Annotated in this window: 39 protein-coding genes and 7 pseudogenes (1 of these 46 running past the window's edge); 37 read left to right on the top strand and 9 right to left on the bottom strand. The window is 58.3% G+C overall.

From position 1 onward, the window contains the following. The 3 genes from GA0061099_RS34095 to GA0061099_RS34085 form a co-directional block, all read left to right on the top strand. Nucleotides 1-3031, top strand: the 3' portion of a protein-coding gene (locus GA0061099_RS34095) for an efflux RND transporter permease subunit (RefSeq protein WP_036031113.1). 74 nt of this gene lie to the left of the window's left edge; only the last 3031 of its 3105 coding nucleotides appear in the window; the start codon falls outside the window, past its left edge; its stop codon occupies nt 3029-3031. 546 nt (nt 3032-3577) lie between these two features. Beyond that, a complete protein-coding gene (locus GA0061099_RS34090) occupies nt 3578-4273 on the top strand; it encodes a sulfite exporter TauE/SafE family protein (RefSeq protein WP_225114359.1) in 696 nt (231 codons plus the stop codon). A 1055-nt stretch (nt 4274-5328) separates the two neighbouring features. Then, on the top strand, nt 5329-5847 hold the full coding sequence (locus tag GA0061099_RS34085) for an MFS transporter (RefSeq protein WP_193375219.1): 519 nt from the start codon (nt 5329-5331) through the stop codon (nt 5845-5847). 46 nt (nt 5848-5893) lie between these two features. On the opposite strand, the pseudogene GA0061099_RS34080 reads toward GA0061099_RS34085, so the two are convergent. The 3 genes and pseudogenes from GA0061099_RS34080 to gmd form a co-directional block, all read right to left on the bottom strand. After that, nucleotides 5894-7226: pseudogene (locus GA0061099_RS34080) on the bottom strand (IS701 family transposase); the annotation flags it as partial. Between the two features lie 843 nt (nt 7227-8069). Next, the gene (locus tag GA0061099_RS34070; RefSeq protein WP_036031105.1) at nt 8070-9089 is read right to left on the bottom strand and encodes a GDP-L-fucose synthase family protein; all 1020 of its coding nucleotides are present in this window, start codon (nt 9087-9089) and stop codon (nt 8070-8072) included. Further along, nucleotides 9070-10155, bottom strand: a complete 1086-nt coding sequence (gene gmd, locus GA0061099_RS34065) for a GDP-mannose 4,6-dehydratase (protein WP_036031108.1) — start codon at nt 10153-10155, stop codon at nt 9070-9072. Before gmd ends, GA0061099_RS34070 begins: the two co-directional genes overlap by 20 nt. Nucleotides 10156-11628: 1473 nt before the next feature. Between gmd and glmS the strand changes: the two genes are divergently transcribed. Both glmS and GA0061099_RS34050 read left to right on the top strand, forming a co-directional pair. Continuing rightward, nucleotides 11629-13455, top strand: coding sequence for a glutamine--fructose-6-phosphate transaminase (isomerizing) (gene glmS / locus GA0061099_RS34060; protein WP_036031111.1), 1827 nt, complete (start codon nt 11629-11631; stop codon nt 13453-13455). 1396 nt (nt 13456-14851) lie between these two features. Then, a pseudogene (locus tag GA0061099_RS34050) lies at nt 14852-15128 on the top strand (DUF736 domain-containing protein); the annotation flags it as partial. A 146-nt stretch (nt 15129-15274) separates the two neighbouring features. Here the strand turns inward: GA0061099_RS34050 and GA0061099_RS34045 are convergent. After that, nucleotides 15275-16789, bottom strand: coding sequence for an integrase (locus GA0061099_RS34045; RefSeq protein WP_074448269.1), 1515 nt, complete (start codon nt 16787-16789; stop codon nt 15275-15277). A 731-nt stretch (nt 16790-17520) separates the two neighbouring features. Here GA0061099_RS34045 and GA0061099_RS34040 point away from each other — a divergent pair. Then, nucleotides 17521-18345 carry a hypothetical protein gene (locus GA0061099_RS34040; RefSeq protein WP_036031251.1) on the top strand — a complete coding sequence of 275 codons (825 nt, stop codon included), beginning with the start codon at nt 17521-17523 and terminating at the stop codon, nt 18343-18345. Nucleotides 18346-19214: 869 nt separating this feature from the next. Here the strand turns inward: GA0061099_RS34040 and GA0061099_RS34035 are convergent. The 4 genes from GA0061099_RS34035 to dctA form a co-directional block, all read right to left on the bottom strand. Next, nucleotides 19215-19601, bottom strand: coding sequence for a response regulator transcription factor (locus tag GA0061099_RS34035; RefSeq protein WP_036031300.1), 387 nt, complete (start codon nt 19599-19601; stop codon nt 19215-19217). Nucleotides 19602-19688: 87 nt separating this feature from the next. Continuing rightward, nucleotides 19689-20372: a response regulator transcription factor gene (locus GA0061099_RS34030; protein ID WP_036031254.1), complete on the bottom strand. Its 684-nt coding sequence runs from the start codon at nt 20370-20372 to the stop codon at nt 19689-19691. Beyond that, nucleotides 20369-23041, bottom strand: coding sequence for a PAS domain S-box protein (locus GA0061099_RS34025; RefSeq protein WP_036031257.1), 2673 nt, complete (start codon nt 23039-23041; stop codon nt 20369-20371). Before GA0061099_RS34025 ends, GA0061099_RS34030 begins: the two co-directional genes overlap by 4 nt. 819 nt (nt 23042-23860) lie before the next feature. Beyond that, nucleotides 23861-25183 (bottom strand): C4-dicarboxylate transporter DctA, encoded by a 1323-nt coding sequence (dctA, locus tag GA0061099_RS34020; RefSeq protein WP_050996256.1) that lies wholly within the window; start codon nt 25181-25183, stop codon nt 23861-23863. Nucleotides 25184-26308: 1125 nt separating this feature from the next. Between dctA and GA0061099_RS34015 the strand changes: the two are divergent. The 29 genes and pseudogenes from GA0061099_RS34015 to fdxB all read left to right on the top strand — a co-directional run. Then, a pseudogene (locus tag GA0061099_RS34015) lies at nt 26309-26929 on the top strand (molybdate ABC transporter permease subunit); the annotation flags it as partial. Between the two features lie 135 nt (nt 26930-27064). Next, nucleotides 27065-28322 (top strand): annotated as a pseudogene (locus GA0061099_RS43005) (serine hydrolase domain-containing protein). A gap of 798 nt (nt 28323-29120) precedes the next feature. After that, the gene (locus GA0061099_RS34005) at nt 29121-30221 is read left to right on the top strand and encodes a hydrogenase small subunit (protein ID WP_036031260.1); all 1101 of its coding nucleotides are present in this window, start codon (nt 29121-29123) and stop codon (nt 30219-30221) included. Between the two features lie 12 nt (nt 30222-30233). Further along, on the top strand, nt 30234-32024 hold the full coding sequence (locus GA0061099_RS34000; RefSeq protein WP_036031264.1) for a nickel-dependent hydrogenase large subunit: 1791 nt from the start codon (nt 30234-30236) through the stop codon (nt 32022-32024). A gap of 4 nt (nt 32025-32028) precedes the next feature. Next, nucleotides 32029-32724: a Ni/Fe-hydrogenase, b-type cytochrome subunit gene (gene cybH, locus GA0061099_RS33995; protein ID WP_036031267.1), complete on the top strand. Its 696-nt coding sequence runs from the start codon at nt 32029-32031 to the stop codon at nt 32722-32724. Between the two features lie 30 nt (nt 32725-32754). Further along, on the top strand, nt 32755-33339 hold the full coding sequence (locus GA0061099_RS33990) for a HyaD/HybD family hydrogenase maturation endopeptidase (RefSeq protein WP_036031270.1): 585 nt from the start codon (nt 32755-32757) through the stop codon (nt 33337-33339). A 16-nt stretch (nt 33340-33355) separates the two neighbouring features. Then, a complete protein-coding gene (locus tag GA0061099_RS33985) occupies nt 33356-33646 on the top strand; it encodes a HypC/HybG/HupF family hydrogenase formation chaperone (RefSeq protein ID WP_036031272.1) in 291 nt (96 codons plus the stop codon). Between the two features lie 184 nt (nt 33647-33830). Further along, nucleotides 33831-34265 carry a hypothetical protein gene (locus GA0061099_RS33980; RefSeq protein ID WP_036031275.1) on the top strand — a complete coding sequence of 145 codons (435 nt, stop codon included), beginning with the start codon at nt 33831-33833 and terminating at the stop codon, nt 34263-34265. After that, complete coding sequence (locus GA0061099_RS33975) at nt 34262-35119, top strand: hydrogenase expression/formation protein (protein ID WP_081493078.1); 858 nt, start codon at nt 34262-34264, stop codon at nt 35117-35119. The genes GA0061099_RS33980 and GA0061099_RS33975 overlap by 4 nt, the downstream gene beginning before the upstream one ends. An 85-nt stretch (nt 35120-35204) precedes the next feature. Next, a complete protein-coding gene (locus tag GA0061099_RS41545; protein WP_036031277.1) occupies nt 35205-36296 on the top strand; it encodes a hypothetical protein in 1092 nt (363 codons plus the stop codon). Next, nucleotides 36289-36630 (top strand): hydrogenase maturation nickel metallochaperone HypA, encoded by a 342-nt coding sequence (gene hypA, locus GA0061099_RS33965; protein ID WP_036031281.1) that lies wholly within the window; start codon nt 36289-36291, stop codon nt 36628-36630. Before GA0061099_RS41545 ends, hypA begins: the two co-directional genes overlap by 8 nt. After that, nucleotides 36630-37577 (top strand): hydrogenase nickel incorporation protein HypB, encoded by a 948-nt coding sequence (gene hypB / locus GA0061099_RS33955; RefSeq protein WP_050996257.1) that lies wholly within the window; start codon nt 36630-36632, stop codon nt 37575-37577. The genes hypA and hypB overlap by 1 nt, the downstream gene beginning before the upstream one ends. After that, nucleotides 37574-39829 (top strand): carbamoyltransferase HypF, encoded by a 2256-nt coding sequence (gene hypF, locus GA0061099_RS33950; RefSeq protein WP_036031286.1) that lies wholly within the window; start codon nt 37574-37576, stop codon nt 39827-39829. The genes hypB and hypF overlap by 4 nt, the downstream gene beginning before the upstream one ends. Nucleotide 39830: 1 nt before the next feature. Beyond that, nucleotides 39831-40067, top strand: a complete 237-nt coding sequence (locus GA0061099_RS33945) for a HypC/HybG/HupF family hydrogenase formation chaperone (RefSeq protein ID WP_074448267.1) — start codon at nt 39831-39833, stop codon at nt 40065-40067. Beyond that, nucleotides 40064-41206: a hydrogenase formation protein HypD gene (hypD, locus tag GA0061099_RS33940; RefSeq protein WP_036031292.1), complete on the top strand. Its 1143-nt coding sequence runs from the start codon at nt 40064-40066 to the stop codon at nt 41204-41206. The genes GA0061099_RS33945 and hypD overlap by 4 nt, the downstream gene beginning before the upstream one ends. Beyond that, nucleotides 41203-42249 carry a hydrogenase expression/formation protein HypE gene (gene hypE, locus GA0061099_RS33935; protein WP_036031295.1) on the top strand — a complete coding sequence of 349 codons (1047 nt, stop codon included), beginning with the start codon at nt 41203-41205 and terminating at the stop codon, nt 42247-42249. Before hypD ends, hypE begins: the two co-directional genes overlap by 4 nt. Before the next feature lie 381 nt (nt 42250-42630). After that, nucleotides 42631-43740 (top strand): annotated as a pseudogene (gene ald / locus GA0061099_RS33930) (alanine dehydrogenase). Nucleotides 43741-44469: 729 nt separating this feature from the next. Next, nucleotides 44470-44673 (top strand): 4Fe-4S binding protein, encoded by a 204-nt coding sequence (locus GA0061099_RS33925; protein WP_036014930.1) that lies wholly within the window; start codon nt 44470-44472, stop codon nt 44671-44673. 327 nt (nt 44674-45000) lie between these two features. Beyond that, nucleotides 45001-45633 (top strand): cupin domain-containing protein, encoded by a 633-nt coding sequence (locus tag GA0061099_RS33920; RefSeq protein ID WP_074448266.1) that lies wholly within the window; start codon nt 45001-45003, stop codon nt 45631-45633. A gap of 32 nt (nt 45634-45665) precedes the next feature. Continuing rightward, nucleotides 45666-45980: pseudogene (gene sufC, locus GA0061099_RS39460) on the top strand (Fe-S cluster assembly ATPase SufC); the annotation flags it as partial. A gap of 59 nt (nt 45981-46039) precedes the next feature. Further along, nucleotides 46040-46696: pseudogene (locus tag GA0061099_RS43175) on the top strand (aminotransferase class V-fold PLP-dependent enzyme). 316 nt (nt 46697-47012) lie between these two features. Further along, nucleotides 47013-48515: a nitrogenase molybdenum-iron protein alpha chain gene (gene nifD, locus GA0061099_RS33900; RefSeq protein ID WP_036032034.1), complete on the top strand. Its 1503-nt coding sequence runs from the start codon at nt 47013-47015 to the stop codon at nt 48513-48515. 65 nt (nt 48516-48580) lie between these two features. After that, entirely contained in the window at nt 48581-50137 is a 1557-nt protein-coding gene (gene nifK, locus GA0061099_RS33895; RefSeq protein ID WP_036032032.1) for a nitrogenase molybdenum-iron protein subunit beta, read from the top strand. Nucleotides 50138-50231: 94 nt separating this feature from the next. Beyond that, a complete protein-coding gene (gene nifE, locus GA0061099_RS33890) occupies nt 50232-51875 on the top strand; it encodes a nitrogenase iron-molybdenum cofactor biosynthesis protein NifE (protein ID WP_036032030.1) in 1644 nt (547 codons plus the stop codon). Between the two features lie 9 nt (nt 51876-51884). Next, nucleotides 51885-53294 (top strand): nitrogenase iron-molybdenum cofactor biosynthesis protein NifN, encoded by a 1410-nt coding sequence (gene nifN / locus GA0061099_RS33885; protein ID WP_036032028.1) that lies wholly within the window; start codon nt 51885-51887, stop codon nt 53292-53294. After that, complete coding sequence (nifX, locus tag GA0061099_RS33880; protein WP_036032026.1) at nt 53291-53686, top strand: nitrogen fixation protein NifX; 396 nt, start codon at nt 53291-53293, stop codon at nt 53684-53686. The genes nifN and nifX overlap by 4 nt, the downstream gene beginning before the upstream one ends. Nucleotides 53687-53692: 6 nt before the next feature. Then, the gene (locus GA0061099_RS33875; RefSeq protein ID WP_036032024.1) at nt 53693-54157 is read left to right on the top strand and encodes a NifX-associated nitrogen fixation protein; all 465 of its coding nucleotides are present in this window, start codon (nt 53693-53695) and stop codon (nt 54155-54157) included. Between the two features lie 12 nt (nt 54158-54169). Then, the gene (locus GA0061099_RS33870; protein WP_036014914.1) at nt 54170-54370 is read left to right on the top strand and encodes a CCE_0567 family metalloprotein; all 201 of its coding nucleotides are present in this window, start codon (nt 54170-54172) and stop codon (nt 54368-54370) included. 11 nt (nt 54371-54381) lie between these two features. Continuing rightward, nucleotides 54382-54681 carry a ferredoxin III, nif-specific gene (fdxB, locus tag GA0061099_RS33865; protein WP_036032022.1) on the top strand — a complete coding sequence of 100 codons (300 nt, stop codon included), beginning with the start codon at nt 54382-54384 and terminating at the stop codon, nt 54679-54681. Nucleotides 54682-54704: 23 nt separating this feature from the next. On the opposite strand, the gene GA0061099_RS41540 is transcribed toward fdxB, so the two are convergent. Then, nucleotides 54705-54863 (bottom strand): hypothetical protein, encoded by a 159-nt coding sequence (locus GA0061099_RS41540; RefSeq protein WP_157786094.1) that lies wholly within the window; start codon nt 54861-54863, stop codon nt 54705-54707. Between the two features lie 1079 nt (nt 54864-55942). Between GA0061099_RS41540 and GA0061099_RS33860 the strand changes: the two genes are divergently transcribed. Further along, nucleotides 55943-56818, top strand: a complete 876-nt coding sequence (locus GA0061099_RS33860) for a host specificity protein (protein WP_244621044.1) — start codon at nt 55943-55945, stop codon at nt 56816-56818. A gap of 579 nt (nt 56819-57397) precedes the next feature. After that, the coding region (locus tag GA0061099_RS33855) for an IS5/IS1182 family transposase (protein WP_074448262.1) at nt 57398-57671 on the top strand (274 nt) is incomplete at its 3' end.

Here is a 57671-nt window from a genome sequence, read left to right as displayed (position 1 = left end):
CTTTCGCGCGGCCACCGTACTGCCGATCCGGCAATATCCCAAGCTATCTAATACGGTCGTCAATATCACGACTTCCTATCCTGGCGCCTCCGCCGACATGATCCAGGGATTCATCACGACTCCCCTGGAACAGGCAGTCGCTTCCGCCGAGGGCGTCGACTACATCAGTTCCTCATCGGTGCTCGGTACCTCGACGATCCAAGTCTACGTCAAGCTGAATTTTGATCCCAGCGAGGCGCTCACCGAGGTGCTCTCCAAGGTCAACTCAGTCAAATATTTAATCCCCAAGGAATCAAACGATCCTGTCGTCACTAAGTCGACCGGTCAGACCACCGCTGTCATGTATATCGCCTTCTCCAGCGAGGAATTGACGGCAAGCGCGATCTCCGACTACCTCTCGCGCGTCGTGCAACCCGTTATGGCAACCGTCGATGGCGTCGCAGCGGCAGACATCCTGGGCGGCCAGAGTTTTGCGATGCGGCTATGGCTGGATCCTACGAAAATGGCAGGGCACGGCGTGTCGCCAGCTGAAGTTTCGGCGGCAATCGCCGCTAACAACTTCCAGGCCGCGGCCGGCCAGACCAAGGGCAATTTCACTATCTCCGATGTCACTGCAAACACGGATCTGCGGAGTGTTGATGATTTTAAGCGCATGATCGTCAAAGCCAATGACGGCGGCTTTGTGCGCATGGAGGACATTGCCGTAGTCGAGCTTGCCGCGCAGACCACAGACATCAGCGTCGCCATGAACGGCGAGCACGCGGTCTTTATCGGCGTTCAGGCGAGCCCGCAAGGCAATCCGCTAAACATAGTGCGAGGCGTTCGGGATCTGTTTCCAGAGATGGAGCGTAACTTGCCGCCGTCACTGAAGATGAAAGTCGCCTACGACTCCACCAAGTTCATTCAGTCATCGATCGATGAAGTGGAGAAGACGCTCATTGAGGCCGTCGTTGTCGTGGTGGTGGTGATCTTCCTGTTCCTGGCCTCGCTGCGGTCGGTCATCATTCCTGTAGTCACTATTCCTTTGTCGCTCGTGGGTGTCTGCAGCATGATGCTGGCGCTCGGGTTTTCATTCAATCTCCTGACCCTTCTTGCCATGGTTCTCGCGATCGGTCTCGTGGTCGACGACGCGATCGTGGTGGTGGAGAATATTCATCGCCATTTAGAAGAAGGTGCGCCGCCTGTCCAAGCTGCTACGAGGGGCGCGCGAGAGATCGTCGGCCCCGTTGTATCCATGACCATTACCTTGGCTGCGGTATACGCCCCAATCGGATTTCTCGGCGGCCTCACCGGTGCGCTGTTCCGCGAGTTCGCGTTTACGCTAGCCGGAGCGGTGATCGTGTCGGGCGTGATCGCTTTGACGCTGTCGCCGATGATGTGCTCGCTCTTCCTGCAGCGCGCTGAGGAGGGGCGGGTCGCAAGATTTGTGAACCGCGGGTTCGGCGCCATGACACGATGGTACGGCCGCAAACTCGACCGCTCGCTCGACTATCGTCCGATTACCGGGCTGTTTGCGCTGACCATGTTGGGCCTCGTCGGCTTTCTCTATATGAATATTTCCAAGGAACTCGCACCCGAGGAGGACCAAGGTATCGTATTCGCTCTAATCAAGGCGCCGAAATACGCCAATATCGACTACCTCGACTACTACGGTACCAAGCTTGAGAAAGCGTTACAGAAATTTTCCGAGACTGATTTGAGTTTCGTGCTCAACGGCGTTAGCGGCCAGCAGAGTGGCTTGGCCGGCATGTTGCTCAAGCCATGGGACGAGCGCAAGCGATCATCGACCGCCCTAAAGTCCCTTGTCCAAGCCGAGCTGTCGAAAATCGAAGGGATTAACGCGTTTGCCTTTAGCTTGCCGCCACTTCCCGGCGGCTCTGGTGGCCTACCAGTGCAGATGGTGATCAATTCGACGCTTGGCTTCCAATCCGTCTACGAGCAGATGTCGAAGCTGAAGGATGCCGCGCGCAAGAGCGGTCTGTTCATGGTGAGCGACTCCGACCTCGAGTTCAACCAGCCGGTGGTAAGAATCAAGGTTGATCGATCTAAGGCCAACGAGCTTGGCATCACCATGCAGACCATCGGTAGCGCGCTCGCCACCTTACTTGGCGGAAACTACGTCAATCGCTTCAATCTGCAGGGGCGCTCCTACCAGGTGATCCCGCAGGTGCCACGTGAGGAACGCCTGGCGCCGCAAGCAATCGGGAGCTATTATGTGAAGACTGCGACGGGGGCGATGCTCCCGCTGTCTACCGTAGTCTCCATCGAGACTGCGACCGATCCGAACGCGCTCACCCACTACAATCAGCTCAACTGCGCGACCTTTCAGGCCGTGCCGATGCCCGGCGTCACGATCGGTCAGGCTGTGGACTTCCTGGAAACCGAGGCAAAAAAACTGCCCGCAGGCTTCAGCCACGACTTTCTCGCCGATGCCCGCCAATATGTGCACGAGGGTAACCAACTGGCGCTTACCTTTGCTTTTGCAATCATCATCATCTTCTTGGTGCTTGCGGCCCAGTTCGAAAGTCTGCGCGATCCCCTCATCATCATGATCAGCGTGCCGATGGCAATCGTCGGTGCCTTGATCCCGCCATTCTTTGGCTGGGCGACTATGAACATCTACACTCAGGTTGGATTGTTGACGCTGGTCGGGTTGATTTCCAAGCACGGCATCCTGATGGTTGAGTTCGCCAATGAGCTGCAGCTCAAGGAGAGGCTTGACCGTCGCTCGGCTATAGAGATGGCGGCGCGCGTCCGACTGCGTCCAATCTTGATGACTACGGCAGCGATGGTCACGGGCTTCATACCCTTGTTGACTGCAACGGGAGCTGGCGCCGCGAGCCGCTTCTCGATCGGGCTCGTGCTCGTCGCTGGCATGTCCGTCGGCACGCTATTCACGCTCTTCGTGTTGCCGGCGGTCTATGTCGCGGTCGCGTCCGATCACCGTGCCGATGCGAGCTCCGGCCGCGCGAAGATCGCCGCCGAGCTTGACCTCACCAGCGCTGCTGATGCCCAGCTGGCCAAACGATGACTATAACTTCAATCCAGGTTCGCTCAGTGTGGCGAGCGAAGGAGCCTGCGACCGGTTCACGCTGGGGGAGGAGAGAATTTATGCTCGCCCGATAAAAGTGGCCTTGCCAACTATCCCAAGCGCTATTGAAGGAGAATTTCCGTCTGACTGCCCGCGTTGCTTTGCTAGGCAAAAAAAGGATGACACTGAACCGCTTAGGATTTTGACACGAGTTCAATTCCGTGGGAACGGTCGTCAGGAGCCCCCGCATCCGTGACCGACGCACTTACGGCTTTCGACACGAGGACCATTGATCGACAAACCGAAAACAGACTGACACGTATTGCTGAGTGATCGTAGTTACTGGGAAGTGCAGCACAGCTTCTGTTGTACGACGGAAGTCGAGAACAAGAGCAACTGCTGAACGCGGACAACGGCCACTGCCAGTGTGAAGACGGGCGGGGCTGCTAAGCGAGTGGTCAGATCCGCCGCAATCGTGAAGACCAATGGCCGCGCTGGTTCCCCGACGCGTGAACCGACGCCCTCCGGAGTGGGAAAGTTAAGGAAATGCCTGAGTTTGATGCTGCTATGTGGTTTCTGGCCGCAACGACGTGTTTTGCGGCCTTTGTAAATGGAGCCATCGGCTACGGCTTTTCGTCGCTCACTGTACCCCTTGCCCTGGTTTTCTACACCAATCGCATTCTCAACCCCGCCATTGTCACCATCGAGGTCTTCGTCAACGTTTACGTCCTCCTCATCAATCTGAAGGGCGTGCGGGTGGTTTGGAGACGAGTGTTCCCCATCTTGCTTGGACTCTTGCCGGGCATTGCGCTCGGCGGCTACGCGTTGACCTCGCTCCAGCCGGGCTGGATCAAATTCGCCACCTACACGATCATCCTGCCCCTGATCCTGCTGCAAGCTGCAGGTTGGCGCCGCCCTATCGAAGCAAGCTGGCTGATCGGCCTGCCATTCGGGTGGATGCTGGGCATCCTCTATTCGGTGACGACTATCTCCGGCCCTCCGTTGGCGATGCTGTTCAACAACCAGGGCTTGGTCAAACACGAATTTCGCGCCGGTCTAGCGCTGGTTCGCGTGGCGGAATCGAGCGTGACCGCCTTCGTCTATTATCAGCTCGGCTTGTTCATTTCCGAAAGCGGCAGCTTGCTCTATGTTTTTATACCCAGTGTCATGCTTGGCATCCCGCTGGGGTCCTACGTCATTCGTCGGCTTGATCCGGAGACGACGCATCTGTATGAGCGTTGACGCTTGGATCGTGGGCTTCGGTTTGTCACGGGTGCTGATCGAGCTCGATCTAGTGCAGAGCGCCTGGGCTTATAGCGTGATGGCGGCGGCCATACTGATCGATCTCTGCCTGCTATACTTGTTCCTTACCACGCACAGTCCGATTTGGTCAGAGCGACGGTCTCGGCGAACTGCGGATATAAGCGGTTGAACGATGCCTGCGGGCACCTCGGTATCGAATGCGCGCGCGTCCTGGACCTGATCGACGCCCCTCTCTTCGGCGGCGACAATGATGGCATGGAAATCTGGTTGATTGCCCCAAGACAGCCCAGGGCACCGGCGCCGCGAGTTCGGGATCACAGGACAGCCCTGAACTTTTGGACACTGAATCGAAGTGGCTGTGCCGGCGGCGACCCGCTGGTCCAGAACAAACGAATGATTCGAGACACGACACATCGAGCGCGGCGCGGGGAACCATCTGGCCACCTAAAACCAGGACGATCGAATATCAAAGGTATCGGGCCGACATTGACCGCTTGCGATGTGATAGCGGTCCTCTTTGTGTTGATCTTGCGAGTCAGCGCCGTTACTCGTGAGAGCTTCCGATTTTGCAAAAGCTGTCGGAAAACCTACAGCCGTGCTAGCGCCAACTACATAGAGGCGTGGGCCGCAGTTGGCTTTGTAGGCTTTGCGACAGGCCATACTGAGCGTTGCGCCTGCGGCTGTCGCAGACCAGCAAAAACTATCACCCTCGTATGGGCTGGCTCATCCGGGAAAGATCAGCCGAAACACCGCATTCACGGGCTCGACGATCACTGCTACTTGTCGCTCGCCCTGTGACGTAGTCCAGTATTTGTGACGGCATCGCATTTGCAGGGATGAAGAAACGTCAACTTGAGGCCATCATCGTCGAACCGCTATGCAGGCGACGCATCGCAGGATGAGGGGCGCCGCGCTCGCGAGCCCGTTCTGTCAGGAGCGCCCGTGATACCATCTGCCAATGGGTCTGCCGGCCTGCTTGGGACGCGGCTGACATTTTTTGTGGCCGGATTCGGCCTCGCGGCCTGAGCACCTTAGTGCCGCTCGCCAAGGAGCAGCTCGCGACGGATGACCGCATGCTTGGTCTACTGCTGCTCTGTCTCGGAACAGGATCCGTCATCGCGATGCTTTCGACCAGCGTGTCGAATGCGGTATGGCAGCAAGCCCCCTATCCTCGCGGTGGAGTTGGACTCGCGATCATCCTGCCGTGCCTTGCAATTGCCGACACACCTGTCAGGCTCGGTGCCACGTTGTTTGCTTTCGGCGTTTCACTCGGCTCGATCGATGTAGCCATGAACATTCATCCGATTGAATTGGAGCGCGCAACCGGCCGTCCATTGATGTCCGGCTTTCACGCCCAGTACAGCATTGGGGAATTCACCGGCTCTGCCGCCGTGACCTCTTTCCTGTCGCTGCAGCTTGGCTCGCTTTTCTTGACGGTCGTCTGTTCGCCGCTAGTGACGATCGCGACTGTGTCGGCCTGGCCGGGGTTGCTCGCGACGGGTTCGAGACAGAGGGATCATTGTTTGTCTTGCCCCTTCGCAGTGTGTTGCTAGCACTACTTTGGCAGAATGTGTTTGCGCCATCGTTTTTCAAGGATTTGGCTTTCGGCAATATGGGCACTGCTGAGACGGCGGCCGAAGGATGAGATCGACGATGGCGTGACGTACGGCGGGCATGGTTGGTTGAGGCGGAGGCCCGTTGATTCCTTTTTTTCGTCCCGCGTATGCGAGGCGACGATGTTGCAGGAAGGCGTAGGCAATCATTGTCATCAGGGCGTGGCGATGAAGACCTTGCCATGATCGCCCCTCGAAGAAGTCCAAGCTCCTCCTTCAATTGCTGATGCGCCTGCTCACAAATCCACCGTGCCTTGATGGTTGCGGCCAGCGTGCGCAGATCCGTCGCCGCCGGAAGATTGGCGAGATAGTATTTCTTCTCCCCGGAGGCACGTTGCTCGCCAATGAGCCAGGCTTCGTCGCCTGGGAGATGCTGCTGACCTTTATCCCATATCCGCTGCGGAGGGCCGTCGGCGGTCCGGACACGGAGAGCAGCAAATTGGGCTTTGAGCCGACCTTTCGTCCCGCTACGCCAACTCACGGTTTTCCATTTGGCGCTGGCCAGCATTTGTTCTGCCGCAATCGATAAGATATCAGGCACGTGGTGCTTTCGTGGTTTCCCGCGGACCTTGGTAATCGGCCAAATGAGCTTCACATCGACCGGATACACTTTCAGGTGCCGAGGGATGCCGACAGCCCAGGCCAGCCCGCGCTCTGTTAGCCCTTGTCGAAACGGCGCGCTGAGGCCGTATCCTGCATCCGCTAGCACACATCCAAAGTGCACGTGGCTGCCATCGCGCGGTCAATCTCGGCCAAAGCAATCTCCGGCTTGGACCGTGGCGTTCGGTGTTCGACTGGCACGCGAGCGCGCTTCAAACGAGACACGTCGCTTGTCCAACTGTCAGGCAGAAAGAGACGTAACGCGATCATCACTGGCACTTCGCCGCGCGCAAGCGTTAAAGACACCAGCGTTTGGCAATTTGCCGTTTTACCGAGAGCCGACGCGTATTGAGCCGCAACACCGACCGAGCGCTCACCCTTCTTCGGCAGTGAGGTGTCATCAATAATCAGCACCGCATCCCTGCCGCCGACAAGTCGGTCCGCCTGGTCGAGCAGCTCTGTCTCCAGCGGCGTCGCGTCCCAGACACCATCCGCAATGAAATGGTGCAACTGGTCGTAGTTGCTCGTGGCAAGGCGTTCCGCCATCGGCTGAACGCTTTGCGATCGCCAGGACCGATCAATCCCGCAACATACAGAGGACACATCCGCTGCCGGGTCTTATGACCCAGTCGGGCCAAGAACGGCATCAGCCAGGGTTCGAGTTCGTCTTCCCATCCCGGCATGGTCAGCCCTCCAAGAGCCGACCACCCATGAATCATTGAAAAATTGATTCGGGAATCCTAGAAAACGCGACTAAATCAAAAATCTGCCAAAGTAGTGCTATAGCTGTGCTCGGTCCATCACCTTTCTTGTTGAAGGTGCAATGCTCGATTGGAGCGTTTTTGCTTCTCGTTGAACGAGATCTTCTCGCGGAGACGCACGGGGCATTGTCTGTATGCTCTTCTCAATCGTAATGAGCGCAGGGCGTTTCAGCGGAGATGCCGTGGTGGCGCGAATCGGCGACCGTGCCACATTGATGCTCGGGACTCTGCCATCGTGACAGGCTTCTTGGCTGTGTGGCCGTCCCGTTGCGTTGACTGCTATGGCGGGGTTCCTGCTTATTGGATTGGGTATTTCAAATGTTGTACCCGTACTGTGTCGCCGCGCCGGCAACAGAAAGTGATGCCAGCAGGCGTTGCGATCGCGGTCATCACGACAGCCGGACGCGGGTATACTCATCGGCCCGCCGGCATCGGGCTCGTGGCACACATGTTTGGCTTTCCCTTGTCGTTCGGGATATTGGGCGCGCTCACGTCCATCGTTAAGCTGTCGGCGAGGATGATGACAGATCATGGCTAAGCCGTGGTCGAGAGGAAAGGGACACGAGAACGCTTCTGGCTAATGATAGTCCACCGGTCGGCGTTTAGCGGCTTAGAGTCGATGAGCTCTCAATTGATGGCAGCAGGTCTCGATGATGGCGTTCTCCTTTTCCTGAAACTCGGTTGGCTGTGTCGTAGTAGGATACACCGCGTCACTCGGGTTCTTGGCGTCCAACTGAGCGCGGTTGTTGACAATGAACGCTTGTCAACTGGGAAGCAAAATTGATTGTTACGTGAGGTCAGCTAGGCTGGACGTTCACCGCCGCTTGATACTAGGATCGGCCCGTTATCGGAAACAGGCAGATCACTCTGGTGCCGTCCATCGCTGTCGGCGCGATACGCCCGGTATGCCAGCGGAATCCCGTCCTCAAGCGAGGTCGTGGCGCGCCAGCCGAGCCCGGACAGCCGCCCGACGTCGAGCAGCTTGCGCGGCGTGCCGTCCGGGCGCGACGCGTCGAAGCTGATCTCACCGCGAAAACCGACGGCAGCCGCCACCATGAGTGCTAACTCGGCGATGCTGATGTCTTCGCCGGTGCCGATATTAACCAATTCCGGCGAGGAATAGGTCTTCATCAGATGGATGCAGGCATCGGCGAGATCGTCGACGTAGAGAAATTCGCGGCGCGGCGTGCCGGTGCCCCACACCACGACGTTGCCGCCGCCCGAAATCTTGGCCTCGTGGAAGCGGCGGATCAGCGCGGCGACGACGTGGCTGTATTCGGGGTGATAATTGTCGCCGGGGCCGTAGAGGTTGGTCGGCATCACGCTGATGAAATCGGCGCCGTACTGGCTGCGATAGGCCTCGGCCATCTTGATGCCGGCGATCTTGGCGATGGCATAGGGTTCGTTGGTCGGCTCCAGCGGACCCGCCAACATCGAATCCTCTCGCAGCGGCTGCGGCGCCAGGCGCGGATAAATGCAGGAGGAGCCGAAGAACATCAGCTTCTCGCATCTAGTGGCATGGGCCGCCTGGATCACGTTGCTCGATATCGCCAGATTGTCGTAGAGAAACTCGGCGCGCAGCGTGTTGTTAGCGACGATGCCGCCGACCTTGGCGGCGGCGAGGAACACGGCTTGCGGCCGCTTCGCGGCGAACCAGGCATTCACCGCGGCCTGGTCGCGCAGGTCGAGCTCGCTGCGCGACACGGTCAAGAGATCGGCCTGTTCGCGTGCCAGCCGGCGCATCAGCGCCGCGCCGACCATGCCGCGATGACCCGCAACGAAAACCGTCTTGCCCTTCAGTTCAAAAGCCGTGCTTGCCATTGGACGCGCCCTGCCTGGCTTCGACGAGATCGCTGGCGACCATTTCCTTCACCAGTTGCGAGAATGGCGTCTTCGGAACCCAGCCGAGCTTCGCGCGCGCCTTGGCGGCGTCGCCGATCAGGAGATCAACCTCGGTCGGACGGAAATAGCTCGGGTCGATCTGCACCAGGGTCTTGCCGGACGCCTTGTCCACGCCGATCTCCTCGACGCCCTTGCCGCGCCATTCGACGCTGCGCCCGACCTCGGCAAACGCCAGCTCGACGAACTCGCGAACCGACCGCGTCTCGCCGGTCGCGAGCACGAAGTCGCCAGGCTCGTCGGCCTGCAGGATCCTGTGCATGCCCTCGACATAGTCGCGGGCATGGCCCCAGTCGCGCTTGGCGTCGAGATTGCCAAGATAGAGCGTGTTCTCGAGGCCGACCTCGATGCGGGCGACGGCGCGGGTGATCTTGCGCGTCACGAAGGTCTCGCCGCGGGTCGGGCTCTCATGGTTGAACAGGATGCCGTTGCTGGCGAACATGCCATAGGCCTCACGGTAGTTCACTGTGATCCAGTAGCCATAAAGCTTGGCGACGCCATAGGGCGAGCGCGGATAGAATGGCGTGGTTTCCTTCTGCGGCACCTCTTGCACGAGCCCGTAAAGCTCCGAGGTCGAGGCCTGGTAGAACCGCGTCTCCTTTTCCCTGCCGAGGATGCGGATCGCTTCCAAAAGGCGCAGCACGCCGATTGCGTCGGCGTTGGCGGTGTATTCCGGACTCTCGAAACTGACCTGGACGTGGCTCTGGGCGGCCAGATTATAGATCTCGGTCGGCCGGATCTCCTGCACCAGCCGGATCAGATTGGTCGAATCGATCATGTCGCCATAGTGCATAAGGAACGGCACGTTGCCGGCATGCGGATCCTGGTAGAGATGATCGACGCGCGCGGTGTTGAACGAGGACGACCGGCGCTTGATCCCGTGCACAGTGTAGCCGAGACCGAGCAAATACTCGGCGAGATATGCGCCGTCCTGCCCGGTGACGCCGGTGATCAGCGCAACGCGCCGCTTTGAGTCCTGAGCCGCCATGGTCTCTCTTGGTTGCGAAGCCGTTTCTCGAGGAATCTAGATGTGCAAGCCCGCTCCACTCGCAATTAGGAAAGCGATCGCTAGCGTCAGTCATAAACATCATGTAGGAATGCGCACTATATACATTGATTTAAATTGGACTGGAGTGCCAACACATTCATCTTCAAAATATAAAGTCAACTAACGCTCGCATCCTGGCTGATGTCCGCGATGATCCTAAGTAGGCGAGATGGATTCGATCGCCATTGCGAGCGCCAGGGCGCGCTTGTCCAGGGCGCTATCTCCAATGAGATAGGAGCAGAGGGTCTGTGCTCCTTATCTATCCTCAGTCGCACGTACGCATTCGCGTGGTCTTGCCCTGGCTTGGGAGAGCGACGAGCTGAGGCCGTAGTCGTCAATGCATTTGTCGGATGACGGATGCAAGCCAGCACACAGTCAAACCTGCGCGTCAATTCGCAGTCTACAAGGCGCCCGTACCGTTAACTTCCGGACAGAACACCCGGTCTTGACAGTCGACTCCTCAACCGTAATCAGCGCCGTTGCCAAGATCCAGCTCGCGGCAGGCAGCGGACGGTCGACGCAAGGCAAAATGAGAAAGAGTAGCAAACATTGGTATAGATCCTCGAACGTTTCGATAATCGAAAGTTTACGTTCGTACAATAGAGCTTCGCTGCCAATCGTTTAGTCTCGACGAGCGTAACTTGCCTCGGTCCGAGAATGATGAGTCTCTTAAACCCGCGCCGGAAAAATGTTTCCAGTAACACAGGACAATTCACGTTAGAGCGGCGGCGCAAATATATCGGCAGCATACCATGTAGAAGCCGTGGGCAGGTTTCATCTTTCTATCTGCCCAATGGAGCGCAGCTGAGACGGAACGTGAGCCTCTCGACAGTCAATGAGTGACACGCAAGGACTCAGTTACTGCCACTCAAGTGCCGCCCGGTTCGCCGGCTTCGCTGCTCACTTCCTTGAGAATTTGAGCGGCAAGTCGTGAAATGGCTCACAGTGATGATGATGAGCCGAACAAGACAAGATGTTTTATCGTAGCATAATTGGCTGCCAATCTGGTTCGAATGTCCTTAATCTAAGGAGCCAGACTATTTGCGCGATATGGCCTCGCAGCGGCTTTATGCGACGACGACAGCTATCGTCGCAACCCGAGCAAGTCTGTTTTTGTCGGGATTGGATGTCGCACCACCGTTTAAGCGCACCTGCATTCTGGCTCTTCTCAAAGCGGTCACGCTATTCGCAGTCGCATCCCAGTCTGTACTCGATGGGCAGCCAAGAACGGAATGTAGCCGGACGAAGCGATGATGGCTGAAAGAGATCTAACTCACGCTTGTGAATGCGGCGGCGATACTGGCGGCCGCGACAAAACCCGAACTTCACACCTGTTATCGCAAGCGAATTTCGTAACGGGGTTCCCGTGAGGGGGAATGTCGGGCTTCTTGAACTTGGGCAGCACTGATCGATATGTGTGGAATTGTCGGCATCTTGGGGCGTGGTCCGGTCGTTGGGCAGTTGGTCGCGTCGCTCAAGCGATTGGAATATCGTGGCTATGACTCCGCAGGCCTTGCGACCCTCGAGGGGCTCCGTATCGAGCGGCGACGCGCTGAAGGCAAGCTGAGAAACCTTGAGGAGCGGCTGCGCTATTGTCCGCCGTCGGGTCGCACCGGTATTGGTCACACCCGCTGGGCTACTCATGGAAAGCCGACCGAGCGCAATGCTCATCCGCATGCGACGGAAAACGTAGCGGTCGTTCATAACGGGATCATTGAGAATTTCAGCGAGCTGCGGGCCGAGCTGGAGGGCAATGGAGCCCATTTTGGCTCAGAGACGGACACCGAGGTGGTGGCACATCTCGTCGAATCTTATCTCAAGAATGGCTGCTCGCCGCAGGATGCGGTACAAGCTTCGCTGCCGCGGCTGCGCGGTGCCTTCGCGTTGGCATTCCTTTTCAAGGCCCAAGACGATCTTTTGATCGGTGCGCGCAAGGGGTCGCCCCTTGCGATCGGACATGGTAACGGTGAAGTGTATCTAGGATCGGACGCGCTCGCGCTCGCGCCTTTGACCGACACCATTACCTATCTTGAAGACGGCGACTGGGCGGTGCTTACACGCACGACGTGCGTGATTTATAGCGCAGGCGGCTCCGTCGTCCAGCGGGAAACATCAAAGTCGGGCGTATCGTCACTCCTTGTGGACAAAGCGAATTATCGCCACTTCATGGCCAAGGAGATCCACGAGCAGCCGACAGTGGCCGGCAAGACATTGGCGCATTATCTCGACATGCCGGCCAAGCGCGTCGCCCTGCCGCTCACATTGCCGTTCGACTTTAAATCCATTCAGCGCATCTCAATTACCGCGTGCGGCACGGCGAGCTATGCCGGGCACATCGCCAAATACTGGTTCGAGCGGCTGGCGCGCTTGCCTGTCGAGATCGATGTAGCGTCCGAGTTCCGCTACCGGGAGGCGCCTCTGCGCCGGGGTGATCTCGCCATCGTCATCTCGCAGTCGGGCGAAACCGCTGACACACTAGCTGCGTTGCGATACGCCAGGGGCCAGGGCGTGCACACGATATCTGTGGTCAACGTCCCGACCTCGACGATTGCGCGCGAGAGTGAATCCGTTCTGCCGACACTGGCGGGGCCAGAAATCGGCGTCGCCTCTACAAAGGCATTCATCTGCCAGCTGATGGTATTGGCGGCGCTTGCCGTCGCAGCAGGCAAAGAGCGCGGTAAGCTGTCTGAGATCGATGAATCAAAGCTCGTGCGTGAGCTTATCGAAGTGCCGCGGTTGATTGCTGCGGCGCTGTTGATCGAGCCGCAGATCGAGAAGCTCGCGCGTCATATCGCCGACTCGAGGGGCGTGCTCTATCTCGGTCGGGGCACATCGGCCCCCCTGGCGTTGGAGGGCGCACTCAAGCTGAAGGAAATTTCCTATATCCACTCAGAAGGTTATGCCGCCGGCGAGCTCAAGCACGGACCGATTGCACTGATCGATGAGACCGTGCCTGTGGTGGTGATCGCGCCTTACGACGAGGTCTTCGAGAAGACCGTCTCGAACATGCAAGAAGTTGCCGCTCGGGGCGGCAAGATCATCCTAATCACGGATGCGAAGGGTGCTTTGGAAGCGACGGTGGACACACTCATGACCGTTGTGCTGCCGGAGGTGGTCGCAAGCTTTACGCCGATGATCTATGCTATTCCGGTTCAGCTCTTGGCTTACCATACCGCCCTCGTAAGGGGCACGGACGTGGATCAGCCGCGTAATCTCGCAAAATCGGTGACTGTCGAATGAGGCCGCAGTGTTAGTGTCTGAGCATTGAGGCCTCCGCGTCGAGGTGTTGGCTTGTGTTTGGTCGCGTCGAGTTCGTGGAAACGAAACCGGACAAGTTCTCAATCTTGCTGTCTCCGAAGTTGCGTAGCTGTCGTATAATGCCGAAGCCGACGAGCAAGTCGGTGCAGACAGCTTCGGGCCGCTCCGTCGCGGCTTATTCACTGGAAGCGCATACGCGCGACAACTTACTTTGCCCAATTGCCAGCATGCGCGCCCTGTGGGGCAAGTTGAGCATGCGCTTCGCCCCCGGGGGGATTGCGATTAGCAGTCCAGTTTCTCCCTTAGATCGCGCGTATCAACGGCTCATTGAATCCGGTTGGGCCACAGGCGCCGTACACCTGCTGCCTGTCATCAAAAGAATTGTTGGAAACCGGACACTCCCGCGCAAGGTCAAGGGCTTAGAATCAAGCAGATGGTTCGCCGTACCGGAAGGACGCGGCGCCCCCGGCTGTATATGCGACAGGCGAGTACTATTGGCCATTATCTGGCGCAGCGACAGCCGACCCGCTCGCATAGCAGGATCAACCAGCGTTGCGGCGACGCGGGATTTAGCACGACTGGCAAATCCGGTTGGTGGGCGAGCGATCGCATCGGCCTCCCACCGCGGTGCCGCAGATCTGTTTGACAGAAGAACCGCTGCTCATTCTCGGCACGGGAATTGCTGTCCCGCTCCTCGAACGCAACTGGAAATGGACCAAAAGGTCGTAACCGCTACAGGGCGGGCTGGAGAAAGGCCTGGCAACGGCAGATAGCGTCACATTGAAAGGAGTTGACCGGAGCAGGCATTCAGCGTGCCCGCGAGTCTTGTCGTTCAGATACACTCAGAGCAGCCCGAGCGTCGAGGCCCGACCGATCATCGCAGAGTGGCAGTTTCGTGGCAGTCGTTGTGCGGCATAGACCAAAACGGCGACGGATCACAGATATGGCTAGCCGCTCTCGTCAACGGGGCGTCCAGCCGACCTGCGATCGCGGAAGCGGAGATCCGTCTACCTGTAATGAAGAGAGCTAATCAACATTGGATTCGGTTGCGCCAGCTCTTTCAGTGGACCCGCAAATCGCCACGTTCTGCTTGATGTCAGCTCTGTTCGGATCGAGCGCGCCAAACGGCCTCTTCGATGGATTGATCTGGCCGAAGGACGGCTGACGCCTCGACCGACTATGGCGCAACGGCGCCGATCGATTTCTTCTCCTGCCGGCTGCGCCGTCATTCCTTGCGAAACAAGAAATTCGCCTGGTTTTCCATTCTCCGCTGGTGCTTCGGCCTCTTCGGGGTACGCCGTCGATCGCCTCCGGCTTGTCGATCACCATCGAGGCCGCAAGGTGCGGGCTCGGGAAACAGAGATCAAGGAGAACTACCATGGCGATCATCGGCACCTTCAAGAAGACCGGCAACAACGAGTTCAAAGGCGAATTCGTCACCCTCTCGCTCCAGGAGAGGAACGTGCGGATCGTCCCCGAAGCCAGTCGCTCGCGCAACAACGCTCCCAACCACCGGATCTATGTCGGTCGTGTGGAGATCGGGGCCGCCTGGTCCAAGCGGTCCAACGAGGGCCGCGATTATCTCGGCCTCAAGCTCGACGATCCGAGCTTCCGCTCCGATCCTCTCCAACCTGCGCGGCGGCGATCAGGGTGAGACGCCGTATTGCCTCACGTATCGATGCTCCCGGGCGCGATCGGTTGCCTCATTTATTTTGCTCCTGGCTTGGGTTGAGGAGGAGGCCGGGTGCGGAGATGGCCGGGGTTTCGGAGCGCCCGGCCTCCTCCGCTGGCAGCCGCTACATCATTGCGTTGTCGTGACCTCTGACCTTGGTGGCATTTTCTCCGTAGGAGCGAACAGCAGCGCATTCGCTTGCTCGCTGCGCCAGGATTTAAGCCGCCGTTGAAGCGTTCGAAGAAGCTTGTTCGGGTAGGCTCCAGGATATTTCACCTGCAGGCGGGAGAGCAGTTCGCTGCCAGTCCGCCAGGGCTCGGCTTCAAACCATTTTCGCAAATCTGGCGTTGCGCGAATGAGCGGGTCGGGACGACGCCGGCCTCTTTTCGCCTTCACGATTGGCCGATCCGTCGGTCGCATAGCTCCGTCCTTCCAGGCCGTTCGCAGGCATGCCAGGAAGCGATCGGTCGATTGCGATGCCGCAGCAGGATGGACGATTGGTTGGGTATCCGCGAGGGCCGCGAGGCGCTCCTGCGCGTCGCGGATGTCGCGCAACAACGCGACCGGATCGAGAGCGGCATAGATTTCTTGGAGATGGTGGCGGACTGCGTCAGGCGTGCGGGCGTCGGCGGCCAGGCGCTGGTGGGGTGTTGCCGGCGCGCTGTATGTCTTGCGCACACGAGCACCGTCGCGCTGCTTGGCTATCAGCTTGAACGAGGGTTGGAAGAAGTTTACGAACAGCCGCGCTGCTCGATAGAGTTCTGCCAGCAGCTCGGCCGCTTCCAGGCCTTCGAACCGACGATAGCCGACCATCCTGCGCACGACCGCGCCGTTCTTCTGCTCAACGAACGCCTGGTCATTCTTCCGGTAGGGACGGCAACGCGTGAAGACAATGTTGGCTGCCTCGCAATAGCCTTTCAGCGTCTCGTTCATGAACACCGTATCATTGTCAGTATCGAGGCCGAGCAGCGCAAAAGGCAAATGTTTGCGCAATTCCGTCAGCACCGTGCTCAACAGCGTCTGTTCACGCACGATCAGGGGAGCGCACTCTGTCCAGCCAGTAGCAATGTCGGTGAGCACGAGGGTCTGGATAAAGCTGCCGCGCGCAGATGGTCCGCTATGCGCTACAAGGTCAGCCTCGACGAATCCTGGCGCCGGATCGTTCCAATCCGCCGACGTCCGTATTGGAACACTGCGACGCAGAGAATGCGCTGTGTGCCGCCGGCGCTTGCGACCCAATTTTTCTCGGATCGGCACCAATACGCGGTCAATCGTCGCAGCGCTCATCGCCAAAAGCTTGGCGCGGATCTCGGGGGCAAGGTCGAGGTGGCCATGCCGTTCCATCGCCTCTATCAGCGCAGGCATTAACGCCTTCAGCCGCTTCCCGCAGATCCGGTCTGACGCTTCCCAAAGGAGCACGAGCGCGTTGTGTTCTGCCTCATTATAGATCCGACGTCGCGGCCCTCGGCCTGGGCGTGCGTCTTCCTGGCCTCGAAGTAGTCGCATCGCATGCTTGCGATGAAACCCAGTGATGTCGACGAACTCATCTAATATTCGTGCCTTCTTCGCGCGATCCGAATGCCGATAACGCACGCCTGCCGCCGCCGTCAGTTCCTTCCGCGTTGCCATGCTCAGCCGCCCCATCTGCGCCCCCGCTCGTCCCCGATTAGGGGAGCAATTTACGTGAGGCAACGGCTCAGCATCCGGTAACAATTAAGGCGAGGCAATGCGGCTCTCATCCTGATTGTCGCGCCATACCAACCTCTTCGCCGGTGAAGAAGGTGAGGGCCTCAGCTGATCTGGTCTCGTCCCAAGCTCGGAACGGCGACTGAGCCGATCCGCGACGCTTCGCCCGGCTGGCCCGGGCGGGGCATCGCTAAGCTCAAGAGCTGGCCGCGCAGAGCTTGGCGAGCCGGTGCGCATGCCGGATCGATCCCGATCAGTGAGCGCGAGCCTGACCGCCTTGATCGGCCGTCTTCGATTGGTCTCCAATACGGTTGGACGATGTCTCCCCAGTCGGGGCAGATTGCGACGAGACGATCCAGCACCGTAGGATCCCGCTCGATCTGGCCAAGCGCCTGAGATATGAGGCGACGCGGCGGAACTCCGGCTTCAGCAGGTCAATCATCGGTCGACCCGATTCTAATGGAGGAGCATCTCCGAAGTGCTCGCGGCCTCTCATCAAACCTGATGAATGCCAATGGCACGAGCGTGCCGCCGTGTCGCTCAGAAGGAAGCCCTGTGACAAGCCAGCGTGAGGGCGACCGGCAGGACCACGTCAGGTTTTCGTAAGGCAGGTTGCCTATCAGCGCCGCAGGGCCTAGCAAGCCTGAACTAGATGCGGAAAAGAATATCCGACGGGAGCACCAATTGCCATGTATAATCGGATCGATGGCTCGTCCTATTTCACATCCTCTCCGCTTGACGAGGCTGATGAGCAAAACGACGCAGACAGTTTCGCGGATGCGTTTCGGCAACTGCGCTTAGCCCCGCCAAACTCCAGCGGCACTTCGTCTTCGGCAACACGGCCCTATTGGCTTGATTCAAGCCCGCCTGTCGTAGAGATCGATAAGAGGTCGTTCAGAAAAGCAGCAGAGGGCTATCACAGCGACGAAATCAGGAAAATCGCCGATAACCCACAAGAATATTCGGACTTCGTCTCTCAGAAAGCGGCGCGAACTGCAGAGGTTGCTGAGGAGTATGGAACAACTCGAGATTCTGATAACGCGCGATACTTCAGCTATCAATTGGGAAACAAGAGTGTCGGCCTTCTACGAATGGAAGGGGGCGACAGCATGACGAATTTCGACGTGGAAAAGTGGCAGGAGCTGTTTCCCGGGCGACCTGGGACGACCGCCACTGTAGATCTCCAGGTCGTTCATCCGCTTGTCGAGAACGCCGGCGATATTCTGCTCGAGCATCAACTTGGAATGGCCGGTGAACGGCCACTGCTGAATTTGCGTCCGGCTAATCCGGAGGCAAGAGCCCGTGCTGCAAAGATGGGGTTCGTCGAGGTTGACGCCGATAACATGGTTCTCGACCCAGTGAAATCAGACAAGTGGGTGAGGAATGGCGACGGCAAGTGGCAGCGAGAAGGCACCGCTTCGCGGTATCTTCGCAAAGCTGACGACAGCCAAGACCGTAAAATCGAGATGCCAGCGAGTGCTTCAACATACGATTATGAGGATGATTTCATGTGACCATGGAATCACCGGGCATTTGGCCTGGTGGAAAAAATCGATCTAGCCTGCTCCGCACTCCTCTGCGGCGGCGGCGGCGTTTAGCTCAGAGTTCCTCGTTTGGTTCAGAATGCTCTCTCCTCAGTTCACCTTGGCTTAGCAGTTGCTGATTGTTCGCGCTTGGGAAGTAGGGGCCTATTTACAAGCCTATTGCTGAGAATGCTCGCTGCGGCGACGACGTGTTTTGACTCCCGGCCGAGCGGCCGGGACGTGTGGCGCCGAGCACGTTGGACGGCTGGGACCACAACTCTTCCGCAGATGAAGCTTGCGAAGAAATAATGGCGTGGACGCCTGACGATAGTCGGTCGCAACAATGTACAGCGAAGCGGCCGCCCAATGGACAAGCCGGGCCCGCAAGCGTCAACGGACGTAACGATGCGGTGAGCACGAGCATAGTGCAGAACGCTCTCACCAGAACAGGGGTGCCCAATACATGGGGGGCTGCTGAGCGAAGCTCCATTTTCATCGTCACCGCGGTGGGGCTGCACAGTCAATCTCGTGCTTGCCGGGCCATCTCGGCGACTCCGCTCTGCAACGGAATATATAGCCTCGCTCCAGATGGAGCTAAGAAGTGCTTAGGCGCAAAGACGGCTCTGGGTCAGCGTTACCATGAGCGTTGGCGGAATGAGTCGAGTTGGCGTGCCAGCGTCTCTCGCAGGATAGTCTGTTCTGCAGCCGCCCATATCCGTAAAGCGTGGACGGGCAAGAAATTGCTGGTCGCTAGCATATTTAGACTAAGCCGGGGTTCGGACTGCGAAGACGTTGCCAGGTGGCGTGATTGCCGCCCACGAGGTTTTAGATCGGACATGAACTCAAGCTGCAGGTTGGAATCAGATACCGCCTCGGGCGCCATATGCCTTCAGTGCGCTGTCGAGGCACTTAAGTAACTCTTGTCCGCCAAATGGTTTGGCGAGGAAGCCAATTGCTCCCGCGTCCAGGGCTGACGTGCGCACACGCTCGCTGGGGAAAGCGGTAATGAAAATGAAAGGTGCTTCGTAACCACGCGTCCGCATCTGTGCCAGCAGCTCGAGCCCGTTCATAGTCGACATCTGCACATCGGTAATGACACAGGATATCTCGTTCAACTGCGGCGACCGCAGGAGCGCCTCGGCCGAAGCAAATATCTGCACGACGTAGCCACGCGATTTCAAGAGGTTCCCTGTCGCCGCACGGACTGAGGCGTCGTCGTCAACGACGGAAATCAAAGGCGTGGACAAGATGAGCCCTCCTGACTCGGGAACAGCGGCTGCCAAAGCACTAGCCACCTTCGGCGAAAGATGGGCTGGAGAGATGAAGCTGTAAAATCATACTTGCGTTTGTTCAGGACGATTTGCGCGAAGCCCCAGCGTCTCGCTCATTCTGATCAGCTCGGCGAGCGACCGGGCACGCATCTTTTTCATTACGTGACCCCGGTAGATCTTGACGGTAATCTCGGCGAGCCCAAGTTCGGCGGCTACCTGCTTGTTCATCAGGCCGGCCGTGACCAGTTTCATCACCGCCTGCTCTCGCGGGCTTAAGGTCTCAAATAAAGACTGCAGGTTCGCGACGGTTCGCTGAGCATCCCGTCTTTTGCGATCGCGTTCGGTCGCCGCAACCACAGCATCAAGCAGTTCCTGATCGCGGAAGGGCTTGCTGAGAAAATCGACCGCGCCTCCCTTCATGGCCCTGACGGTCATGGGAATGTCGCCATGACCGGTGATGAAAATGATCGGGATGTGTATGTTCAACCTGGCCAGCTCGGTCTGGTAGTCAAGGCCGCTCAGGCCTGGCAGTCGGACATCAAGAACTAGACAGCTTGGGACGTCCGGAATTGTGCTCTGCAGCATTTCCCGGGCCGATCCGAACGCAACGACCTCCAATCCTACCTGTTTAAAAAGGTTAATAAGCGAGCGGCGCACGGAGATATCATCCTCAACGACAAAGACGATCGTCTTCGTCGAGGCCTCGGCACTGCTACCCTGACCTGGCGAGTCAAATGGTCCTGTCACTGGATGGCCTCCTTATGCACGGGCAGGACAAACTGGAAGGTCGCGCCCGGTTCATTTTTCTGAAGAAACGATAGCCGCCCTCCGTGAGCTTCCACGATAGAACGGCAGATCGAAAGTCCCATTCCAAGGCCACTCGACTTGGTGGTGAAGAAGGGATCCAAGACGTGGTCAGCGTCCTTCTCAGCGATCCCGACGCCGCAATCGGCCACGGCAAGCTGCACGCGCCCCAGATCGTCCTTGGATGATTTAATCAGAAGTTCGCGCGGCCGGTCTGTAATTGCGTCCATCGCCTCGATTCCGTTCATTACCAGATTGATGATCACCTGTTGTAGCTGAATTCGATCACCCAGGATCCTAGGCAGCACGGCCGTCAACTCGGTTCGCAACGTCACCCGGTGGCTCACCAGCTCTCGTGTTATCAGCGCAATGACGTCCCTGACGACATCATTAATGTCGAGCGGCACCATCTCAATCTCGCCTTTCTTCGCGAGTGCGCGAACACTACGGATCACCTCGCTTGCCCGGATCGCGTCTTCGATGATCCATTCCACTGAAGAGCGCGCTTCGGCAAGATCAGGAGCTTCGCGAGCCATCCATCCGATGCACGCATCGGCGTTGGTGAGAATAGCGGCGAGTGGCTGGTTTATCTCGTGCGCGATGGAGGTTGTCAGTTCTCCTAACGTCGTTACGCGCGTCACATGGGCAAGCTCCGCCTGTGCCTTTCGCAGGTCTTGTTCGGCCTGATCGGCGCGAATAATGGCTGTGATGTCAGTGCTGACGCCACGGTAACCCAGAAAATTGCCGTTTCCGTCGAAGAAAGGTTTGCCACTTGTGCGCACGTAGATCGGAGATCCCGTCCTATTCACCGTGCGGTAGACCAGATCCCGAAACGGCTGATGCGCCTGCAACGTCGCCCGGTGCTGCCGCCACTTTTCGGGCTCGTCTTCGACGTCGCACGCAATCTCCCAGCGAAGCAGGTCTATCAATCCTGTGGCCAAAATTCCTGCAGTGCTGGTGTGCTCGGATAAGCGAGTGACCCGATGATCTGGACCGGTCTCCCAGAGCCAGTCGGAAGCTGTCTCGGCGTAGTCGCGAAAGCGCTGTTCGCTTTCGCGCAGCGCGACAAGTGTGTTTTCCAGGCGTTCCCTAGCTGCGTGTTGATCGGTGACATCCATATGTGTTCCAATCAGCTCGCTGACCTTACCATCGCTAGCGACGACAACATGCGCAACGGAGTGTATACGCCGTATCCCGCCATCTGGCAGAAGAACACGGAAATCATACTCGAACCGCTCCTGCTCCTTTTCTCTCGCCTGGCGCTGCACCTCCTGTAACCGCGGCAAGTCTTCCGGATGGATGCGCGAGCGAATGGTCTCTATCGATACCGGCTCTTGCGGGTTAAAGCCAAACAGTCGATCAACTTCCGCGGAGCGATAAACGAAATCTAGACCGTGGACGTCCCAAGACCAGCTGCCTGTGTGGGTGAGATGCTGGGCCTCGGCCAGATAGGCCTCGCTGCGACGCAACTGCTGTTCTGCTCTCCTCGCTGCCGTAATATCGGTAGCTGCCCCAACAAACTCGATTTCACCAGAAGCGGTTCTCGTAAGCCGTGCCTTCGCATGGATGTGCTTCACAGAGCCGTCTGGTAGCCGCAATCGATATTCGTGCTCGAAATCGCTCAACTCCCGCATCGCTCCATCGATAACCTGTTTAACCGAAGCCCGATCATCTGGGTGAGTGCGAGCAACGACAAGCTGCGGCGAGGGAGTCGTTTGAGGATCCAATTGGAAAATCCGAAATGTTTCCTTTGACCAGAACGCCTCGCCAGTGGTGGCGTTCCAGCTGAAGCTGCCTGTATGACTCAACTCCTGCGCTTGAGCCAAATGCGCTTCGCTCCGCTGCAGGGCAAGTTCGGTCTGCTTTCGCTCCGTGACATCTTCGCAGGCGATAAGGACAATAGGCCGGTCGTCGGCCCAAAGCATGGCCTTGGCGTTTTCACGTACCCACAATACGGAGCCGTCCTTCCTGACTTTCTGGACGTCCCACGTGCGCGATTGTCCAATATCCTCAAGGCACGCCCGAATGCATTTGTGAACGAATGCGCGATCCTCCTCAAGAAATATGCAGAGCACGGAGTGGCCGATCAGTTCTGCAGGAGCATAGCCGAGTTGGGTCGCGCCGAATGTATTGACGTTAAGGACAGTGCCGGCTTCGTCGACCATGAAGTACATGGCCGGATTGTGCTCGAAGATTGCTCGCCACCGTTTTTCACGATCCTCCAAATCCGCCGCACTCCGCTGAAGCTTGACCGCAGCCACACGCGCAGCCTCTCTTTCCTGGCGGAGCTTTCCGATCAAGTACGTTCCTACGATTGACACAATAAAGAATGCGACAACCACTCGAAGATCGCGGGGGTCATCGATTTGTAGGCTGAACGCCGGCGGCGCAAAGTAGTATGCGAGAGCAGCGATTGCCATGATGCAAAGCGCGGATGACGCGATGAAGCTGCCCATCAACGAAAATAGCAAGACTACTAACAAATAGGCGAACGCCGTCGCGGCGAAATGGGCATTAAGGTACACGCAACTCAGTGTAACAGCGGCTAAGGTTATGCCGCCGAAGGTCAACTGAGGGGCTGAACGTTTAAGACTGCTGATCTGGATAGACATTTTGAGACCGTCCGGCCTGTTCTCCGGCGGGAGAGCTATAGCATTTTAGGCAAAAATGGGGCAATCCTCGACGCTTGGATCGAGCGTGTCCGAGATTGATCACCTGCGGCCGAACTCAGCACGCGCGGGGAAAAAACGCATCATAAACGTACGTATAGTTGTCCTAAATTTTTCGATGAGGCGTCGCTGACCCTGCGGCAGTCGAAGCTGAAACCTCTGCTTTGCTCCCCTGCCGATAGCCTTGCCGGCAGTCGCTCGAGCCTGCGAGCCGATGCACCCCCTTTAGGCCCGCGGACGAGGACAGCGGTTTTTGTTCAGCCGAGAGGTTGAAGCGAAACGATCAGGCGGGTCTCCGGACCGGCAACGAACAGAAACAAGCGGGCGAACCACTCATCTCGCCGGCACAGTCGGTTCTGCGGAGGAAAGCGCAACGTTCATGTGCCGAGACAGGAAGGCCAAGTTGCGCGAACCACCTGGCGATTAGGCCATCACGCCTAGCTGCGGAGGAGTCGTCTCCAATTGGTTTCGGTGGAATCGAGCGCCGACATGACACCGAACCGACGGTGTGGACGACTCGCCGCATTCAGATGGACGGTAGCCGTGACCACCCAAGGAGGCGCCTTGAAGAAGCCCCTAGTTCTTTGATCGCGTGCTTTTCAGGGGCAGCTGCCTGGCGGCGACGCGGAGCAAGAGCTGTGCACTGGAGAGCGCACGAGACAGTGCCGGCTCACCTTAAGTCGGCTTGGCCGATTCGAAGTACGAGAAATGTGTCTCTTGCATTCAGTTCGTGTTCGGATGGTGGCGGTTAAGATCCGGGACCTACTTCATTGTGCTTGTAGGGTCGATAGTGGTCGAAACTGTGGGCTGGTTGAGCCGAGCCTGCAGCGTTCCGTGCTCTAGCTCGTCTTCCCACCAGGATACGAACACGGCTGCGATACCATTGCCGATGATGTTCGTCAGGGCGCGCACCTCGCTCATGAACTTGTCGATCGAAAATACGATTGCCATGCCCGGCACAAGCGCTGGGTTTACCACCGACAATGTCGCAGCAAGGGTGATGAAGCCAGCGCCGGTGACGCCGCTCGCTCCCTTCGACGTTAGCATTGCCACGAGCAAGATCGTGAGCTGCTGGTTAAAGGAGAGATCGACCCCGAGTGCCTGGGCAATGAACAAGGTTGCAAGTGTCATGTAGATGTTGGTGCCGTCGAGGTTGAAGGAATAGCCAGTTGGCACCACCAGTCCGACGACCGTCTTCGAGCAGCCCAACCGCTCGAGCTTCTCCATCAATTGCGGCAGCGCGCTTTCGGAGGATGACGTACCGAGCACGATCAGAATCTCGTCTTTGATATAGACAAGAAACTTGAAAATCGAAAAACCGACGAGGCGCGCGATCAGGCCGAGCACCACCACAACAAACAGCGCGGCTGTTGCGTAAAACAGCGCGATCAGACCGATCAAATTACCGAGTGCTGCCGGCCCAAACTTGCCGACCGTGAACGCCATGGCGCCGAAGGCGCCGACCGGGGCCGCTTTCATTACAATAGCGATTACGCCGAACACTGCGTGCGCGACGTCGTCAATCATGCCGCGCAGCCGCTCCCCACGTTTTCCCAGAGCCATCAGAGAAAAGCCGAAAAGGATCGCGAACAGTAGAACCTGCAGAACATCCCCGCGAGCGAAGGCGCCGACCACGCTATCGGGAATGATGTTGAGAAAAAAGTCGACGGTCTTCGAAGCTTCCGCCTGCTTGACGTAATTGGCGACCGCCGCAGCATCCGGCTTGACCGCAAGGCCATGGCCGATTTGGACGAGATTGCCCATAACAAGGCCCAACAGCAAGGCAAAGCTGGACACGATCTCGAAATAGAACAGCGCCTTCACGCCGACGCACCCCACTTTCTTCGCATCCTGAATATGCGCAATACCAGATGTGACGGTGCAGAAAATAATCGGCGCGATCACCATCTTGATGAGCTTGATGAACCCGTCACCGAGGGCCTTAATCCAGTCGTTGGTGGCTAGAGATGGCCAGAGGCAGCCGACCACGGCGCCCATAAAGATCGCGATCAGCACCTGAACGTAGAGTATCTTATACCAAGCTTGCGACGCGCGTGCAGGCGCCGCAGTTGCCATGGTGGTCATGACGCTTCCTTCCCGAATATACTCGAATGTGAGCCGCCGCGCTTCAGAGGCGGCAGCGTCATACGAGACTCATCATTTTAGCCGTGTCCGATTGAAGACGGTTCCGGGAGCCGGCGCGTCCTTCCAAAGGCAGGCGTGTAGTTACGTTGTCCATTCTCGTTAAGCAAGATATGCACCAGATGCCTAAGCGGCGGCCGATTGATCAGTCGTGGACAAGTCGTCTGCCTGGGCGGGATTGGCTGAGTCGAGCGCGGACCGCATTCGCAAGGTCGAAAAAATAATTGCAGCGTAGCGCGCATTGGCGGAGTTACGTCTCGACTGGGAGCCTTAGCGTGCTCGATATGCACACAGTGCTGAGATCGATGCAACAACACGTGGCATCGGTAAAATCGATAGTTTGGATTGCACGCATTTGCCGGATGGAAGCGCGGCTTGGAAAACAAGATTGTTCGTAAAAGCCATTGATGTAGGAACTACCGGCAAAGCTCGATGTGCACGGGGGCGTTTGTCTCCAGGCCTGTGCTGACGATCCGCATTGGCCAGGGCGGTCACGAGGCCGGCTTCGCTCACGGCCCCTCGCGCCTTTTGCGCCGTCGCAGAAGCAGCTTACAACGAGTTATCGGCTACCCGTTCCTGTTGCTGCCAAACGACGGGCTTCCTGCGGTCCGCTCCACTACCGGCGCGGCGAGCCGTCGACCAACCACACAGGGATCTCTTCGGCTGACAATTTCTAACGCTTCCTTGCAGGGCCGTCGCTGTCTGCTCGCAAACAAAGGTGCCGGAAACCTAACAGAGTGTTAGGTCCACTCCAAAGTGACGTCGCCGTCCACGCGAATTTCTCTCGCTGAGCATAGAGCTGCCACTGTTCGTACCCGGCACAGGAATTGCTGATGACAAATGAGAAGTTGCCGCCGTCATATGAACCGAAGCGGACCTGCCACAGGAGTTGTCGATGAGGCTTGCAATGCCGCTCTTGCTTGCACAAACGAAGCGCGTGAATTTGGCGGCCGCCACGAGCTGCCGCGCGACCAACGGGCGATTCGCGCCACCGCGCCGCGTGAGCCGCACGTGCAGGCCATCACTGTCAGGATACGTCGGCCCGCGCTCCCTGGCGGGCTGACGCAGATGGATGTGGTTTGGGCAGAGATTTCGCAATCCCTTGCGCTCACGATTGAGCTCGCCAGCTTGACGACCGTGATCCTTCTCTTGATTGGTGTGCCCCTGGCTTGGTGGCTAGCGCGCTCAAAGACCTTTGCGAGCGAGGCGGTGGCCACGTTGATCGCCCTGCCGCTGGTGCTGCCGCCAACGGCTCTCGGCTTTTGCGTCCTCGTTTTGCTCGGCCCCCACGGACCGGGTGGCGTTCTCGCCTCTTTCTGGGGCGAGCGCACGCTGGCCTTTACTTTCGCCGGAATCGTGGTCGGATCGGTCCTCTCGGCGCTGCCGTTAGTCGTGTAGCCGATCCGTAACGCCTTTGTTGCGATAGGCGATTTCCCCTTGGAGACGACCGGGTGCGTTTCGCCGTTGTATGCCTTCATCCCCATCACCGCGCCACTGGCGCGATTGGAATTTGTTAAAGCCGCCGTGGTTGGCTTTTCTCATACGATCGGCACATTCGGCGTCGTGATGATGATCGGCGGCAATATTCCTGGGCGCACTAAGGTGTTGTCGGCCTACGTCGTAGACTACGTCCAAGCGTCGCGCTGGCGTGAGGCAAGTGTGATTGCTGGTGGTATGGTGATGTTCGCCGACAATCTTCACTTTAGCGCTCATCGACAGACACTGTGCCAGGAGGGGCACCTAATCGTCTTAGGACTGCCGCCCGACATCCTAATGCGGGCGGCAGTCTTGCAAACTGGGCCCATCCATCCTTCCGAGGGTACAATGAACAAGCTTGCTATAGCCACGGCAGCTGCTGCATTCGCTCTCAATTCGGTGCACTCCGCGCCTCTGCCCGAAGCAGCGGCCGATGAGGTCGGCGTTTCTCAGCAGCGCCTTGCCAAGCTAGACGAGTTCTTCGCTCGCGAGATTGCAAGCAAACGCGTGCCGGGCGCGGTGATTGCAATCGCGAGAGACGGCAAGCTGATTCACTACAAAGCGTACGGCCAACTCGACCCCGTAAAAGGAAGCCCGATGCGGCTCGATGCGATCTTCGCGCTTGCTTCTATGACCAAACCGATGGTGGCCGTTGCTGGGCTCATCCTTATGGAGGAAGGTCGCCTTCCTCTACACGCCAAGCTTACGGATTACTACCCGGAATTCGCAAACATGAAGGTGGCAGTGCCACAGCATAAGGGTCATTAATATTTCAAACGCAGAGTTCTGCGATCTGCATCCACGATCTTTATCGCCACACAACCGGACTCACCTACGGTGCGCCCGACAGCTCAGACCAAGTGGCGCGTCTCTATCCCGGTTTCGCCGACCCGCCCCTAAGGGGCGATAAGCAGGCTTTCATCGAAGCGATTACCAAGCTGCCGCTAGCGCACCAACCGGGGACGGAATTCGAATACGGCTTCTCGACCGATGTGCTGGGAGCTGTCATTGAACAGGTCAGCGAACAGCGATTGGGCGACTATCTCATCCGCAACCTATGGAAGCCCATCAAAATACAAGATGCCACTTTCCGTTTGTCGGAATGGCAACGCGAGCGCCTCGCGCGTCCATTTTCGGAGGACCCGCTGACGGGAAAGCCGCAAGACATCGAACTCCTCGAAAGCCAGACGAAGTTTGACCGCGGGGGAGCATGCGCATTTGCGACAGTCGGTGACTACGTGCGCTTTGGACAAATGCTGCTCAACGGCGGGGAGCTCGATGGGCAGCGGATTCTTGGTCCGAGGACGGTGCGCCACATGATCTCCAACCACCTCGGGCCAGGAATCAAAATAAAGTCGCCAATGTGGAAGCGCACCGTGCCGGCTTCGGGTTCGGGCTTGGAGTGGCTGTACGGCTAGCCGGGGGGCTTTCAGCGGTTCCGGGCAATCCAGGAGAGTTCACCTGGACCGGCGCCTACGGCACACAATTTTTCTGCGACCCAAAAGAGCGTCTGGTCGTGGTGGTCGGAACGGCGGCGCCCGGGGAAATCCGGAAGTACTACCGCGAACAAGTCCAGTATATCGTCTATGCCGCGATACTCCGATGATTTCACTTTCCCTCGAAAAGCTCGATGATCCGTTTTGGGTAGCAGACAGGCAGTGTTGCTAATACGGATCGATGTCGAGTGAATGTAGGCGCCGTTGCCTTCTATCCGCGTCGGATGGATCGCACCAATGCTTCAAGACACGATCGCCTCCGCTGTCGCGAAGAAGCTCCTGCAAGCGGGTGAGTGTCGCGATGCGCCACGACGTCGCGCCTTGCCACCGATTGGCTTGTGCGATGAACGCTCCTAGATGATATTAAACGTCCGGTCTCTTGCCCACAGCGCCGTTGCGATGAGGTGCGAGGAGGCGCTTTTACCAAAATCAGATCGAGTTGACCAGCTCCCAAAGCAACGTCAGCGGGGCGCATCGCGGCTCGGTCCATTGCGGCCTCTCTTCCTCGCTCGACGGCCGCTTTTTGACGGGCCGCCTGTGCAGTCGCGATCATGAGAGCTTGAACGCCTCGTTGGTCAGCAATCGGCAGGCCTGATTGGGAGCGGGCAGTGCGGTGCCCGTCCACTGCGCCAATTCTATTCGACAATCGGGCTGACGAGTGTCGCGATTGTAGGTTAGTCCCCGTGCAGTGGTGAACCTTCCTGCTGATTTGTTCAAGTGCTCACATCTTCAAAACTGAACACCATCAGCATGACAGATCCATGGCAAAGGGGCTGGCACGTGGCCGGGTTCACAATTGCGCAAATTTCGGCGGTCGCTTGATGTCTTAAGTGTTTCGCTTCGCTGGCCTGGTTCTTGCTAAACGTCAGTAATTCGTAACGGCCACGACTACTCACTTGGAAGGTTTCATGGATGATGCAACGGAAACGTTCTACAGCGTGATCAGACGTCAGGGTATCACGCGCCGTAGTTTCCACAAATTCTGTAGTGTGACGGCCGCGAGCTTGGGACTTGGTTCGCTCACCGCAAGCAATATTGCCCATGCCCTCGAAACCAAACCGCGTGTGCCCGTCATCTGGTTGCACGGGCTCGAGTGTACCTGTTGCTCGGAAAGCTTTATCCGCTCGGCCCATCCCTTGATTAAAGACGCGCTGCTGTCGATGATTTCGCTCGACTATGACGATACGATCATGGCGGCGGCTGGACACCAGGCTGAGGCCATCCTGGAAGAAACCCGTGCCAAGTACAAAGGCAGGTATGTGCTCGCAGTCGAAGGCAATCCGCCGTTGAAGGAGGGTGGCATGTTCTGCATTGACGGCGGCAAACCGTTCGTTGAGAAGCTCAGGTGGATGGCAGAAGGGGCCATGGCAATCATCGCTTGGGGCACGTGTGCGTCCTGGGGATGCGTGCAAGCGGCCAAGCCCAATCCGACTGGCGCGGCGCCAATCGATAAGGTGATCACCGACAAGCCCATCATCAAGGTGCCCGGGTGTCCTCCTATCGCAGAGATCATGAGTGGTCTCGTGACGTTCATCGTCACGTTCGGAAAGCTTCCGGAGCTCGATCGCCAAGGACGTCCAAGTATGTTTTATTCCGAGCGCATTCACGACAAGTGCTATCGGCGTTCCCATTTCGACGCTGGCCAATTCGTCGAAGAGTGGGACGATAGGTACGTGCGCAAGGGCTATTGCCTGTACAAGATGGGCTGCAAGGGGCCAACCACCTACAATGCCTGTTCGGCCGTTCGGTGGAACGGCGGCGTTTCATTTCCCGTTCAATCCGGTCACGGCTGCCTCGGCTGTTCTGAGGACGGCTTCTGGGACAAAGGGTCATTTTACGACCGACTTACAACCATCAAGCAGTTCGGCATTGAGGAGAACGCCGACAAGATCGGCATGGCCGCTGCCGGGGTGCTCGGGCTAACGGTTGCTGCCCATGCGGCGGTCACCGCCGTGAAGCGGTTGACCCACAAGCCGGATCGCGCGGCCGGTAAAGGCAAACCGAGTTGAGGAGATACGACGGTGGCCATCCAGACGCCGAACGGGTTCAGTCTCGATCGTTCCGGCAGGCGAATCGTCATCGATCCGCTGACGCGGATCGAAGGCCACCTGCGCGTCGAAGCCAATCTCGATTCCGACAATGTAATCCGCAATGCGGTCTCAAGCGGGACAATGTGGCGTGGCATCGAAGTCATCCTGCGCGGGCGCGATCCGCGCGACGCCTGGGCGTTCACCGAGCGGATCTGCGGGGTCTGCACCGGCACCCATGCGCTCGCCTCCGTGCGCGCGGTTGAAAATGCACTAGGAATCGTGATTCCGGAGAATGCCAATTCGATCCGTAACATCATGCAGTTGTGCTTGCTCGTGCATGATCACCTCGTACATTTCTATCACTTGCATGCGTTGGATTGGGTCGACGTGGTTTCCGCGCTCAACGCCGATCCCAAGTCGACCTCCGCACTGGCGCAGTCTATCTCGCCTTGGCCGCTGTCATCCCCCGGCTATTTCAGAGATTTTCAGATCCGGCTCAACAAATTCTTCGGGTCAGGGCAACTCGGTCCGTTCAAGAATGGCTATTGGGGGCATCCGGCCTACAAGCTACCACCGGAAGCAAACCTGATGGCGGTAGCTCATTATATGGAAGCGCTCGACTTCCAGAAGGAGATTGTCAAGATCCAAGCTATCTATGGTGGCAAGAACCCGCATCCGAACTGGCTGGTCGGCGGCGTACCCTGCGCGATCAACATCGACGGAATCGGTGCGGTGGGCGCGATCAATATGGAACGACTGAATATCGTGTCCTCGATCATCGCCCGCTCGATCGAGTTTGTCGAGCAGGTCTATCTACCCGACATTGCTGCAATCTGCTCGTTCTATAAGGACTGGCTCCACGGCGGTGGTCTTTCGAGCAAAAGCGTGATGTCCTATGGCGACATCCCCGAAAACGCCAATGACTGTTCTGCGAAAAGTCTCAAGCTGCCGCGCGGGGTCATTCTTAATGGCAATCTCAAGGAGATACTGCCGATCGACCATGGTGATCCCGAGCAGATCCAGGAATTCGTCGCGCATTCATGGTATAAATACCCCAGCGATTGCGGTGGGCTGCATCCCTGGGACGGCATTACCGAGCCGAGTTTTAAACTGGGGCCAGAATTCAAAGGCAGCAAGACAGATATCAAGGAACTCGACGAAGGCGGCAAGTATTCCTGGATCAAAGCGCCGCGCTGGCGCGGCCACGCCGTCGAGGTCGGGCCGTTGGCGCGATACATCATTGGTTATGCGCAAGGGAAAGCCGAGTTCAAGGATCCCGCCGAGAGACTGCTCAAGCGGCTCAATCTGCCTCTGACTGCGCTGTTCTCGACCCTTGGCCGTACAGCGGCGCGGGCGCTCGAATGCCAGTGGGCGGCGCATCAGATGCGTTATTTTCAGGATAAGCTCGTAGTCCAGCTCAAGGCAGGCAATACGGCAACTGCCGACGTTAGCAGGTGGCGCCCGGAAAGCTGGCGTAAGGAGGCCAAGGGTTACGGGTTCACTGAGGCGCCTCGCGGTGCACTCGGCCACTGGATCAAGATCAAGGACGCTAAGATCGACAATTATCAATGTGTCGTTCCGACGACGTGGAACGGTTCTCCTCGGGATTCCAAAGGCAATATTGGCGCTTTTGAAGCTTCGCTGATCGGTACCCCGATGGCCGATCCGCAGCGGCCCCAGGAGATCTTGCGCACGATCCATTCCTTTGACCCGTGCTTGGCTTGCTCGACCCACGTGATGAGTCCTGAGGGCCAAGAAATGGCTTCAGTTAAAGTGCGTTAGGTCCATGCTGGATAGGGGGAAGCTCCTCACCGCCGACGATGCGGCACCGACTGATCGCAGCATTGGCGGTGGCGTCGCCCACGTTTATGCGCCGGTGCGACTGTGGCATTGGGCTAACGCGGCGGCCATTCTGGTACTAAGTTTAACCGGCTACCTTATTGGGACCGGCACACCAGCGATGAAGGGAGAGGCAAGCCGCAATTTCCTGTTCGGCTATATCCGCTTTGCCCATTTCGCGGCGGGATATGTGGCCAGCGTTGGCTTTCTTCTGCGCATCTACTGGGCCTTGATGGGAAATGCGCATGCCATCCAGATCTTTTGCGTGCCGCTCTGGCGCGGGTGCTTCTGGCGGGAGGTGTATCAGGAGATACTCTGGTATGCGTTCCTTACAGGGGATCCTGACAGGCGCCCCGGGCACGATCGCCTTGCTCAGCTCGCAATGTTCTTCATGTTTACACAGACGATCACGTTCATGGTCGTCACTGGCTTTGCACTTTATGGGCAAGGTGCCGGTACTGACAGCTGGCAGTACAAGGTGTTCGGCTGGCTGTTTTCAATCTGGCCGAACAGTCAGGACGTCCACACCTTGCATCATCTCGGCCTGTGGGTCATCGTGATGTTTGCGCTGGTCCACATCTACGCGGTGATCCGGGAAGACATCATATCGCGGCGCAGCTTCTTTTCCAAAAAGATCGGCTGAGCGCGGGTTTGGCGATTGACCGGGAAGCGAATGCTCAATCCGAAAGACAAAAAACGAATCCTCGTGCTCGGCATCGGCAATATCCTGTGGGCCGATGAGGGCTTCGGCGTGCGAGTGGTCGAAGAGCTTCATAGCCGCTACGCCGTCGATAATAATGTCACCGTCCTCGATGGCGGCACCCAGGGACTCTACCTCGTCAGTTTTCTTGAACAGGCCGATTGCGTGGTCGTGTTCGATGCCATCGACTATCGATTGCCGCCCGGCCAGTTGGAGCTTGTACGAGATGACGAAGTGCCAAAGTTTACTGGTGCCAAGAAAGTGAGCCTGCATCAGACCGGTTTTCAGGAGGTCTTGAGCGCGGCCGATTTTCTTGGCCGCCGCCCGCGAGAGCTCGCTCTCATCGGCTGTCAGCCACTGGACCTGGAGACTTGGGGCGGTCCTCTGACCGCGCCGGTGCGCTTTCAGATTGGGCCTGCGATTGAACTGGCTTGTAAGCTCCTAGCGCAGTGGGGCTCGCCGGCAAAACCGCGGGGCGCGCCGCTGCCTGCATCAGAACGGCTGTTGGCGAACAATATTGACCATGCGAATTATGAGATGAGGGCGCAGCCCGTCTAGCGGCCTGAGACTGACAATGTGCCTTGGCTTGCCAATGACGATTGCCGAGACCGACGGTATCACGGCGCTGTGCGAGTATGGCAATGAACAGCGGCGCGTCTCGGTCATGCTGCTCGCCGATGTACCGGTCGGCGCCAAGGTGCTCGTTCATATCGACAGCGCGGTGCGGGTTTTGGACGACAATGAAGCAAGGCTGATCTCGGAAGCACTTGACGGGCTTGAGGCCAGCCTCAACGGCCAGGACATCGATCGATTCTTTGCGGACTTGATCGGTCACGAGCCACAATTGCCGGAGCACTTACGCTAGCCGTTCCGCTCACTTGCGCCGACTGAAGGGATCTCACAATTCGAATTCCAATCGCACGTAACGTTTGCCTGGAAAATATCAGGCGTTTCGCCGTTGCTCCGAGCGCGAGTTGCGGCCAGAGCATTTGGCATGCGCCTTGCTAACCGCCTGCTAGCAGAAGCGAACAATATGAGAAAGGCGTCTGATGAAATTGCAGCCGGAGCAGCATGGTTCAGCGCGACCCCCTCCGTTCGACGTGGAGGGCGTCAGCGTCGATGCGCGCCTAGCCGTGCACGCTCAAGCGACGGTGACTGTGATGCCGCTGTCCGCGGCCGAACTCCGGATCATCCAGCTCGCGTTCTTCCTTCCTAAAGTTGTCAAGAAGTTTCGGCAAGGCACGCAAGGCGCAGTGGTGTCCCGCATCGTTAATGGCACACGAGTCGGCAGGCTCGGCCGACGTAGACCGTCGACGCCGAGCCTATGCGCTAGGCACGATGAACTCTGCCTGGTCGGCAAGAGATCGGGCCGTTTGCTCGCGATCAACCGCATCTCCGTACCGATCATTCGGGCACACGCCGCCAGCACTTGGGTCGGCAAGTGCATTGCCTCTCGGTACAGGCAGTGGAACATCGCATCATGAAAACGGCGATCCCCACTGTATCCGGCGGCGCTGAGCGGGCGACGAGCGACCTCGCCACTGGCCCTGCGAGTCTCGATGTATTCCATACCGGCCCCATGAGTGTGCTCGCCCGCCGCGCCTGGGGCGATGCGGACGAGCGTGGAAGGAACTATCCGAACGCCACCTTGCTGTTAGCAAACGCCGCTGCTGCCGTTCGCCGTCAGAGAAGCGGTGCTCGGACACAACTTTACGGGCTCGCAAATCTCAGCGATGGCGAACGCAAGTTGATTGACGAATTGCTCGGAGAAGGTGAGGTGGCCGGCGTGGTTGCGCTGCCAGATGGCTCTTTGGCGCAAATCCGGGAGTCAGTGCTCGCGGGAATCTGGCGCGTGCGCATCGGCGCGGAGCCTGCGCATGAATATGTTGAGGTCGGGTCGATTCCGCAGATTGTGCGGCGTGCCGCAACTGACTTGACGTCCGCCGATCTTGTGATCCGCACGCCGCCGAATGGCGCGATGAACGTTCAACCGGTGCTGGCCCAAATACGCGAGCGGGCGAGGGTCTGGCGATTAGGCATGCACGCCTATGTCATCAATCTGACGTCACTGCCAATGAGCATTATCGACTTGGCATTCCTACAGCAAAGCTTGGGCAATGGACCGGTCCAACTCATGTTGCACGGCTACAGCACCTGCCGAGTGCAGGCGACCGGGATCAGGAATGTCTGGTCCGTGCAGTTCTTCAATTCTACGGACGACATCATCCTTGATACGCTGGAGGTCGGCGGCGTGTCGATTGTTGCGTTGGCTGCTGATGAGGATTTCCAGGACTCAGCCGAGCGCATGCAGGAAATTATCGAGGCGTATTTCACATGAAGACGTCGGCGCATCGGGTGCGATCCCGCAGACGGCGCATGCGCATGGACTATAGCTTGCGCGGGACGATGGCGGAGTGTTGCGCATGAGCCTTGTTGCCCGCAACAAAATCGATGTACGCATATTGCTAGCTGCCGACGTAGTCGCCTCGGTCGAGATCCTGCCGCGAGTCCGGCCGCCGCTGGCGCGCGCGTTCGCCGGAAAGGAGCCCTCGACAGTGCTCAACGTGCTGCCGCGGCTTTTCGCGTTGTGTGTCGCTGCGCAGCAAACTGCATTATTGTCCGCCATCGGGACGGCCCGCGACGAAGTGATCACCCGCGCAACAAGGCAGCAGCGTATTGCACTTATCGTTACTGAGCGCATCGCGGATTTGGCACGGAGCCTTTTTGTCGGACATCTTACGTTAGATGTCGCCAGTGCGGCGGCAATCCGCTCCCTGATGTCGGAATTGTCAGCGTTTGTCCGCTCCGCACAGCCAACCTGGAGCTCCGCTCAACGCGAAGCGACCGCGCGGATTGTCGCTGCGCTGGCCGCGCTAGGTCTATATGAGGGGGAGGCGCTGAGGTCTGGTAGCCCGCTGGCGCTTCGCGTTACGGCGCTTAATGACGTCGACGTGAAGTCAATTCCGGCGGGGCACTCATTCTTGTCTGTTGCTGACGACCCCAACATCACGAAACGGTTGCTCGGGGATGACTCGACGTTCTGCTATTCTCCCGATGTTGACGGACATGTGCCCGAGACGGGTCCATGGGCGCGCCAGATCAGCCGGGATGGGGTCCCGCTGGGACCCTTCGGTGCGGCCGAGCGGCTGATGGCCAGACTTAATGAAATCCTGCGGCTATGTGCCTGGCTCAAGGCCGGCGCTCAGATTGGAGCCGCGGAGCATGGGATTATCGAAAGATATAAGCTAGGGCCGCGCCGTGCAGCGGCCGCGGTCGAATGCGCCAGGGGCCGTCTCTACCACGCGGTTGAACTCGATGCTCAGGGCAGAATATCCCGCTTCGAATTCCTTGCGCCGACGGAGTGGAATTTCCACCGGCGCGGACCGCTTGTTCGGAACCTGCAAGGCGCGGTGCTGACGGCTCGAAGACGCGAAGATGCAGTCCATGCGGTGATTGCATCGCTCGATCCGTGCGTCGCGTTCACCCTCAACCTTAGCGAAGTTCGCGATGCATGAAATGGCGATTTGTCTTGGCATCATTCAGATCGTCGAGGAGAAGGTACACGAGCGATCCTCTTCGCGGGTGCGGAGCATCTGTCTGGAGATGGGAGCGCTGAGTCATGCGGCGCCTGAAGCGATCAGGTTCTGCTTTGCTGCCGCTGCAACGCGGACCGTTGCCGAGGGCGCGGCTCTTAATATCGTCGAACTGCCCGGCGTTGCCTGGTGCATGAGCTGTTCGAAGAGCGTCGAAATTGCTCGGCGCGGTGAGTGCTGCCCTTGCTGCGGCAGCTATCACTTGCAGGTGACCGCGGGCGAACAGATGCGCGTGAAAGAGTTGGAGATCGATTGATGTGTACCATTTGCGGCTGCCACCAAGGGACGCCGTCCACAAAACGCGCCGAGGCGAATGATGCGGAGAGCCATGAGCGATCCCTTCAGGACGATCGCGATTGCCATTCTGCCCTTCCGCCGGGCGACCGACGGCCGCCGCAGTCAAACCACGCTGGTGATCGCTATAAGCGCTGTCCTCGCTCAGCCAATCACCAGGCGCATAACGCGCAGGCGCTTCCGAGCGGCGTCGATCCGCCTGATTTGAGGGGCTGTGGCATGACCAGAACGCGGCTCGTTGAGATTGAGCGCGATATCCTGGACAAGAATAATGGAATTGCGGCGAACAATCGCGGGCTCTTCGTAGCCGATGACCTGCTTGTATTTAATCTTTTGTCCAGCCCCGGTGCCGGTAAAACGACACTGCTCGTCCGCGCGGTGTCCGAGCTCAAGTGCAGCCGGTGGGTCGGGGTCATCGAAGGGGACCAGCAGACCTCGAACGATGCCAAACGTATTCAGGCCGCCGGCGTGCCAGCCGTTCAAATCAATACCGGCAAGAATTGTCATCTCGACGCTGCAATGATTGGCGACGCTTATCGCCGCCTGCCGCTGCTCTCGGGCGGTATTCTCTTCATCGAGAACGTGGGTAATCTGATCTGTCCCGCTGCCTTCGATCTTGGCGAAACCTGCAAGATCGTAGTGTTCTCGATTACTGAAGGTGAAGACAAGCCGCTCAAATATCCTGATGTGTTTGCCGCTTCGTCGCTCATGGTGATTAACAAGATTGATCTAGCGTCGCTGCTCGAATTCGACGTGGGCAAGGCCATCGAATACGCCAGACGGGTCAACCCAAAGATCGACGTGATTGTAGTTTCGGCTCGGACTGGCGAAGGCTTTGCCGCGCTCTACGCCTGGATCGATAGACAGGCGGGCCGTCAGAGGCGCGCCTTCGAGGACAAAGGGCGATGAGCGCCGCAGCCACCTGCGACCGAACACGGCTGCGCGTGGTCGTGAGTGGGGCAGTGCAAGGGGTCGGCTTTCGTCCTTACGTCTATGGACTTGCCGTTCGGTACGGATTGGCGGGGTTTGTCATCAATGGCCCTGAGGGCGTCATCATCGAGGTTGAGGGCCACCGTGCCTCGGAGTTTGTCGCCACGTTGCCGCTCGAGGCGCCTCCATTGGCACGTATAGTCGACATCTGCGTTCGCGAGACTACGGCGCTCGCGGCGAAGGGCTTTTCGATCGGGACGAGCGAAGCCGGCAAATTGTCAACGCAGATCGTCGCTGACGCCGCGGTCTGCCAGCAATGCCTCAAAGAGCTATTCGATCCAGAAAATCGGCATTACCTTTATCCCTTCATCAGTTGCTGCCATTGCGGTCCACGCTACACCATCGCCGAACGGCTTCCGTACGATCGCCGCAACACTGTGATGAGGGCTTTTAGTTTGTGCGCCGCGTGCGCGGCTGACTATGCCGATCCGGCAAGCCGCAGGTTTCACGCGGAGGCGATCGCGTGCCCAGCATGCGGTCCTCGGCTTAGCCATGGGATCAGCGATATTGTCGCGGCAATCGCGCGGGGGCAGATCGTGGCGATAAAGGGGCTGGGCGGATACCAGCTTCTTTGCGATGCGCGTAATCAGGACGCCGTGCAGCGTTTGCGCAGGAGAAAGCACCGCCTTCAGAAGCCGTTCGCGGTTTTGGTCGATTCCGTCGAGCGCGTCAGCGAGATCGCGGCGGCGAACGCGCCCGAGCTAGCGCTGCTAGAATCCGTAGCACGTCCGATCGTCCTCCTGCCATCACGCAACAATCTGGCGCCCGCCATAGCACCTGGTTTATCGCGAGTGGGTGTCATGCTGCCCGTACTGCCGCTGCATCACCTCATCTTCCATGCGCTTCGCTCGCCAGGTACACGTGCGGGGTCTAGCCCCGTCATCGTGGCCACCAGTGCCAATATTTGCGGCGAACCGCTGCTGATTGATAACGCGCAGGCATTGCGGCGGCTCAACGGAATCGCCGATCTTGTCGTGACCCATGATCGCGATATCTTGACGCGTGCTGATGATTCCGTGGTTTCGGTGGTGGCTGGCCGGCCGCAATTCCTTCGTCGTGCCCGTGGCTATGTTCCCGAGCCGATCCGCCTTGCGAGAGCCGTCCCGCCCGTGCTCGCTGTTGGCGGCGAACTGAAATCGACCGTCACCATCACCCGGGACAACCAAGCGTTCGTCTCTCAGCATATTGGCGATCTAAATACGGCCGAAGGCATCCGTGCGTTTGAGAGGACGATCCGACACCTAACATCGAGCCTTGACGTGGAACCTGTCGCTTTCGCCCATGATCTGCATCCCGATATGGCTTCTACCCGCTTTGCGCAAGAAAATGCTCGCGCGCTGATCGCGGTCCAGCATCACCACGCACACGCTGCCGCAGTGATCGCCGAGCATGGCCATGTGGGACCAGCGCTTGCCCTGGTGCTCGATGGCCATGGCTTCGGCTCCGACGGCGGTAACTGGGGTGGCGAACTATTGTTGTGCGAAGGGACGTGGTCCCGACGCATCGGGCACTTAGCGCCCATGCAGATGCCTGGTGGAGATCGTGCAGCCCGCGAGCCGTGGCGCATGGCGGGCGCAGTATTACACGGGCTCGGCAGGGGTAACGAAATCGGGCAGCGCTTTGCGGCGCAACGGCAAGCCGGGTGTGTGTCGGACTTGCTCGATCAGCCGGGCGGGACCACCACGACCAGTGCGGGACGGTTGTTCGACGCAGCAGCGGCGCTGCTGGGGATTGCGCATTTGCAGAGCTATGACGGCGAAGCAGCGATGAAGCTCGAAGCGCTGGTGCGGCGGGCAGCGATTCTCGAAGCCGGCTGGACGATCGATGGCGGCGTGCTGTCGCTTCGTCCGCTATTTTCGCGGTTGATTGCTGATGACATCGATGCCGCAGGCGGAGCTGGGCTGTTTCATGGCACTTTCGTCGCCGCCTGCGTCGACTGGGTCACGCGCGCCGCGCGGACAACCGGCGTCAATACCGTCGTTCTGAGCGGCGGCTGCTTCCTGAACGCGGTGCTGGCGGACGAGATCCCGCGCGGTTGCAGCGCTGCCGGTCTTTCACCGTTGGTGCCGCGGCGGCTGCCGCCCAGTGATGGCGGTTTGAGCCTTGGTCAAGCCTGGATTGCCGCTCTACAGATTGCTCAACAGTCGTCCGCCAGGGGAGGAACTGCCTGACATGTGTCTTTCGGTTCCGGCGAAGATCGCGAAAATTCTACCCGACGACATGGCTCTCGTGTCGATCGATGGCCTCAGCCTGGAGATATCGATTGCCCTCGTCGACGAGCTCGATGTCGGCGATTACGTCCTCGTCCATGTCGGCTACGCGCTCGCCAAGATCGATCCGACAGAAGCCAAACGCACGCTGGAGCTCCTGCAGGAGCTGGGCAGCGCCGCGCAGGAATGCCGGTCATGAAATATTCTGATGAATTTCGCGACAAGATCATCGCGCAGGGACTTGCGCGTGCGATTGACGCTGAGGTCAGTTCGCAAAGAGCCTATCGGTTCATGGAATTTTGCGGCGGACACACTCATGCGATCTCCCGCTATGGCCTCGAGGATCTGCTGCCCGCGAACGTCCGGATGATCCACGGCCCCGGTTGTCCCGTCTGCGTTCTGCCCGCAAGCCGAATCGACATGGCGATCCGGCTCATCGACCGACCAGAGGTCACTCTCTGCGTCTACGGCGACTTGATGCGCGCGCCCGGGTCGCAAGGACAGTCCCTGTTGCGAGCCAAAGCGCTGGGCGCTGACATTCGGATGGTCTACTCGACGCTCGAAGCTATCCGGCTCGCCGAACAGATGCCGGGCCGCGAGGTGGTCTTCTTTGCCATCGGATTTGAGACCACGACACCCCCAACGGCGAACATGATCCGGATTGCCGAGAGCAAGCGGATGGAGGGGCTGAGCGTGTTCTGCAATCACGTGCTTACACCCTCTGCGATGCACAGCATTCTCGAGAACCCGAAGATCCGCAACACCGGCGGCGTCCCAATTGACGGCTTCATCGGGCCTGCACATGTCAGCACCATTATCGGTACGCAGCCTTACGAGCCGCTGGCAGAACAGTTCGAGAAGCCGATCGTGGTTGCGGGATTTGAACCCCTCGACGTGCTGCAAGCTATATTGATGCTGGTGCGGCAAGTGAATCAACACCGCTATGAGGTAGAAAACCAATACAGCCGTGCAGTGACACGCGAAGGCAATCGGCGCGCCAAGGGCGAGGTGTCGCAGGTGTTCGAACTGCGTGATCAGTTTGAATGGCGGGGGCTTGGACTCGTACCCAACAGCGGACTGAAGCTGAAGCGGTCGTATGCAAAATTCGACGCCGAGACGCGTTTTGCGATCCACGACATGCCTGTCGCAGACAATCCGGCGTGCGAGTGCTGTGCGATCCTGCGTGGCGCCAAACGGCCGGTCGATTGCAAGTTGTTTGGAAACATCTGCACTCCGGAAACGGCCATAGGGGCCTGCATGGTGTCATCAGAAGGGGCTTGCGCGGCGTACTGGACCTATGGCCGAGTTCGCGATGAACGGGTGAGGCAGAGGTCATGAGCGTGAAAGCCTATCCACGCAAGCTCGACGTAAAGAACGGGCGCGTTGAACTTTCCCACGGATCTGGGGGCCGTGCCATGGCACAGCTGATCTCCGACCTTTTTCACCAAGCCTTCGGTAATGAATGGCTCGCCCGCTGCAATGATCAGTCGGCGTTTGACGTTTCGGCAGGCAGAATGGTGATGACGACCGACGGCTATGTGGTTACACCACTGTTCTTTCCCGGCGGTAATATCGGGTCATTGGCTGTGCACGGCACGATTAATGATGTGGCGATGTCCGGTGCGCGTCCCCTCTATCTGTCAGCCAGCTTTATCATCGAGGAGGGTTTCCGGTTTTCGGATCTGAGGACGATCGCGGATTCGATGGGCGCGGCAGCACGCGGGGCCGGCGTTTACATCATTGCCGGGGACACCAAGGTCGTCGAGCGCGGCAAGGCAGACGGTCTGTTCATCTCCGTGGCCGGGATCGGGCTTGTGGCCGATGGGCTGGATCTGTCCGCCGACAAGGTAAGGGTCGGGGATCGTGTGCTGGTGTCCGGAAGCCTCGGCGACCATGGGGTGGCGATCATGTCAAAACGTCAGAACGTCGCTTTTCAGACCGAAATCGTCTCGGACTCAGCAGCGTTGCATAATCTCGTAGCGGTCATGATTGCCGCCGGCGGTGGCGGCATCCGGGTGATGCGCGACCCCACGCGCGGCGGGCTAGCTGCGGCTCTCAATGAGATTGCACATCAATCCGACCTTGGGTTCCATCTGCAGGAATCAACCATTCCTGTGAAGCCTGCGGTTGCGGCTACTTGCGAGCTGCTTGGACTCGAGCCGATCCATGTCGCCAACGAGGGCAAGCTGGTTGCGATCGTCGCGCCTGATTCGGCCGATGCCGTGCTTGCTGCCATGAAAGCGCACCCGCTCGCGACCGATGCAGCTGATATTGGTGAGGCGGTGGCTGACGATCACAAGTTTGTGCAGATGACCACCGGTTTCGGCGGTCGACGCGTCGTCGACTGGCTGTGGGGCGAACAATTGCCTCGGATCTGTTGAACAGGGTACGCAGTGTCGATTTTCTGGAAGCCATCAGTGGTCATTGGCCATCAACTCCTGGAGCGCTATCGCTTGATAGGCAATCCTGCCAAACACGCGAAACGCCATCTTTACTGCTTTCGAACTTCGGCAGGCTGTGATTTCGGTCGTTAGCTTCTCTGCGAGCCGAGACCGCAATTCGGAACTATTTATCGCCTATCGCTCAGTGTCGACGGTTAAGCTCAGCGAGCAAGGTCACACGATCCGCTCGGCACCCGTGGGTTTGAAATCCTGCGAAGCCTGTCAAATATCGCTGAATTCCTGCGCCATTTCGGTCGGTTGCGTCGCGATATCGCTGCTCGCTTCCGATAAGAAAGGCCGCGTCAGGCAGGGAGTTATCAAATGAAGGTCGGAGTCCCAAAAGAAATCAAGGCGCACGAATATCGCGTGGGCCTTACTCCTGGAGCTGCCCGCGAATACGTGGCAGCGGGCCACAGCGTGATGATCGAGACCGATGCGGGCGCTGGCATTGGTGCAACCGATGACGATTATCGCAATGCTGGCGCAACGATTCTAACTTCCGCCGTTGAGGTATTCGCCTTGACCGAGATGATCGTAAAGGTCAAGGAGCCTCAGCCGTCCGAATGGTCTCAGCTGCGTGAGAATCACATCCTCTTCACTTATCTGCATCTGGCTCCCGACCTGGACCAGGCTACCGGCCTCCTGGAATCAGGATGCACTGCGACGCCTATGAGACTGTAACTGATGCGCATGGTGGTCTTCCACTGCTGGCGCCGATGAGCGAGGTCGCGGGTAGGCTTGCGATCGAAGCGGCGGGTAGCGCCCTAAAGCGGAGTACAGGCGGACGAGGGCTGCTGATCGGTGGGGTGCCCGGTGTTCAGCCTGCCCGAATCGTGGTGATCGGAGGTGGCGTCGTCGGTACGCACGCGGCACGCATGGCGGTCGGTCTGGGCGCAGAAGTGACCATCATCGATCGTTCGATAATCCGGCTCCGCGAGCTGGACGAGCTATTCGAAGGACGCGTTCGCACCAGATTTTCAACTCGAGTCTGTAGAGGAAGAGGTATTTGCGGCGGATGTGGTGATTGGTGCCGTGCTCGTTCCAGGTGCGAGCGCGCCGAAGCTGGTCCGCCGGAGCATGCTGAGCTCGATGCGCAAGAGGGCGGTACTCGTGGACGTCGCTATCGATCAGGGCGGCTGCTTTGAGACATCACACCCAACCACTCACGCGGATCAAACTTACGAAGTAGATGGCATCATTCATTATTGTGTGGCCAATATGCCCGGCGCCGTTCCGCTGACCTCGAGTCAAGCACTGAATAACGCAACTCTGCCGTTTGGTTTGGCTCTGGCCAACAAGGGTTTTTCCGCCGTGCTCGAAAATCCCCATTTGCGCGCAGGCCTCAACGTCCATCGGGGCCGGCTAACTTACAAAGCGGTGGCCGAAAGCCTCGGGCTGCCCTTCTCACCGATCGAACAGGCTGCGGCCTGATCCCAAAGGCCCTCATGGGCGTTTCCTCCGTGACTAAGCCACCCTTTGGGGTGGCTTTTTTTTCGGCTACACCCATCGACTGACGCCGCCGGCATCTATTTTGAGCGCGGAGCGTAGGTAGGATCACCAAACGAACACCTGGCTTCAGTCGCCCGCACGTGGGGGAGACAGTGTACTTTTGCGGCGGATGTGAATGCCGGTTCTGCCCGCAATACGGGGCAACTGAAAATGCGTTCCGCGGGCCCTGAGAGGGACGCGCATCACGGGTGTGACTGTATCTGGAGCGACCGCCGTGACCTTCTGACTGGCTGTGGCGAGGCAGACTGGTGAGGACCTGCCGGTTGCTGCCCGTGATGCTGTCGCGTAAGCCGCGGCTGTCCCGGTGAGTGGAATTAACAAGATGCGCTCTGGTTTGGACCCGCGGAGAACTTCGTGATGCCGCGCGACGCATCGATCTTAGCCGCGGCACGAAGGCGTTGGGGAGGATCTCAGATCGTCCCCCCTGAGTCTGGAGAAGGTGGTTCACCTGATCTGACTGCTGTGAATCAACCATGCGCAAATCAAAGCATCGAGATCAAGCCGCCACGCCCCTTGTAGGATTTGCGACAGCGTGTCGAGGCGGCGATTTGCGTTATCGAAATTACTCCAGACGAATCAAGTTCAAACTGTCTGGCACAAGACTTGATAGCAAGAAACTGTCCCGCACCTTTTGCTTATGGAATCGCAGTGATGGCTTACAAGATAATCGCATCCCAGTGCACCGTCTGCGGTGCGTGTGAGTTCGAGTGTCCCAATGCTGCGATCAGCCTGAAGAACGACATATATGTGATCAATCCGTCCCAGTGTACCCAATGTGAAGGGCATTTTGACGCGCCACAATGCGCGGTCGTTTGCCCGGTGCCCGATACCTGCGTGCCGGCAAAGGTAGGGTAGCCGACGAGAGGAGCTCCCGCACGAACATAATGAACACGCTCTCGACACCGCCGCCTTTCCTAACCGTCTCCTGTTTTTCTCACTTGCTAGCCGCGAGCTCGTGGTGACTCACGCGAGCCGCTCGCAGAGCTTGCGGCGGAACGAGCGCACCGCCCCGAGACCCCGGCAAAGGGACAGGAGTGAGCTTTAGTTTTTCTAAATTTTTCTGGCAAAATTTCATCACGACTAAATACAGCAGTCACCGCATTGCTGAAATGCGTCAGCTTTTTACCTGACTGAAGCCGCGGGCTCGATACCCGAGGCTGAGATGACGCATGGGAGAGCGACATGGATGGTCGCGGCGATACCAACGGCACCAAGGACGCTTCCACGATCGAAGCCGACGATGCGGTCGACCAGCGCCTGGGTGAAACCGTGCGGCTGCTGCGGCAGCGCGCCGGCCTTTCGATCCAGGACGTCGCCAACAAGACCGGCCTGTCGACCGGCATGATCAGCCAGCTCGAACGCGCACGCGCGATGCCCTCGATCCGCACGCTGCGCCTGCTCTCAATCGCGCTCGACGTTCCCATCTCCTATTTCTTCGAGAGCAGCGATCCTGCCGAAGCGCCGCGCTACACCGTGCGCAAGAACGCCAGGCGGCTGCTGCGGCTCACCGCCAGCGGCGTCGTCAAGGAAGCGCTGACCCCGGAAGGCAAAGGCCAGCTCGAGCTCTACGAGCTCACGCTCAACCCCGGCGCCTCCTCCGGCACCGACTTCCTGCAGCACACCGGCGAGAAGGCGGGCTACATCCTCTCGGGCAGCCTGCGGCTGTGGCTCGACAACCAGGCCCATGTGCTGGAAGCCGGCGACAGCTTTCGTTTTCCGAGCATCGTGCCGCACATGTTCGACAACCCGACCCAGCAGGTGGCGCGCCTGATCTGGGTGACGACGCTGCGCCAGACCGACTCGCCGGCGGGTTGAGGCGCGCCAAGGGGTGTTCCGTATCCCGTTGAGTTTCCGGCGTGACTACAATGAACTTCCTGCGGGCCGCACTGAACGCCCGACGCAAGGCGCGCGGCGAGCAGGAATTCTACACCCGCGAATTTCTGAAATGAGACGGTTGGCTTAACTTCGCCCAGGACATGCTCAAGCGCGGCTTCAATGTCGGCTTCTTCGGTCGCGAGAAGAAGCGCAACGAAGTTTTGCAGATGGCGCTGTTCGAGCCGAGCCTGTGCGGCCTGGACGAGATCGATGCTGGCCTCGACATCGACGCGCTGCGTATCGTCGCCAACGCAATCAACGGCTTGCGTTCGCCGGGTCGACGGCTCGCAAGGAATGCGTCCATCTGAACGCCGACTTCTGCGAGATCAATTGCGATTTCTAAGTCATGACGGGTCACAAACTGTACAGTCCGACTGGGGTCGGGGTACTTTACGGCAAGTCTGAGCACTGGCCTCGATGTCGCCCTTCAACCGGAAGATGATTCGCGAGGTTGCGTTCCAGTGTCATTTACGGCGATCCGCCACACCAGGTCAAAGCGGGTACGCCGCCGATCGTCGAAGCCCATCGGTTTAGGCGCCGCTGTCGATTACATCAATTCAATAGGCAAGGTGCAGAACCACACGCACGAGAAAATACTGCTCGGTTACCCGGAGGAGTCTCAGGCCATCAACTTCGTGCGCATGATCGGGACTCCGGCCGAGAAGGGCCGATCATTTCGTTTGAAGTGAAGGGAACACATGCGCATGATATTACCGCCATGCTCGACCGCGCCGGTGTAGCCGTTCGGACGGGGGCGCACTGTGCGATGCCGCTGCTCAAGTGTTTCAGCCTGCTGGCGACGTGCCGTGTGTCCCTTGGACTTAAAAATACACCGCGACTGCAGTGCTCTGCGATTGAAGGCGGAAGTCGGCCGCAAGCGGGCTGGCCGACATCACCTGCTGCGATGATGATGACGTGCACGATCCCATGCTGCAGAGCTCAACGCGAGCTGCGTCGCCTCGTTTACGCTCGCCAGGTCACGCGAGCAGTTGCCACGGCCTGATAAGGGCACGCACGGGCACATCGATCTCTTCGCAGCATCTGTAGGTTTCAGTAAGTATAGAAGCATTGGCAAGCCTGTCAGAACTGGGAAGGAATTCCAGGCAGAGCCCGCCTTGTTCCATTTCGAACGGGGCCACACCAAGAGTTCTCTGCGAAAGCGGGATGTCGGATTCGCAACAACGCCCGTGTCACCGCACGAGGCGCGCTAAGTAGCTTTGATTGTTACGGTCTTGGTGCTCACGAGACGCTGGCATGCTGGTTGCAAAAGTCTTGGTCAAGAAGCCGCCCTCGCAACAGCTAACCTTGAAGGACATCAGATGAGCCTCGCCACGACCCAGAGCATCGCAGAAATCAGGGCTCGCAACAAAGAGCTGATCGAGGAGGTGCTGAAGGTCTATCCGGAGAAAACCGCGAAACGGCGTGCCAAGCACCTCAATGTTCACCAGGCCGGAAAGTCAGACTGCGGCGTGAAGTCCAACATCAAATCCATACCTGGCGTGATGACGATCAGAGGCTGCGCCTATGCAGGCTCAAAGGGGGTGGTCTGGGGACCAATCAAGGACATGGTTCATATCAGCCATGGCCCCGTCGGCTGCGGTCAGTATTCGTGGGGTTCGCGTCGCAACTATTACGTTGGCACCACAGGTATCGATAGCTTCGTGACCCTGCAGTTCACCTCCGACTTCCAGGAAAAGGACATCGTATTCGGCGGCGACAAAAAACTGGTCAAAATTCTTGATGAAATCCAAGAGCTGTTTCCACTCAACAACGGCATCACGATCCAATCGGAATGCCCGATCGGATTGATCGGTGACGATATCGAAGCCGTCTCACGAGCGAAATCCAAGGAATATGGCGGCAAGACCATCGTGCCGGTCCGTTGTGAGGGCTTCCGGGGCGTGTCGCAGTCACTGGGCCATCACATTGCGAACGATGCGGTGCGAGATTGGATTTTCGGGCATCTCGAGGGCGATGGCAAACCCAAGTTCGAGCCGACGCCGTACGATGTTGCGATTATCGGAGACTACAATATCGGGGGCGACGCCTGGTCATCACGAATTCTGCTGGAGGAGATGGGCCTGCGGGTAATCGCGCAGTGGTCCGGCGATGGCTCACTGGCTGAGCTCGAAGCAACGCCGAAGGCAAAGCTCAACATTCTGCATTGCTACCGTTCGATGAACTATATCTCACGCCACATGGAAGAGAAGTTCGGTATCCCGTGGTGCGAGTACAATTTCTTCGGACCATCAAAGATCGCAGAGTCCTTGCGCAAGATTGCGGGTTATTTCGACGACAAGATCAAGGAAGGGGCCGAGCGGGTAATCGAGAAGTATCAGCCGCTCGTGAACGCGGTGATCGCAAAATATCGGCCTCGCTTGGAGGGCAAGACGGTGATGCTGTACGTCGGCGGGCTCCGTCCGCGTCATGTGATTGGCGCATATGAGGACCTGGGGATGGAAGTCATTGGCACCGGATACGAGTTCGGTCACAACGATGACTATCAGCGGACAGCTCAGCACTACGTGAAGGACAGCACGCTTATCTACGATGACGTCAATGGCTACGAGTTCGAGCGCTTCGTCGAAAAGCTCCAGCCTGACCTTGTCGGGTCAGGTATCAAGGAAAAGTACGTTTTTCAAAAGATGGGTGTGCCGTTCCGGCAGATGCACTCTTGGGACTATTCGGGTCCATATCACGGCTATGACGGATTCGCGATCTTTGCGCGCGACATGGACATGGCTATTAACTCGCCGATTTGGAAGAAAACGAAGGCCCCCTGGAAGGAAGCTTCGAGGGCCAAGCTCCAGGCTGCGGAATAAAGCAACTCATCTCGCTTGGGAAAGCCGGGCGATACCAATCTCGACGATAGTGAAGGATTTCACCAATGGCGCAGAGTGCCGAGCACGTGATCGATCATGTCGAACTGTTCCGCGGTCCAGAATACCAGCAGATGCTGGCCAAGAAGAAGATATTCGAGAACCCTCGCGATCCCGCCGAGGTCGAACGTATCAAGGAATGGACGAAAACCGCCGAATATCGCGAAAAAAACTTCGCGCGGGAGGCGCTAGCGGTAAATCCAGCCAAGGCGTGCCAGCCGCTTGGCGCCGTATTCGCCTCTGTTGGCTTTGAGCGCACGTTGCCCTTCGTCCACGGCTCGCAAGGCTGTGTGGCCTATTACCGCAGTCATTTGTCGCGGCACTTCAAGGAGCCTAGCTCCTGTGTCTCTTCGTCAATGACGGAAGACGCTGCCGTATTCGGCGGTCTGAACAACATGACCGACGGGCTGGCGAACAGCTACAACATGTACAAGCCCAAGATGATTGCGGTTTCCACAACCTGCATGGCCGAGGTGATCGGCGATGACCTCAACGCCTTCATCAAGACTTCGAAAGAAAAAGGCTCGGTTCCGGCGGATTTCGACGTGCCGTTCGCCCACACGCCGGCGTTCGTCGGCAGCCACGTCACCGGCTATGACAATGCGCTCAAGGGCATTCTGGAGCATTTTTGGGACGGCAAGGCCGGAACAGCGCCGAAGCTTGAGCGCAAACCGAATGGGGCGATCAACATCATTGGCGGATTCGATGGCTATACCGTTGGGAACCTTCGCGAGATCAAGCGCATCTTGGAGTTGATGGGCATCCAGCATACGGTTCTCGCCGACAATTCTGAAGTGTTCGATACTCCGACCGACGGCGAATTCCGGATGTATGATGGTGGTACGACGCTGGAGGATGCGGCGAACGCGATTCATGCCAAGGCGACTATCTCCATGCAACAGTGGTGCACGGAAAAGACGCTGGCATTCGTGGCGGAGCATGGCCAGGACGTCGTATCCTTCAACTACCCGGTGGGCTTATCTGCAACGGATGACTTCATCGTCGCGCTGTCACGCCTCAGCGGCAAGGAGATTCCCGAGCAACTTGCGCGAGAACGTGGCCGCCTGGTGGACGCCATCGCCGACTCCAGCACGCATGTTCATGGCAAGAAGTTCGCGATCTATGGCGATCCGGATCTTTGCTATGGGTTGGCTGCGTTTCTGCTCGAACTTGGCGCCGAACCGACCCATGTGCTGTCTACCAACGGCAACAAGGCATGGCAGGAAAAAATGCAGGCGCTGCTTGCAAGCTCGCCATTTGGACAGGGCTGCCAAGCCTATCCCGGCCGAGACCTCTGGCACATGCGCTCACTTCTGTTTACTGAGCCCGTCGATTTTCTGATTGGCAACACCTACGGGAAGTACCTGGAGCGTGATACCGGAACGCCACTGATCCGCATCGGCTTTCCGATTTTTGATCGGCATCACCATCACCGCTCCCCCCTATGGGGCTATCAGGGCGGCCTGAATGTGCTGGTGAAGATCCTGGACAAGATCTTCGACGAGATCGACAAAAACACCAACGTTCTTGGCAAAACGGACTACAGCTTCGACATCATTCGCTGATGAGCGACTGCGCGTGCCATCGCCCAGGCAATGGGCGATGGCACGAGCACATGGTCATTGAGTTTGCAATTTGTTCGCCCTGAGAGGAAACAGGATGAGTTCACTAGCGGCCACGGTCCAGATTATCTTCGACGAGCCAGGCTGCGCCAAGAATGGCAGTAAGTCAGAGGCTGAACGCAGGAACGGCTGCACCAAACAGCTGCAGCCGGGTAGTGCTGCCGGCGGCTGTGCTTTCGATGGCGCCAAGGTTGCGTTGCAGCCGTTCACCGACGTGGCTCACTTGGTACATGGTCCGATCGCGTGCGAGGGCAATTCCTGGGACAATCGGGGTGCGGTGTCGTCCGGCTCGGATCTGTGGCGCACCGCATTCACAACCGATTTGAGCGAAACCGATATTGTATTCGGAGGCGAGAAGCGGCTTTGCAAAGCGATCAAGGAGATCATCGACAAGTACGATCCGTGCGCCATCTTCGTTTATCAAACCTGCATCCCAGCGATGATCGGCGACGACATCAACGCAGTCTGCAAGGCGGCATCTCGAAGATTTCTAAAGCCGGTGATCCCGATCAATTCTCCGGGCTTCGTCGGTTCGAAGAATCTCGGCAACAAGCTGGCCGGCGAGGCCTTGCTTGACTATGTGATCGGTACACGAGAACCGGACTACACCACCCCGTACGACATCAATCTCATCGGAGAATACAACCTTTCGGGCGAGCTCTGGCAAGTGAAGCCATTACTAGACGAGCTTGGAGTACGAATTCTCTGCTGCATCTCAGGCGACGGCAAATATCGCGAAGTCGCTTCATCTCATCGCGCACGGGCGGCTATGTTGGTGTGCTCAAAGTCCATGATCAACGTCGCACGCAAAATGGAGCAACGCTACGGGATTCCATTCTTCGAGGGTTCTTTCTACGGTATTCAAGATTCGAGCGAATCGCTACGGCAGATTGCCCGCTTATTGGTTGAACGCGGGGCCCCGACAGATCTGCTCGGGCGCACCGAAGCGTTGATCGCGCGCGAGGAAGCGTGGGCCTGGGGTGCGATCGAGCCGTATAAGCCACGGTTCGGAGGCAAAAAGGCCTTGTTAATGACCGGGGGCGTCAAGTCATGGTCGGTCGTTGCGGCACTCCAGGAAGCCGGGCTTGAGTTAGTCGGCACCAGCGTAAAGAAATCGACCAAGGAAGATAAGGAGCGCATTAAGGAGCTCATGGGGCATGATGCCAATATGATCGAGAATATGACACCGCGCGAAATGTACGAGATGCTGAAGGGCGCAAAAGCGGACATCATGCTATCGGGCGGCAAGTCGCAGTTCGTCGCGCTGAAAGCGGCGGTGCCTTGGCTCGATATCAACCAGGAGCGTTGCCACGCCTATATGGGCTATGTCGGAATGGTCAAGCTGGTGGAGGAGATCGATAAGTCGCTCTCCAGTCCGATGTGGGAGCAGCTACGTCGACCTGCGCCATGGGAGGCGTTGGCCAAGGCGATGGAGCAGATGCAATCGCCCGCGACCGCGCTCGCCGACCCGGCGCTCGCCGAAAAGTCGCGCCGCGCCAGGAAGATCTGCATCTGCAACAGGGTCGATCTGGGCACGATCGAGGATGCAATCTACGCGCATCGCCTGAGGAGCGTCGAAGCGGTCAGGGAGCATACCAATGCGGTCGGTGGCTGCTGTCAAAGACGTATCAACGAGATCTTGGTGTCCGAGCCATCTGCCATGCGACAGGCCGCAGAATAGGGAGGCGTCATGGCCATCGTCACGACGCCGACAAAAGCCTGCGCTGTCAACCCGCTGAAGATGAGCCAGCCGATCGGCGGCGCATTCGCCTTCATGGGGCTGGGCGGGGCGATGCCGCTTCTGCACGGCTCCCAGGGGTGCACATCCTTCGGGCTCACGCTCTTTGTCCGGCATTTCAAAGAGGCTGTACCGCTGCGGACCACCGCGATGAGTGAGGTCACGACTGTACTGGGTGGTTATGAGAATCTCGAGCAGGCGATACTGAACATCTACAAGCGAGCTAAGCCAAAGATCATCGGAATCTGCTCGACTGGCGTCACCGAGACCAACGGCGACGATGTGGATGCCTACCTCAAGCTGATCCGGAGCAAGCATCCGCAACTCGCAAAGTTGCCGCTCGTTTACGTCTCGACACCTGATTTCAAGGGTGCGTTCCAGGACGGCTGGGAGAAGGCTGTCGCGCGCATTGTGGAGGTGCTGGTGGATGGGCCAAATGCCAGTCGCCTGAGGGATCCATCGAGGGTGAATGTTCTGCCGGGATGTCACCTCACGCCCGGCGATCTTGATGAACTCCGTGTCATACTGGAGGATTTCGGGTTGTCTCCGTCCTTCCTCCCTGACCTGGCGGGATCGCTCGATGGGCATATCCCCGATGAGTTTACGCCAACGACCGTCGGCGGCATCGACGTCGGCGAAATTGCGAATATGGGCCGCGCCGGGTGGACGATTGCAATCGGCGCGCAGATGCGGCGAGCTGCAGAGGTCATGCAGGCAAAGACCGGCGTGCCTTTTCGTGTCTTCGAGCGGCTGTGTGGCCTTTGTCCGAATGATGAGTTCATGACGTTTTTGAGCGAGATCAGCGGCCGCCCGATACCCTTGAAATATCGACGCCAGCGCAGTCAGCTCGCAGATGCTATGCTGGATGCGCACTTCCATATTGGCGGTCGCAAACTTGCAATCGGTGCCGAGCCAGATCTTCTGCTCGATTTGTCCGGCATGCTGAGCGACATGGGCACGCAGGTGACCGTTGCCGTGACGACGACTCAGTCGGAGGTGATCGAGCGGATCAAGACCAATGAAGTGATCATTGGCGATCTCGCAGATCTGGAAGACCTTGCCAAAGAGAGGCATTGTGACCTGCTGATCACGCATTCGCATGGAAGGCAAGCGGCGGCGCGGCTGAAGGTGCCGTTCTATCGCGCAGGTTTTCCGATATTCGATCGACTTGGCGCGGGACACCAGCTATCGGTAGGCTACCGTGGTACGCGGAATGTGATCTTCGAAATCGCGAATCTCGTGATTGCGCATCGCGACGAGAACGATCAGCCTACGCCCGATAAGTGGCGGACTGGGCGCGTACTGCCACGATGCGCGGGCCATCGCAGCTCCACCGTCGCGACTGAGAGGTCGGTTGCATGAAAGTTGCGTTTGCCACTCAGGACCTGAGACGCGTCGATGCTCATTTTGGTTGGGCAAAGAATATCGCAATCTACGATGTCGCTCCTGGCGGGCACGTGTTTGTTAAAGCGATCGAGTTTGATGGCGATCTTAAGGAAGACGGCAGCGATGATAAGTTGGCGCCAAAGATCGAGGCTATCAATGATTGCGCAATCCTTTACGTCGCTGCCATTGGTGGTGCAGCGGCTGCGCGAGTGGTGGCCAACAAAATCCATCCTATCAAGGTGAGCAAACCGGAAAACATTCTAGTGCTCCTAGAAAAACTCGAGCGGGTGCTGAAGGGCACACCACCTCCCTGGCTGCGCAAGGTCATGGCAAAGGACCAGGGGAGAACGTTCGAGTTTGATGAATGAGGTGATATGACCGAAAAAATAGAGCAGCAGGCCAGCCCGGTCGACGCGCCATTCCTCATCGATTTGGTCAAGATTTGGCGTGCTCAGGATACTAACGGAGCCTGGGAAGGGAAGAGCGATCGTGATCTGCTCGAACCCTATATCCTGAACATGGAGAAGCGGCGCGCATTGCCGATTATTGGTGATCCCGATGCCAAGACACTGTGGCGGCTTGAGCTGTTCTTCAATGCAGTTGCGCTGTCAGTAGAGAGGGAGACCGGCGTTATGATTCAGCCGATTCTGAAGCTGCATCATGAAGGCTTCGGGCGCATAGTGCTCATCGCAGGGCGGTTGGTCGCCGTAAACAAGCAGCTGCGCGACGTGCATCGCTTCGGTTTCGACAGTTTCGTCAAGCTGGCTCAGGAGGGGGATAAATATGTCACGGATGGAGTTGACCTGATTCGGAAATTCCCCGACGTGGCGAACTATTGAGGATGCACACTCATGAGCGATCGTGAAACACTGAAGGCCGAACTTAGGAAAGTGTCTGCCAAGGCGATACAGGCCAAGATGGATCTGCACGACCTTTCGGAAGAACTGCCCATCAACTGGACCTCGATCATGGTGGTCGCGCAGAAGGCGTACGATGCTTATGCCGAACTTGAGCGCAAGAGCCTCGCCTTAAAGGCGCTGGAGAATACCTAGAGGGGCAATGCATGTCGTTTCAAACACGAGACGGACGCGACTGGACGCCACAATACTTGATCACGATCGATGCAAAGAAATGCATCGGCTGTGGCCGCTGTTTCAAGGTGTGCGGTCGAGATGTCATGACCTTGAAAGGAATCAACGAGGAAGGCGAACTTATCGAGCTCGACAATGGCGACGACGAGGAGATCGAGAAGAAGATCATGGTCCTGGACGATCAGGGTGCCTGCATCGGCTGCGGTGCGTGCGCCAGGGTTTGCCCGGCCGACTGCCAGACCCACGTTTCAGCTGCAGCCGAAACTGCATGAGCGAAGGCAGCTCTCCGCGGCCTTTAAGAGCAGCAGGTCCGGCTCGGTTTAAAGGAGAGCATCTTCAGGAACAGCTGGGCTGCAACGATATCACGTTTGTGGTAGGTCTTCAGGTGCTCATCCGCGTCGAGAACGCGGGCGATATCTTCCTGGAACATCAAATGCGAGAGGACGGCGATCATCCGTTGGTCTTGTCACGTCCTGCCAGGAGAGGCATGGAGCCCGTCTAGCGGAAATGGGTGTTGTTCACGTGGGCCGCAACCATTTAGTGCTTGATCCTAACCAGCACCCCGAAGTGTGGACGAGGAACGAGAACGACAAGTGGAAGCGGGTCGAAAGGCCCACGAGGTAGTCGTCCGTTCTTTTCGCAGGCACGGTGTCAACCCCGATAGTAAACGTGATCCACTGCCGGGTTCATGGTTCTTTCCGCGGTCGTCTCCACAGGGAGCCGCCGCATGATCGCGTTCAAGAGGTCTGCATCTCGACGTGAAGCGTGCGGCGTGTAAAGCCCGCAGGCACGACTTCAAGATGGCCAACACCTTCGTCCCGGCAGGGACGCTTGTTCCGCCGAAGGCGCATCTGGCGCGTTTAAGACTGCCTCATGCGGCGCGCATCTCTGGCCGGAACTCAGTGCCATCGGCGGTCAGGAAGAGACGCCAAAGAGTCTTTAGCTAGGCGCGCAGGATGCCCAACTGCCGGTGCCCGAGCGTGGCGAGCAATTTGCGGCGTTGCATTCGCAGGTTGTGTGGCTCGATCCTGCCCGCTCGAAACAAGCTCGTGGACGTGCGGCGCGCCGGCCGTTCTCGCTGGACAGCGGCGGATGTCGATCCAGTCCCAATCGACGTTGCCGGCGAGCTGAACCGCGCGTGCTTCATATTGACGATCTGGTCCAGCCTGGCCCGGAACAGATTGCCCGATCCCCGTCGTCCTGTGCTTCTTCGGCCGCATCGCCACCTCCGATGCGACGGAATTATGGCTGTCGATTCGAGGGAATCCAGAAAATGAAATTCCAAGACTCCTATGCCCGATGCACCAAGACCGTGCCCTCGCATATCAGTCCACAACGATGAGATGCGGTTCTAGCTCATTTGCTTTAGCCGCTCTTCACTGACGAGGAGTTAGCTTCCTCTCACAAGAGCCGGCGACAGATGCTCAACCTCGGCGCGTCAGCTCGTGGTCAGCTAGACATCTTACCATCCTCGGTAGAGCTCGAGCAACGCGAGCTCTGACCCCCAAACCGTACCGACAGGAGAGCGATCCGATGTATGGCCGAATTGTTGGCTCATCTAGCCAATCCACAAGCGCTACCCAGGCTGATGAAGCAAGGCATTCAGATGACGAGGGCTTTGCGGAAAGGCTTGCAGGCATGGCGCCCGATGCTGGCCCAAGTTCGTCTCAGGCAGCGACACGGCCGTACTCTGTAACTTCCCGACCTCCGATCAAAGAGATCGACAGTGATGAGTTCGGGGAAGAAGTGAAGGCCTTCTATGGCGACGACATCAAGTACATTGCCGAGCGTCCACTGGAGTACTCGGATTTCATATCCACAAAAGCTGAGCGCGCGGCAAACATTGCTAGAACCTATGGTCATACCGACGAAGATACCGACCAGGCGCGATATTACGCCTATCGCTTGGGTGACAAAACTGTCGGGCTTCTGAGGACAGAAGGCGGACTTCGGGTAGGAGGAAGGCGATTCAGCGCCCAGTTTCCCGGTCGCAACGCGGTCACATCCCAAGTAGATCTTCGGGTTACTCATCCGCTCGTTGAGAACGCTGGCGATATTCTACTTGAACATCAGCTTCGGCAAGACGGCGAACAAGCATTGATAATGTCAAAACCTGCGTTCCCAGGCATCGAGTCCCGTCTGGCTCAGATGGGCTTTGTTCCTGTGAGTGATAAGAATCACTGGGTACTTGATCCTCACCAGCATCCCGACAAGTGGACGCATAACGACGAAGGTAAATGGCAACGTGTAGGCAAACCTGAAGGATATCTTGCCGCCGAGAGTAGTGGTGCTCAGGCAAACATCGAGCGAGCTTCGAGTGAAGCAAGTGATGAGACAGAGTCGTCAGGCGATGACACGTCTTGGTACTTCGAGCGCCTCAATCTAGGCCCGGGGTCGGCTGCCGAATAGTTGCTGTTTACGAGGTCGGGCCTGAAAGCGGTGGCTACTCGTGGTCATTGAGTATGTTGCTGCAGGAATGGCTCGCCACTTCAACACGCGCTTGCGTCAGGCGGCGTGATCGCGCCCAGAGTGCTGCCCGATCAGCTCTGGGCCGCTCGCCGCCAACGCGGCTTAGCCCTCAGCTGCCTGCGCTGGCGCTGCGCAGCCCGGTGCTCCCCCACCGCGGTTGGCTAGGGCGGCGGTCTACCGACCAATCCTGCTTGAGTGGGGCATCTTGATACAGTGGGCGACATCGTCAATGCACCAAAGCAGAGCCCGTAAGAGCGGCGACGGCGCTCAAAGAGAGCCATGAAGTGATCATGAATCCGATTGAGAATAAGCAACCTGGAAATGATATGGTCTCTCTGCGGGACGGTCAAACTTGGCCGCGAGCCTGGTCAAGAACCGCGAAACCCTGCTGGCCTTCTACAACTTCCCTGCCGAGCATTGCGATCAACTGCGAACGACGAATGAGATAGACTAGGGTCTGTACCTAATTAGCGAACTCTGATTCCCTGGCAGCGGGTTGATTCCACGCGGGGGACTTCGATGCGCAAAGGACTGTTCTGGCTCAACGACAAGCAATGGGCTCTGATAGAGCCGCATCTGCCAACGAACCAGACCGGACCGGTGCGCGATGACGATCGACGCGTCATCAGCGGTATCATTCACATGCTTCAGTGCGGCGCACGCTGGCGCGATTGCCCGCCCGACTATGGTCCGTACACGACGATCTACAATCGTTTCAATCGCTGGGCCAAGCGCGGACATTGGCGGGCGATCTTTGAAGCGCTCGCCCGCTGCGGCAAAGACGGCGTGACTT

It is taken from the genome of Bradyrhizobium yuanmingense (assembly GCF_900094575.1).
Classification (GTDB): Bacteria; Pseudomonadota; Alphaproteobacteria; order Rhizobiales; family Xanthobacteraceae; genus Bradyrhizobium; species Bradyrhizobium yuanmingense.
This window is presented reverse-complemented; position numbering and strand designations above follow the sequence as displayed.

Bases quoted from the DNA above. Each gene is read 5' to 3' on its own strand.
- GA0061099_RS34090 (WP_225114359.1), top strand. From the start codon at position 3,578: ATGCCTGAGTTTGATGCTGCTATGTGGTTTCTGGCCGCAACGACGTGT.
- GA0061099_RS34070 (WP_036031105.1), bottom strand. From the start codon at position 9,089: ATGGCAAGCACGGCTTTTGAACTGAAGGGCAAGACGGTTTTCGTTGCG.
- gmd (WP_036031108.1), bottom strand. From the start codon at position 10,155: ATGGCGGCTCAGGACTCAAAGCGGCGCGTTGCGCTGATCACCGGCGTC.
- glmS (WP_036031111.1), top strand. From the start codon at position 11,629: ATGTGTGGAATTGTCGGCATCTTGGGGCGTGGTCCGGTCGTTGGGCAG.
- GA0061099_RS34045 (WP_074448269.1), bottom strand. From the start codon at position 16,789: ATGGGGCGGCTGAGCATGGCAACGCGGAAGGAACTGACGGCGGCGGCA.
- GA0061099_RS34040 (WP_036031251.1), top strand. From the start codon at position 17,521: ATGTATAATCGGATCGATGGCTCGTCCTATTTCACATCCTCTCCGCTT.
- GA0061099_RS34025 (WP_036031257.1), bottom strand. From the start codon at position 23,041: ATGTCTATCCAGATCAGCAGTCTTAAACGTTCAGCCCCTCAGTTGACC.
- dctA (WP_050996256.1), bottom strand. From the start codon at position 25,183: ATGACCACCATGGCAACTGCGGCGCCTGCACGCGCGTCGCAAGCTTGG.
- GA0061099_RS34005 (WP_036031260.1), top strand. From the start codon at position 29,121: ATGGATGATGCAACGGAAACGTTCTACAGCGTGATCAGACGTCAGGGT.
- cybH (WP_036031267.1), top strand. From the start codon at position 32,029: ATGCTGGATAGGGGGAAGCTCCTCACCGCCGACGATGCGGCACCGACT.
- GA0061099_RS33990 (WP_036031270.1), top strand. From the start codon at position 32,755: ATGCTCAATCCGAAAGACAAAAAACGAATCCTCGTGCTCGGCATCGGC.
- GA0061099_RS33985 (WP_036031272.1), top strand. From the start codon at position 33,356: ATGTGCCTTGGCTTGCCAATGACGATTGCCGAGACCGACGGTATCACG.
- GA0061099_RS33980 (WP_036031275.1), top strand. From the start codon at position 33,831: ATGAAATTGCAGCCGGAGCAGCATGGTTCAGCGCGACCCCCTCCGTTC.
- GA0061099_RS33975 (WP_081493078.1), top strand. From the start codon at position 34,262: ATGAAAACGGCGATCCCCACTGTATCCGGCGGCGCTGAGCGGGCGACG.
- GA0061099_RS41545 (WP_036031277.1), top strand. From the start codon at position 35,205: ATGAGCCTTGTTGCCCGCAACAAAATCGATGTACGCATATTGCTAGCT.
- hypA (WP_036031281.1), top strand. From the start codon at position 36,289: ATGCATGAAATGGCGATTTGTCTTGGCATCATTCAGATCGTCGAGGAG.
- hypB (WP_050996257.1), top strand. From the start codon at position 36,630: ATGTGTACCATTTGCGGCTGCCACCAAGGGACGCCGTCCACAAAACGC.
- hypF (WP_036031286.1), top strand. From the start codon at position 37,574: ATGAGCGCCGCAGCCACCTGCGACCGAACACGGCTGCGCGTGGTCGTG.
- GA0061099_RS33945 (WP_074448267.1), top strand. From the start codon at position 39,831: ATGTGTCTTTCGGTTCCGGCGAAGATCGCGAAAATTCTACCCGACGAC.
- hypD (WP_036031292.1), top strand. From the start codon at position 40,064: ATGAAATATTCTGATGAATTTCGCGACAAGATCATCGCGCAGGGACTT.
- hypE (WP_036031295.1), top strand. From the start codon at position 41,203: ATGAGCGTGAAAGCCTATCCACGCAAGCTCGACGTAAAGAACGGGCGC.
- GA0061099_RS33925 (WP_036014930.1), top strand. From the start codon at position 44,470: ATGGCTTACAAGATAATCGCATCCCAGTGCACCGTCTGCGGTGCGTGT.
- GA0061099_RS33920 (WP_074448266.1), top strand. From the start codon at position 45,001: ATGGATGGTCGCGGCGATACCAACGGCACCAAGGACGCTTCCACGATC.
- nifD (WP_036032034.1), top strand. From the start codon at position 47,013: ATGAGCCTCGCCACGACCCAGAGCATCGCAGAAATCAGGGCTCGCAAC.
- nifK (WP_036032032.1), top strand. From the start codon at position 48,581: ATGGCGCAGAGTGCCGAGCACGTGATCGATCATGTCGAACTGTTCCGC.
- nifE (WP_036032030.1), top strand. From the start codon at position 50,232: ATGAGTTCACTAGCGGCCACGGTCCAGATTATCTTCGACGAGCCAGGC.
- nifN (WP_036032028.1), top strand. From the start codon at position 51,885: ATGGCCATCGTCACGACGCCGACAAAAGCCTGCGCTGTCAACCCGCTG.
- nifX (WP_036032026.1), top strand. From the start codon at position 53,291: ATGAAAGTTGCGTTTGCCACTCAGGACCTGAGACGCGTCGATGCTCAT.
- GA0061099_RS33875 (WP_036032024.1), top strand. From the start codon at position 53,693: ATGACCGAAAAAATAGAGCAGCAGGCCAGCCCGGTCGACGCGCCATTC.
- GA0061099_RS33870 (WP_036014914.1), top strand. From the start codon at position 54,170: ATGAGCGATCGTGAAACACTGAAGGCCGAACTTAGGAAAGTGTCTGCC.
- fdxB (WP_036032022.1), top strand. From the start codon at position 54,382: ATGTCGTTTCAAACACGAGACGGACGCGACTGGACGCCACAATACTTG.
- GA0061099_RS41540 (WP_157786094.1), bottom strand. From the start codon at position 54,863: ATGATCGCCGTCCTCTCGCATTTGATGTTCCAGGAAGATATCGCCCGC.
- GA0061099_RS33860 (WP_244621044.1), top strand. From the start codon at position 55,943: ATGTATGGCCGAATTGTTGGCTCATCTAGCCAATCCACAAGCGCTACC.